General features: G+C 71.3%; 47 protein-coding genes and 1 pseudogene (1 of these 48 running past the window's edge). 28 read left to right on the forward strand and 20 right to left on the reverse strand.

The window, feature by feature from the left end; all coding sequences use genetic code 11:
• Positions 1-48 precede the first annotated feature (48 nt).
• The 3 genes and pseudogenes from ABD143_RS32955 to ABD143_RS32965 form a co-directional block, all read left to right on the forward strand.
• Positions 49-315 (forward strand): annotated as a pseudogene (locus ABD143_RS32955) (ATP-binding cassette domain-containing protein); the annotation flags it as partial.
• A gap of 264 nt (positions 316-579) precedes the next feature.
• Positions 580-2175 carry an efflux RND transporter periplasmic adaptor subunit gene (locus ABD143_RS32960; RefSeq protein WP_343985897.1) on the forward strand — a complete coding sequence of 532 codons (1596 nt, stop codon included), beginning with the start codon at positions 580-582 and terminating at the stop codon, positions 2173-2175.
• A gap of 380 nt (positions 2176-2555) precedes the next feature.
• A complete protein-coding gene (locus ABD143_RS32965; RefSeq protein ID WP_343985900.1) occupies positions 2556-3212 on the forward strand; it encodes a LuxR C-terminal-related transcriptional regulator in 657 nt (218 codons plus the stop codon).
• Positions 3213-3872: 660 nt separating this feature from the next.
• Here the strand turns inward: ABD143_RS32965 and ABD143_RS32970 are convergent.
• Positions 3873-4436 (reverse strand): Hsp20/alpha crystallin family protein, encoded by a 564-nt coding sequence (locus tag ABD143_RS32970; protein WP_343985904.1) that lies wholly within the window; start codon positions 4434-4436, stop codon positions 3873-3875.
• 638 nt (positions 4437-5074) lie between these two features.
• On the opposite strand from ABD143_RS32970, the gene ABD143_RS32975 reads away from it, so the two are divergent.
• Together ABD143_RS32975 and ABD143_RS32980 are read left to right on the forward strand one after the other, a co-directional pair.
• On the forward strand, positions 5075-5284 hold the full coding sequence (locus tag ABD143_RS32975) for a hypothetical protein (RefSeq protein WP_343985907.1): 210 nt from the start codon (positions 5075-5077) through the stop codon (positions 5282-5284).
• 388 nt (positions 5285-5672) lie between these two features.
• Entirely contained in the window at positions 5673-5903 is a 231-nt protein-coding gene (locus ABD143_RS32980) for a hypothetical protein (RefSeq protein ID WP_343985910.1), read from the forward strand.
• Positions 5904-6741: 838 nt separating this feature from the next.
• Here ABD143_RS32980 and ABD143_RS32985 read toward each other — a convergent pair.
• Positions 6742-7197: a carboxymuconolactone decarboxylase family protein gene (locus ABD143_RS32985; protein WP_343985912.1), complete on the reverse strand. Its 456-nt coding sequence runs from the start codon at positions 7195-7197 to the stop codon at positions 6742-6744.
• A 75-nt stretch (positions 7198-7272) separates the two neighbouring features.
• Between ABD143_RS32985 and ABD143_RS32990 the strand changes: the two genes are divergently transcribed.
• From ABD143_RS32990 to ABD143_RS33025, 8 genes are all read left to right on the forward strand, one after another.
• Complete coding sequence (locus ABD143_RS32990; protein ID WP_343985915.1) at positions 7273-8139, forward strand: sigma-70 family RNA polymerase sigma factor; 867 nt, start codon at positions 7273-7275, stop codon at positions 8137-8139.
• A gap of 441 nt (positions 8140-8580) precedes the next feature.
• The gene (locus ABD143_RS32995; protein WP_343985918.1) at positions 8581-8955 is read left to right on the forward strand and encodes a DUF2267 domain-containing protein; all 375 of its coding nucleotides are present in this window, start codon (positions 8581-8583) and stop codon (positions 8953-8955) included.
• 202 nt (positions 8956-9157) lie between these two features.
• Positions 9158-11077: an HlyD family efflux transporter periplasmic adaptor subunit gene (locus ABD143_RS33000; protein WP_343985921.1), complete on the forward strand. Its 1920-nt coding sequence runs from the start codon at positions 9158-9160 to the stop codon at positions 11075-11077.
• On the forward strand, positions 11074-11823 hold the full coding sequence (locus ABD143_RS33005) for an ABC transporter ATP-binding protein (RefSeq protein ID WP_343985924.1): 750 nt from the start codon (positions 11074-11076) through the stop codon (positions 11821-11823). Before ABD143_RS33000 ends, ABD143_RS33005 begins: the two co-directional genes overlap by 4 nt.
• Entirely contained in the window at positions 11820-13232 is a 1413-nt protein-coding gene (locus tag ABD143_RS33010) for an ABC transporter permease (protein ID WP_343985927.1), read from the forward strand. Before ABD143_RS33005 ends, ABD143_RS33010 begins: the two co-directional genes overlap by 4 nt.
• A 48-nt stretch (positions 13233-13280) precedes the next feature.
• A complete protein-coding gene (locus ABD143_RS33015; RefSeq protein ID WP_343985930.1) occupies positions 13281-13943 on the forward strand; it encodes a hypothetical protein in 663 nt (220 codons plus the stop codon).
• Positions 13944-14111: 168 nt separating this feature from the next.
• Positions 14112-14813, forward strand: a complete 702-nt coding sequence (locus tag ABD143_RS33020; RefSeq protein ID WP_343985933.1) for a response regulator transcription factor — start codon at positions 14112-14114, stop codon at positions 14811-14813.
• Positions 14814-14815: 2 nt separating this feature from the next.
• The gene (locus tag ABD143_RS33025; RefSeq protein ID WP_343985936.1) at positions 14816-16252 is read left to right on the forward strand and encodes a sensor histidine kinase; all 1437 of its coding nucleotides are present in this window, start codon (positions 14816-14818) and stop codon (positions 16250-16252) included.
• Positions 16253-16452: 200 nt separating this feature from the next.
• Here ABD143_RS33025 and ABD143_RS33030 read toward each other — a convergent pair whose 3' ends face one another.
• Positions 16453-17091, reverse strand: coding sequence for an HD domain-containing protein (locus ABD143_RS33030; protein WP_343985939.1), 639 nt, complete (start codon positions 17089-17091; stop codon positions 16453-16455).
• Between the two features lie 703 nt (positions 17092-17794).
• On the opposite strand from ABD143_RS33030, the gene ABD143_RS33035 reads away from it, so the two are divergent.
• Positions 17795-19354: a sensor histidine kinase gene (locus tag ABD143_RS33035; protein ID WP_343985942.1), complete on the forward strand. Its 1560-nt coding sequence runs from the start codon at positions 17795-17797 to the stop codon at positions 19352-19354.
• Positions 19355-19382: 28 nt separating this feature from the next.
• Here the strand turns inward: ABD143_RS33035 and ABD143_RS33040 are convergent, their stop codons facing one another.
• From ABD143_RS33040 to ABD143_RS33070, 6 genes are all read right to left on the reverse strand, one after another.
• Positions 19383-20555, reverse strand: coding sequence for a protein kinase domain-containing protein (locus tag ABD143_RS33040; protein WP_343985945.1), 1173 nt, complete (start codon positions 20553-20555; stop codon positions 19383-19385).
• Positions 20556-20814: 259 nt separating this feature from the next.
• Positions 20815-21768 carry a glycine betaine ABC transporter substrate-binding protein gene (locus ABD143_RS33045; RefSeq protein WP_343985948.1) on the reverse strand — a complete coding sequence of 318 codons (954 nt, stop codon included), beginning with the start codon at positions 21766-21768 and terminating at the stop codon, positions 20815-20817.
• Between the two features lie 45 nt (positions 21769-21813).
• Complete coding sequence (locus tag ABD143_RS33050) at positions 21814-22590, reverse strand: ABC transporter permease (RefSeq protein ID WP_343985952.1); 777 nt, start codon at positions 22588-22590, stop codon at positions 21814-21816.
• Positions 22587-23600 (reverse strand): ABC transporter ATP-binding protein, encoded by a 1014-nt coding sequence (locus tag ABD143_RS33055; RefSeq protein WP_379659926.1) that lies wholly within the window; start codon positions 23598-23600, stop codon positions 22587-22589. The genes ABD143_RS33050 and ABD143_RS33055 overlap by 4 nt, the downstream gene beginning before the upstream one ends.
• Entirely contained in the window at positions 23587-24804 is a 1218-nt protein-coding gene (locus ABD143_RS38400) for an ABC transporter permease (protein ID WP_417715284.1), read from the reverse strand. The genes ABD143_RS33055 and ABD143_RS38400 overlap by 14 nt, the downstream gene beginning before the upstream one ends.
• Before the next feature lie 188 nt (positions 24805-24992).
• The gene (locus tag ABD143_RS33070; RefSeq protein ID WP_343985956.1) at positions 24993-25709 is read right to left on the reverse strand and encodes a molybdopterin-binding protein; all 717 of its coding nucleotides are present in this window, start codon (positions 25707-25709) and stop codon (positions 24993-24995) included.
• A gap of 400 nt (positions 25710-26109) precedes the next feature.
• Between ABD143_RS33070 and ABD143_RS33075 the strand changes: the two genes are divergently transcribed.
• Positions 26110-26496 (forward strand): YidH family protein, encoded by a 387-nt coding sequence (locus ABD143_RS33075; protein WP_343985959.1) that lies wholly within the window; start codon positions 26110-26112, stop codon positions 26494-26496.
• Between the two features lies 1 nt (position 26497).
• A complete protein-coding gene (locus ABD143_RS33080) occupies positions 26498-26848 on the forward strand; it encodes a DUF202 domain-containing protein (RefSeq protein ID WP_343985962.1) in 351 nt (116 codons plus the stop codon).
• A gap of 56 nt (positions 26849-26904) precedes the next feature.
• Here ABD143_RS33080 and ABD143_RS33085 read toward each other — a convergent pair whose 3' ends face one another.
• Complete coding sequence (locus ABD143_RS33085) at positions 26905-27768, reverse strand: NAD(P)-dependent oxidoreductase (RefSeq protein WP_343985965.1); 864 nt, start codon at positions 27766-27768, stop codon at positions 26905-26907.
• Between the two features lie 47 nt (positions 27769-27815).
• A complete protein-coding gene (locus ABD143_RS33090) occupies positions 27816-28784 on the reverse strand; it encodes an aldo/keto reductase (RefSeq protein WP_343985967.1) in 969 nt (322 codons plus the stop codon).
• A 556-nt stretch (positions 28785-29340) separates the two neighbouring features.
• On the opposite strand from ABD143_RS33090, the gene kdpF reads away from it, so the two are divergent.
• Genes kdpF through ABD143_RS33105 form a run of 3 tightly spaced genes read left to right on the forward strand, consistent with a single transcriptional unit; the run spans position 29341 to position 34133 of the window.
• Positions 29341-29430, forward strand: coding sequence for a K(+)-transporting ATPase subunit F (gene kdpF / locus ABD143_RS33095; RefSeq protein WP_343985969.1), 90 nt, complete (start codon positions 29341-29343; stop codon positions 29428-29430).
• A 55-nt stretch (positions 29431-29485) separates the two neighbouring features.
• Positions 29486-31573: a potassium-transporting ATPase subunit KdpB gene (gene kdpB / locus ABD143_RS33100; protein ID WP_343985972.1), complete on the forward strand. Its 2088-nt coding sequence runs from the start codon at positions 29486-29488 to the stop codon at positions 31571-31573.
• Positions 31574-31607: 34 nt separating this feature from the next.
• Positions 31608-34133 (forward strand): DUF4118 domain-containing protein, encoded by a 2526-nt coding sequence (locus ABD143_RS33105; protein ID WP_343985975.1) that lies wholly within the window; start codon positions 31608-31610, stop codon positions 34131-34133.
• A 113-nt stretch (positions 34134-34246) separates the two neighbouring features.
• Here ABD143_RS33105 and ABD143_RS33110 read toward each other — a convergent pair whose 3' ends face one another.
• Together ABD143_RS33110 and ABD143_RS33115 are read right to left on the reverse strand one after the other, a co-directional pair.
• Positions 34247-35971 carry a choline dehydrogenase gene (locus ABD143_RS33110; protein WP_343985978.1) on the reverse strand — a complete coding sequence of 575 codons (1725 nt, stop codon included), beginning with the start codon at positions 35969-35971 and terminating at the stop codon, positions 34247-34249.
• A gap of 373 nt (positions 35972-36344) precedes the next feature.
• Entirely contained in the window at positions 36345-37016 is a 672-nt protein-coding gene (locus tag ABD143_RS33115) for a dienelactone hydrolase family protein (protein ID WP_343985981.1), read from the reverse strand.
• 164 nt (positions 37017-37180) lie between these two features.
• On the opposite strand from ABD143_RS33115, the gene ABD143_RS33120 reads away from it, so the two are divergent.
• Positions 37181-40369 carry an AfsR/SARP family transcriptional regulator gene (locus ABD143_RS33120; RefSeq protein ID WP_343985983.1) on the forward strand — a complete coding sequence of 1063 codons (3189 nt, stop codon included), beginning with the start codon at positions 37181-37183 and terminating at the stop codon, positions 40367-40369.
• An 8-nt stretch (positions 40370-40377) separates the two neighbouring features.
• Here ABD143_RS33120 and ABD143_RS33125 read toward each other — a convergent pair whose 3' ends face one another.
• Complete coding sequence (locus ABD143_RS33125; protein ID WP_343985985.1) at positions 40378-40944, reverse strand: dihydrofolate reductase family protein; 567 nt, start codon at positions 40942-40944, stop codon at positions 40378-40380.
• A 108-nt stretch (positions 40945-41052) separates the two neighbouring features.
• Positions 41053-41541: a universal stress protein gene (locus tag ABD143_RS33130; RefSeq protein ID WP_343985988.1), complete on the reverse strand. Its 489-nt coding sequence runs from the start codon at positions 41539-41541 to the stop codon at positions 41053-41055.
• A 151-nt stretch (positions 41542-41692) separates the two neighbouring features.
• Between ABD143_RS33130 and ABD143_RS33135 the strand changes: the two genes are divergently transcribed.
• The gene (locus tag ABD143_RS33135) at positions 41693-42787 is read left to right on the forward strand and encodes a hypothetical protein (RefSeq protein ID WP_343985991.1); all 1095 of its coding nucleotides are present in this window, start codon (positions 41693-41695) and stop codon (positions 42785-42787) included.
• Positions 42788-42963: 176 nt separating this feature from the next.
• Here ABD143_RS33135 and ABD143_RS33140 read toward each other — a convergent pair whose 3' ends face one another.
• On the reverse strand, positions 42964-43626 hold the full coding sequence (locus ABD143_RS33140) for a FadR/GntR family transcriptional regulator (RefSeq protein WP_343985994.1): 663 nt from the start codon (positions 43624-43626) through the stop codon (positions 42964-42966).
• Positions 43627-43758: 132 nt separating this feature from the next.
• Here ABD143_RS33140 and ABD143_RS33145 point away from each other — a divergent pair, with 132 nt between their 5' ends.
• From ABD143_RS33145 to ABD143_RS33160, 4 genes are all read left to right on the forward strand, one after another.
• Positions 43759-44637, forward strand: coding sequence for a fumarylacetoacetate hydrolase family protein (locus tag ABD143_RS33145; RefSeq protein ID WP_343985997.1), 879 nt, complete (start codon positions 43759-43761; stop codon positions 44635-44637).
• Positions 44634-45410 carry an alpha/beta fold hydrolase gene (locus ABD143_RS33150; RefSeq protein ID WP_343986000.1) on the forward strand — a complete coding sequence of 259 codons (777 nt, stop codon included), beginning with the start codon at positions 44634-44636 and terminating at the stop codon, positions 45408-45410. Before ABD143_RS33145 ends, ABD143_RS33150 begins: the two co-directional genes overlap by 4 nt.
• Positions 45411-45441: 31 nt before the next feature.
• On the forward strand, positions 45442-46674 hold the full coding sequence (locus ABD143_RS33155; protein WP_343986002.1) for a metal-dependent hydrolase family protein: 1233 nt from the start codon (positions 45442-45444) through the stop codon (positions 46672-46674).
• Between the two features lie 340 nt (positions 46675-47014).
• Complete coding sequence (locus ABD143_RS33160; protein WP_343986004.1) at positions 47015-48628, forward strand: purine-cytosine permease family protein; 1614 nt, start codon at positions 47015-47017, stop codon at positions 48626-48628.
• 71 nt (positions 48629-48699) lie between these two features.
• Here the strand turns inward: ABD143_RS33160 and ABD143_RS33165 are convergent, their stop codons facing one another.
• Positions 48700-50481, reverse strand: a complete 1782-nt coding sequence (locus ABD143_RS33165; RefSeq protein ID WP_343986006.1) for a PucR family transcriptional regulator — start codon at positions 50479-50481, stop codon at positions 48700-48702.
• A gap of 111 nt (positions 50482-50592) precedes the next feature.
• On the opposite strand from ABD143_RS33165, the gene ABD143_RS33170 reads away from it, so the two are divergent.
• Positions 50593-52020 (forward strand): aldehyde dehydrogenase family protein, encoded by a 1428-nt coding sequence (locus ABD143_RS33170; RefSeq protein WP_343986007.1) that lies wholly within the window; start codon positions 50593-50595, stop codon positions 52018-52020.
• Positions 52020-52472, forward strand: a complete 453-nt coding sequence (locus ABD143_RS33175) for a GlcG/HbpS family heme-binding protein (RefSeq protein WP_343986010.1) — start codon at positions 52020-52022, stop codon at positions 52470-52472. Before ABD143_RS33170 ends, ABD143_RS33175 begins: the two co-directional genes overlap by 1 nt.
• A 97-nt stretch (positions 52473-52569) precedes the next feature.
• Here ABD143_RS33175 and ABD143_RS33180 read toward each other — a convergent pair whose 3' ends face one another.
• Genes ABD143_RS33180 through ABD143_RS33190 form a run of 3 tightly spaced genes read right to left on the reverse strand, consistent with a single transcriptional unit; the run spans position 52570 to position 56040 of the window.
• Positions 52570-53961 (reverse strand): MFS transporter, encoded by a 1392-nt coding sequence (locus ABD143_RS33180; RefSeq protein WP_343986014.1) that lies wholly within the window; start codon positions 53959-53961, stop codon positions 52570-52572.
• A gap of 11 nt (positions 53962-53972) precedes the next feature.
• A complete protein-coding gene (locus ABD143_RS33185) occupies positions 53973-54419 on the reverse strand; it encodes a RidA family protein (RefSeq protein ID WP_343986017.1) in 447 nt (148 codons plus the stop codon).
• Positions 54412-56040: a gamma-glutamyltransferase family protein gene (locus ABD143_RS33190; RefSeq protein WP_343986020.1), complete on the reverse strand. Its 1629-nt coding sequence runs from the start codon at positions 56038-56040 to the stop codon at positions 54412-54414. The genes ABD143_RS33185 and ABD143_RS33190 overlap by 8 nt, the downstream gene beginning before the upstream one ends.
• 211 nt (positions 56041-56251) lie before the next feature.
• Between ABD143_RS33190 and ABD143_RS33195 the strand changes: the two genes are divergently transcribed.
• Positions 56252-57671, forward strand: partial view of a hypothetical protein gene (locus ABD143_RS33195; RefSeq protein ID WP_343986023.1) — the 5' portion only. The gene runs 266 nt beyond the window's last position; the window shows 1420 of its 1686 coding nt (coding positions 1-1420); its start codon is at positions 56252-56254; the stop codon falls past the right edge of the window.

The raw sequence follows: 57671 nt of genomic DNA on the forward strand, positions 1-57671 counted from the left end.
TGATCAGGCTCGATGGAGTCGTGAAGAGATACCGCATGGGCGACTCGGAGGTGCCGCAAGATCGGCCTGGTCTCCCAGTGCCACAACCTGCTGCCAAGGACGACGGCGCTCGCCAACGTAGAACTGCCGCTGCCGTACGGGCGGCAGCGCGGGCGCTGCTCGCGCGCACTCCTCGCGCTCGGGCAGGTCGGCATCGCCGCTCGGGCGCACCACTTGCCCAGCCAGCTCTCGGGTGGACAGCAGCAGCGGGTCGCCATAGCCGGCGCGCTGGTCACCCGCCCGACGATGCTGCTGGCCGACGAGCCGACCGGGAACCGCCGCAAGGCGATCCTCAAACAGTTCCTCTCGAATCCATCATGCTGTGCGGATTCGGCGGCCTGGTCGGCGTTCCGATCGGCGCCGGTCTGTCCCTGCTCGGCGAGCAATTCAGCACCGCGTTCGGGAATTTCGCACCACCCCGGCTCTCCGCCGGATCGGTGATCGTCGCTTTCACGGTGAGTCTCGGCATCGGCGGGTTCTTCGGCGCATACCCCGCGAATCGCGCCGCTCGGCTCCGCCCATCGAAGCGTTGAGGTACGAATGACGAAAAGCCGTACGACGCCCCGTGCGACCATCCAGCTGCGGGGCCCGTCCGCGTCGGGCGCACGGCGCGCGGTCGCCGCGTCTCGACGGGTGGGCGTGCTCACGCTGCCGGTGGTCATGCTGCTCGCCGCGTGCACCGTCGAGGAGCCCGCGCTGCTGACGGTGCAGGTGACCCGCACCAGCGTGACGTCCACGGTCACCGCGACCGGGTCGTTGCGGGCGATCAGCGAGCAGAAGCTCGGCCTCGTCGACGCCGGCAAGCTCGTCGAGCTGAACGTGACCGTCGGACAGCAGGTCGAGCCCGGGCAGGTCCTGGCCCGGATCGACGACTTCGACGCCTTCCAGGAGCTGGAGTCGGCCATCGGGCAGCTGGCGGGGGAGCAGGCCGCGCTCGCCCGCGCCCGCGAGGGTCACCACGTGGACGCTGTCGCGGACGACGTGGAACACGCCAGGAGGGTGCTCCGCGCCACCGAGGAGCGGGCGGAGGCGATCGACAAAGCGAACGCGTCGGCCGTCCACGAGGCCGAGCGCCGGCTCGGGCTCGACGAGGAGATCCTCGAGGAGGCGAAGGCCGGCGCGGACCACTGCGACGACGACACCTCGCGCGGGGCCGGGCGCGAGGGCGAGGCCGGGGCCGGGGACTGGGGCGTCGTCGTTCCCGCGTCCGCCAGGTGCGAGCGCACGGACGAGTCGGACCCCGAGGTGCAGGCGGCCGAGCGCCAGGTCCGCGCCAGCAAGGCCGCGCTGGCCCAGGCGGGGGAGAAGGAACGCGTCGACCACACCCAGCACGAGCTCGCCATCGCGAACGCGCGGCGCGACCTGGGGGCCGCGGAGAACGAGGCCGAGGCCGTCCGGGGTGAGCGTCCGCGCATCATCGACGAGCGGGCGGCGGTCGTCGGCCAGATGCAGGCCGAAGTGGACCGCGCTCAGCGGGCGCGAGACGAGACCGTCCTCCGCAGCCCCGTCGGGGGCAAGGTCGCGACCATCAACGGCGTGGTCGGCGAGCTCATCGGCGCCGGTTCGGGCACCACCGCGCTCGCGCCGGGCGGCACTGTCCCGCTGCCCGACACGAACACGGGCGTGTCCAGCGCCGAGTCCGGGGGCGGCGCCGGCGGCGGGCCAGGGGGATCGGCGTTCATCGTGCTCGACAACGTCAACACGTTCCAGATGGTCGCCCCGTTCGCGGAGGCCGACGCCGCCCGCCTCGAGCTGCACCAGCAGGTCGAGGTGACTTTCGACGCCGTGCCCGATCTCGTCCGGGTCGGCACCGTCATCAGCATCGCGCCAACCGGGAGAGACATCCAGGGCGTGATGAGCTACGACGCGACGATCGTCCTCGACGAGCTCGATCCGCGACTGGAGGACGGCCAGACCGCGGCGGTCCAGGTCGTGGTCGACAAGCGCGACGACGTACTCGTGGTGCCCAACGCGGCGCTCCTGCAGAGCGGCCAGACCGGGGTGGTCACCGTGGTGGACCGGGACGGGGCGCACCGGCAGGTGCAGGTTGAACTCGGCCTCGCGGGCGACAGCGTCACCCAGGTCATCTCCGGGCTCGAGAAGGGCCAGGAGGTCGTCGTCGCCCAGCCGGAGTGACGCCGGATGGTCGCCGACTCGCCGTTCGTGTGCGACGTCGTCCCGGTACCTTCTCGATCAAGCCCGGCTCCTGTATCGGCGTCGGTGTGCGTCCGGCCGTGGGACGGCATCGGTTTTTGGCAGGGTGGCACCAAAGACTGCTGAGTCGCTTGGCCGTGACCGGAGAAGATCTCTCTCATCGCATCGCCCATCCGTGCGTGAGACGCAGGCTCTGCGATTCTGTGACTGGCTGTCACGAGTCCTCGGTCGCAGTTTACTTCGGTCACACCTTTGGTCGGTTGTAGCTTCGGATTGCTGACGTGCCGGGTCGCAGCTCGTTGATGGAACGAAACACCTAGTACAGCTGGCTTAGGGAAGAAGTAGTGGGAGGCAACGGCTCCATGGGTTCGATCCTCATCTGTGATGATCGCCGGGCTGCTCGGGAAAGCATGACACGAGCGATGTCCGCGGTGGCGGGAGTGCTGCAGATCGAGTGCGTGGCCGACGGGGATGATCTGTTGGAACGGTACTCGCGGCGACCTGGCCGGTTGGTGATGATCGGTGTCCGCTCCGCCGGGCTTCTGGATCCGATGCCGGTGCTGCCGCCGCCGCGTCCTGAACTGCAGCGGCGTCATCGCGCCGAGCTGATCGTCCGGCAGTTGCTGGCTGCTTTTCCGCGGGCTGATGCGGTTTTGTTCGGCCGGCCGGATTGCGCGTCGGTCGTGGCGGCGGCCGTCGCAGCAGGTGCCCGGGGATATGTGCGGTGGGATGGTCAGCGCCTGGACGGTGGGGAGTCGGCGACGTCGGGATGGTTGCAGCCGCAAACTGCAGGCGGTGCGGCAAATCGCGCCGGGGCGGATGGGATCAAGCTGACCGAGCGTGAGCTTCAGGTGCTGCGCGGTATGACCCGAGGTTTGAGCAACGGTGAGATCGCGCGGGAGTTGCATCTGTCGGAGGACACCGTCAAGACACACGCCCGGCGGCTGTTCCGGAAGCTGGGAGCCGGCTGCCGCGCTCACGCCGTGGCGCACGGCCTGCGCCTTGGCCTCGTTTCCTGAGCACGAACGGACCCGGCCGACGCCTACGGCGGACGACGGTTCAGGACAGCTGAGGACCAGCCGGATCGCCGGGTTTTGCCCCCCGGCGCGGTCCCGGTCGAGCCCAGCATCTCCACCGGGTGCCCCGCGACCGAGGCAGGCCTGCGGGTGTCGCGGCGAGCGGCGGCGCAGCAGACCCGCCGGCAGTCAGTCGGGGAGGCCGAGCTCGTAGTGATCGCGACGCAGGTTCTGGACGAAAGGAAGACCCATTGCCCGGCCTGGAAGGTGCTTTTGACTGGCAGCGATAGAGACTTCAACAATCCCTATCTTCGCTGGTCAGCAGCACCCCGTACCGCACGGGGGCATCGGCCGCAGGCCGTAACCCCGCGGCCAACAGCGGCCCCCCGACCGCGATCCGCATCGCGGCGCCGGTGGCAGGACATCTTCCTCGCACACCACCTCCGCGACTGACATCCCATTCGCCGCAGCGGGGTCTGCCTCGCCAGCGTCGCGGAGTTCGACGAGCAATGGCTCGTGCAGGGCCGGCGGGTCGTGTCTCTCAGCCGCTGCAGCAGCGAGCCGTCTCCGGGGGCTCCGAGCGTCGTTCAGGATGGCCAGGGCGAGGTCGGCCAAGTCGAAGCAGCGGCGCGGTCTTGGCCCGGCCGCCGCCGCAAGTTCGAGTCATCTCGTCGAACCTGCGCCACCTTCGGTGGTCCTCGCCGCCACTTGCTGCGGTTCCTGGTCACGGCTTTGGAGTTCGATTCGCCGAGGCTTGGCCTTCTCGGACACCGGGATGGTGAGGCACAGCTCGCCGCGGTCATATTCCGCGGTCATCCTGTCCGGATCCAGGCTGTCGGCGAGGAACACCTGCCGGGTGAAGATCCCGTAAGGCCGCTCATCGATGATCACCTCGTCGCCCTCCTGGTGGGCGGGACGCCGTTCCGCGCGGATTGTGGCGACGTTGCGCTCGACCGTGATCTCGAAGTCCTCGGGGCTGACGCCCGACAGGTCGAAGTAGGCGACGACCTGATCGCCCCTGCGGACGGCCGACATCGGAATCGGCCGGGGTTCCTGCCTCTCCCGCATCATCTGCTGTGTCAACCGATCAACGCCCGCGAACGGATCGAACCTCAACATTGACATCGGTGTCCTCCTACACTCACTGCTCACTCGCCGGGCTTGTTGCTGCTCTCTCGTCTGCATGCACACCGCCGTGGCGAGGCCCGTCTCGCCGAGATCCGCCAAACGGACGCCTCGCCGGGCCGCCGGCCGGCCAGTGCTCCGCCCCGGTCCGGGGGTGCAGATGCAATTGTTCAGAGGGGCCATTCCCCAAGCCTGGTCCCAGGGACGTGATATGGCGCCCCACAGGTCGACCTGTCGGGACCACCGGCCCGGCGCCCCAGCGGCTCACCCGGGGGCGCGTGCTGCTGGTTCGCCGGGCGGATGACTTGATCTTGGAGTTGCCGGGCGGGCGGATCGACGTGAGTGAGTCGGCCGTGTAGGCGGTGGGTGCGCCGCCGGATGCGCGACGCCGTGTCCCACCCGGGCCGTGCGTATTTGACTGAATCGTCCGCATTTGGATTGTTGCGGGGTGTGTTTGGCCGGCACCGGCGGCTGGTTGTTTCCTAGCTGTTGGTGCGGTCGTGGGGTATATGTCACAGAATTGTCGGGTACCGTTAACGAGCGCGGTGACGACGTGGTGCCGGGGGCGCGTGGGCTTCGTGGCCGGGCGCAGCCGGCGAGCCCGGTGGGGCGGTTAGTGAGCAGCCAGCTCGGGCAGCAATGGCACCTGCCGCAGGCCCGCCAGGACGCTGCCTTGTTTGTCCCGCGCTCGGCGGCGGTGCTGGGGGAGGCGGCGCGGGTGTCGGCGCAGGCGCGGCTGCTTGGAATTCGAGTGGGTGGTGCTGATGGGTGATCGGATACAAGTTCAGCGGCTGCTGCAGAATCCGATGGGCGCCCCGGCGCCGCCCGGGGCCCGCGGGGATTTCGTCCGGGTCAGCGACGGCACACGCACGGTGTATCTGACCCCGGCCGAGTACGAGCGGGCGTCCGAGGCCGAGCTCCGCTACCTCCTGGCCCGCGGCACCATCTGACCCGGCACCGGGCCACGCGGACTTCGAACCTCCGGGTCCCTGCCTGCGCCGGGACGGTGTGACGTCGCGGGTCGGGGCTCGTGTCGCGGGCCCCGAGACGGTTGGCGGCCGAAGGGCCAGGCGTTCGCGTTCATGGGCAGCACGGTTGCGCCCGAGCAGGTAGCAGCGGCGAGGACGACGACGGTGCAGGACGGCGAGCCCGAGCCCGGGGATCACGCGCAGGCCATCGCGGAGCAGCGACTGGCCGCGGCCGTCCGGCAGATCCAGGCCGCGGGCGGCCAGGCCGACGGGGAGGTGGGCCCATCAGCACGCCGGCGCCACGACCAATTAACCAGAACGTCCCTGGGGCGCAGCGTCTGCACCGCCGCGGCCGGGTATCAACGGCACAGTGAGCATCGAAGCACCCACCCGAACCGCTGCACGGTCGGCTGCGATCGCCGACCTGCTCGACGCCCTCGAGGGCCTGACGATCCACTACGGTGCGCTGCCCGCGGCCGAATGCGCAGCCCGCCGGTCAGCCGACGCCGACCGCATCACGGGCGAGATCGCCCGCCACCTGCACACCGCCCGTCGCCGCATCTCCGCGGCCGACCCGGGTTCAGATACCCGCAACTTTTAAGATCGCAACCGCCTCGGCGGCTTGCGCACCTGCGCAGGGCGGCGAGGACCACCGAAGGTGGCGCGGGCTCAGGGCTGGAGCGCAGCACCGCTGGCGACCTATGAGATCCATGCGAGGTCTGCTGACCTCGCCCGCTCCCGGTGGGGGGTGGTGGGCGCAGGGCTGCGCGGGCGGTGGAAGCGCTGGTGGTCTGCCTTCGGCGGGGCATTTCGGCCCCTGAGCCTCGCACGGCCGCACTCGACGTCGAGGGCGATTCGCTGCGCTGCTCGTGGTGAAGTCCGCGAAGGCCCGACGGGCCGCCCTCGACGTCGAGCCTCCCCCGCCGCGCGCGCGTTCGACGGCGCGTGGAGGCTAGGCCTCGGGGACGAGCCGCCTGGTGCACGCAGCCCTCATCGGCACGGTGTTCGCGTGGATCGGGATGCTGTAGTGGGAGCCGGAGCCCGATCTGGCGTGTAACGGTCTGACTCGGCAAAGACGACATACCAGGGTAGACCCCCCTAACCCCCCGGTGGGGCCTCGGGCACACCCCCGCTAACCGGCGCCCCCGGCGAGCGGGGGTGTTTTCGCATATCCGGCGCCGGTCCGCCGACTGGTCAGGCCGCGGCTGGCATGCCGAGCGCTCGGCGGCCTCGACGTCGGCTCCCGCAGCGACGCAGGTGTAGCCCACGACCAGGCCAAACGACGCGCTGCGAGCCAGTGGATGGCGCCGTGCAGCCCGTCGACCTCGGCGGGGCTGGGCACGAGCTGAGTCTCGACCCCAAGGCTTCAGGCCGTGTCGCGTGGACGTGGATCGACGATCGCGATCCACGGTCCGCGGGACACGAAGCCTCACCCCGTCTCACCAGGCAGAGCCGGCCGGCTGCCGGGTCGCGGCGTTGAGCCGGTTCCAGACGTTGATCGCCGCGATCGACACCAGCAGCGACGAGAGCTCCGTCTCGTCGTAGTGGTCGGCAGCGTCGTCCCAGACGGCGTCGGGGACGGCGTCGGGCCGGTCCGCGAGCCGGGTCACGCACTCGGCGAGCGCGAGCGCGGCGCGTTCGGCGTCGCTGAAGTACGGCGACTCCCGCCACGCGCCGACGCCCCAGATCCGCTCGTCCTTCTCACCGGCGTCCTTGAGCTCTCTCGCGTGCATGTCCACGCACAGGCTGCAGCCGTTGATCTGGCTCACCCGCAGGTGGATCAGCTTGTGGGTCGTCTCGGGAACGGTGCCCGACTGCGCGGCCTTGCTCAGCGCGAGCATCGCCTTCATCGCGTCCGGCAGCACCTTCACGGGGTGGGTCATCCGAGCCTGCATCATTTCCTCCTGCTGTCACGTCCGCCCGTCCGGGCGGGTCATAGGGGTGACCCGCCGGATCGAGAGGATGTGACAGTGCAGGACGAGGAATTCTGGGCGGCGCAGTTCGAGGAGCACCGACCCCGCCTGCGGGCAGTGGCCTACCGGATGCTCGGCTCGGACGCCGAGGCCGAGGACGCGGTGCAGGAGACCTGGTTGCGGGTCTCGCGCGCGTCGGGCGACGACGTGGAGAACGTCGGCGGCTGGCTCACGACGATCGTCTCGCGGCAGTGCCTCAACATGCTGCGCTCGCGGGCGACGCGGCGCGAGGACCCGCTGGACGTGCGGGTGCCCGACCCGGTCGTGGAGTCCGGCGATGGGGTCGACCCGGCTGAGCAGGGCGTCCTCGCCGACTCCGTGGGCCTCGCGTTGCTGGTCGTGCTGGAGGCGCTCGACCCTCTGGAGCGGCTCGCGTTCGTGCTGCACGACATGTTCGCGGTGCCGTTCGAGGAGATCGCCCCGATGGTGCGGCGGACCCCGGCCGCGGCACGGCAGCTGGCCAGCCGGGCCCGGCGCCGGGTCCAGGGCGCAACGCCCGCCGGGCAGCCCGATCGCGCCCGGCAGCGCGAGATCGTCGACGCCTGGCTCGCGGCCGCACGCGGCGGTGACTTCGCGGGGCTGGTCGCGCTCCTGCACCCGGACGCTGTGCTGCGCGTCGACACCGGCGGCGCCGGCTCGAAGCTCGTGCGGGGCGCGGCCGAGGTTGCCGGGCAGGCGACGATGTACCGGGCAGCCGGGCTCCGCTCGCGGTTCGCGGTGGTCAACGGCGGCCCCGGCATCGTTTCCACGATCGACGGCCGACCGACGGCGGTGCTGGGGTTCACGGTCGCGGGCGGCCTGATCGTCGAGATCGACATCCTGGCCGACCCGCAACGGCTGGCGGCTCTCGACATCGCGCCCTGATCGCAGCGAAGATGGTCGGCCGGCGAGCGGGGTGGACGCGTATGTGTGTGCAGAGCCTGAGGCCACGTCCGGCCCGCCCCCGCCCGCTCCAGGCTCTGCACACACCGGCGCACCGGGCGCCGCCGCGAGATGGACATCAGAGCGATCCAACCAAGATCCAACAGCCCTGACGTGCACCTCACGGCCGGCCGGCGAGTGGGTGGACGCGTATATGTGTGCAGAGCCTGCGGCGCCCGGAGGGGTCGCCGACTGGTCATTCGGCTCGGCGCAGCACGACCACCGGGTTCTCCCGCTCGACCGTGGCCTCGTGGTCGGCGAAGAACGGTCTGGCCGGGCGGCTGGCCCGGCCGGCAATTGGACGGGTTGTCGTACTGCAAATCGGTAATCCCCATGCGGCGCAGGCAGGAAGCCCCTGCGGCGCCAGCACAGAGGAGGACCGGCGTGGAGGACAGGGAATTCATCCGGACCGTGGCGGAGCGATCGGGTCTGTCGCGCGAGGAAGCGGCGGATCTGACCAGGGCGACTCTGGCGGCCTTGGCCGAGCGGCTCAGCGCAGGCGAGACGCGTCACCTCGCGCGGCGGCTGCCCGAGGGGTTGAGCGAGTCCCTCGGCAGCGGAACCCGCGCCGCCGAGAAGTTCGGGCTCGACGAGTTCATCCGCCGCGTCAGCGCGCACACCGGGCTGACCGTCCCGGAGGCGACCGACGGCGTCCGCGCGGTGTTCACCACGCTGCACCAGGAACTCGGCGACGAGCAGTTCGACCATGTGCTGGCCCAGTTGCCCGGTGAATTCCGGGACCTGGCGGAGCTGGTCTGACGGTAGGCCCGTCGGAGAGCATCGGCGCACGCAGCTGGTTGGGCACCGCGCGAGCGAAAACGGCCTCTTGGGCCGCACTGCAGCGGTGGTCGGCCTGGTCACCGGCGTCCTCCGGCGGAACGCGGGCCGCGCCAGACATTGCCGACCCCCTCGCCTCCTCCCATTCTGTCGCCCGCTAAGGTCCGCATTCCGGCGGTGCGGAATGGGCATTCTCACAGCATTCCCACAGCTTTCTTTGAGGGAATTGCCAGGAACCCCGACGGGGCGTTTGTCCCGTTGGGTGCGGGTCGTGATGAAAGGACGTCATGCCGATGTGCGCGCTGCGGAAGGTGGGCGCCGCCCCATGAGCTCGATACTCGCGCGCCGCCCCTCGAAGCCCGGCATACCGCCGGCGCGGTCACGGCGGGCACGCCTGCGGGCGAGGTTCATCGCCATGCCGCCGCGCACGCGGTGGCTGAACCTCGGGCTGCTCCTGCTGCTGATACTCGCGATCGTGGCCGCGGTCCTGGTGATCCGGAACCCGGGTACGCCGGTACCGACCGTCCGCACTGCTGCGGTGACCCGCGGGAACGTGACGGCAGCCGTCACGGGCAGCGGCAACGCCGAGTCCTCGCTCAGCACACCAGTGAGCTTCCAGTCCTCCGGCACCGTCACCGCCGTGAACGTCAAGGCAGGGGACACGGTCACGGTCGGCGAGGTGCTGGCCACGATCGACAAGTCCAGCGCCGAGGCGGCCCAGCGGACCGCCCAGGCCCAGCTCGACAGCGCCCAAGCCGCTCTGGCGCAGGCGCAGGCCGGGCCGACGGACGTGCAGAAGCAGCAGGACCAGCTCGCGATCACCCAGGCCCAGCAGGCCGTCGACAACGCTCAGGCCGCGGTGACGGCGTCGGAGAAGCAGCTCGAGAACGACAAGGCGTCCACGCAGACCGCGATCGACAGCGCGAAGACACAGAAAGCCAATGACCAGAAGTCGACCGGCACTGCGGTCACCAACGCCGAGAAGAAGCTCGCGACTGACACGACCACTCAGAACTCCCTGGTGAGTCAGGCCCAAGCCAACGAGAAGACAGCGTGTGAAACCGACAGCTCCGCGTCCGGTTGCACATCGGCCAAGCAGGCCACCCAGAACGCGAAGAACACGCGATCCTCCGTGCTGCAGGCCGACCAGCAGGCTGTCACCACGGCCAAGCAGACGCAGAACGCGACGCTCGACCACGACGACCAGGCCGTCACGACGGCGGAGCAAACGCGGTCGGCGACCCTGTTGGCCGGTGAGACGACCATCGCGAACAACAAGCAGGCCGTCACCACCGCCCAGGGCAACCTCACCGCGGCCCAACTCGCCGCCGAGGCGAACCTCCACCCACAGACCCCCGACCAGATCGCTCAGGCCCAGGCCAGCGCGGACAGCGCACGGGTCTCGCTCGACACGGCCCGCCTCGGCGTCGAGCAGACGGAGCTCCGGGCGCCTCAGGCCGGAGTCGTGCTGGCGGTCAATGGCAAGGTCGGCGAGTCCAGCAGCGGGTCGAGCGCGAGCAGCGCCGGCAGCTCGGCCACGTCCACCTCGGGCGGCGCGAGTTCCAGCACGGCCGCCGCTGCGTCGGCGACCTCAGCAGGCGACGGGTTCGTTGTCATTGCCAATCTCACCGCGCTCTCGGTGACGGCGAACATCCCCGAGGCGGACGCGGCGAGGCTCCAACTCGGCCAGCAGGCGACGATCACCTTCCCCGGAACGAGCACCAGCACAACGGGGTCGGTCACCCAGATCACGCCGCAGAGCACCGTGACGAACAACGTTGTGCTCTACCCGGTCACGATCTCCCTGGACACAGCGCCGCCCGGCGTCGGCGTGGGCTCCACGGCGAGCCTCTCGATCACCACCGGGACGGCCGACAACGTCCTGATGGCGCCGACACAGGCGGTCACCACGACCGGCGCCGGGCACACCGTCACGGTTCGCCGGAACGGGGTGAACACAGTCGTCCCCGTGCAGATCGGGGTCTCCGGTACCTCGACGACCGAGATCACCAGCGGCGTGGCCGAGGGCGATGAGCTGGTGCTGCCGTCGGCGACGCCGACGACTGGCGCCGGCGCCGGCTTCCCCGGGACCGGTGGGAGGTGACCCGGCCGGTCATCGAGCTGCGGTCGGTCTCCAAGCTCTACGGCGACGAGGACACGATCGTGCGCGCCGTCGACGGAGTCGACCTCGTCGTGGAGCGCGGCGACTATGTCGCCGTCATGGGCACGTCGGGCTCCGGAAAGTCCACCCTGATGAACATCATCGGTTGCCTCGACTCCCCGACACATGGCCGCTACGTGCTCGACGGGGTGGACACCCGGCGGCTCGACGAACGGCAGCAGGCCCTGATCCGGAACCGGAAGATCGGGTTCATCTTTCAGTCGTTCAACCTGATCCCGCGCACGCCCGCGGTGAGCAATGTCGAGTTGCCCATGGCCTACGCCGGGGTACGGGCAGCTGATCGACGACGCCGGGCGTTGCTCGCGCTGGAGCAGGTCGGACTGGCCGAACGTACCGATCACCGACCGTCGCAGCTGTCCGGCGGACAGCAGCAGCGTGTGGCGATCGCCCGTGCGATCGTCACGAACCCCGTCCTGTTGCTGGCCGACGAACCGACCGGGGCCCTCGACAGCCGCAGCACGGCCGAGGTGCTCGCCCTGTTCGACGACCTGAACGCGGCAGGCCGGACGGTTGTGGTGATCACCCATGAGGAGGAGGTGGCCCACCACGCCAAACGCGTACTCCGGATGCAGGACGGCCGGATCTTGTCCGACGAGCGCGTTGCTCCGGTACTCGGCCCGCCGCCACAGCGGCTCGCCGCGCGGGCGAGCGGGGCGGCCGCGTCGTGAACCTGCGGCAGAGCCTGCAGTTCGCGGTCACCGGGGTGCTCGCGAACCGGATGCGGTCGGCGCTGACGATGTCGGGGATCATCATCGGCGTCGCCGCGGTCATCATCCTCGTCGCGGCGGGTACCGGGGCGAGCGCCGCCACGACGTCGTCGATCAGCTCGCTGGGCAGCAACACCCTCAGGATCAGCCCCTCCACCTCGGCGGGTACGAGCGGCCGAACGGGTGGTGGGGGCGGTGGTGGCGGGGCATTTGGCGGCGGTGCTGCGGGGGGCGGAGTGGCCCGGGCCGGCGGAGGAGTGCCGGGTGGCGCGGGAGTGCCGGGTGGCGCGGGGGTACTGGGTGGCGGGGGAGGAGCGGGTGGAAGGGCGCCCGGCGGCTCGGCTGCGCCACCGGCAGCAGCCGACAACAGTACCGAGATCCGGCAGGCACAGCTGACCCTCGAGGACGCCCAGGCGCTCGTGGACCCGGAGCTTGCCCCGAGCGTGCTGTCGGTGGCTCCCGTCGTGTCTGCGACCTCGGTGACCGTCACCTACGCGGGCGCGTCCCACGCAGTCGGCACGTTCACCGGCACGTCCCCGAGCTACCTCGTCAACAACGACGACACGGTGCAGGCCGGCGCGCCGTACACCGACACCGACTACACCGAGCGCAACCGGGTGGCGCTGGTGGGGGCTACCGTCGCCACCGCTCTCATCGGCGGTGACGGGCTGGCACTCGTCGGCCAGATGGTGCAGTTCAACGGGGTGGCCTTCCAGGTGATCGGCGTCCTCACGGCCAAGGGTGCCAGCGGCCCGCAGGACCAGGACGATCGAGTGATCGCGCCGATGACCTCGGTGCAGGACACGCTCACCGGCTACGGGCCGCTCAACAGCATCTCGGTGAAAGCCGTGACCGCCGAAGCCGTGCCGGCGGCGACGAGCGAGGTCACGGCGATCCTGAACACCCGCCACGGCACGAGCACCGGCCGCGAGGACTTCTCGATCTCGAGCGCGACATCGATCCTGCAGGCGGTCTCTTCGATCACGTCGATCTTCACGTTGCTGCTCGGCGCAGTAGCAGGGATCTCATTGCTGGTCGGCGGGATCGGCGTCATGAACATCATGCTCGTGTCGGTCACCGAGCGGACCCGAGAAATCGGCATCCGAAAGGCAATCGGGGCGCAGAAGCCCGACATCGTTGGGCAGTTCCTGCTGGAGGCGTTGATTCTCTCGGTCTCGGGCGGCCTCATCGGCATCGTCATCGGAGTCGGTGTCGGCTCGCTCTCGATCGCCGGGTTCCAGCTCGTCGTCGCGCCCTTCTCGGTGGTCCTCGCTTTCCTGGTGTCGGTGGCGATCGGGCTGTTCTTCGGTCTGTACCCGGCGAACAAAGCTGCATCGCTGCGCCCGATCGAAGCGCTGCGTTACGAATGACTGCGCCCTCGTGACCCATTTATCGAGATCGTGACCGGAGCTGCTCGAATGATTACTCTCCCCGACGAGTCGGGCCCGCAGAGCCCTGCAGTTTCGCCTGCCGACGAGACCGTGGCGATGTCTGTCGTGTCCACGCCGGCTTCAAGCGCTGAACCTGTCACCGACGCGATACCGGCCGTCCCGCCGGCGGACACCGAGCGCCAGGCGGAGGAGCCCCCCGACGAGGGCCTCTTCGAGCAGGGTTGGGACAAACCCAAGCGGACCAGCAGGTTCACCATTGTGCTGGTCGCCGCCCTGCTGGTCGTGCTCGGGTTTGCCGGCGGCGCGCTGGCGGAGCAGAGCGTCGGCGCCGCTCCCGCAGCCGGCGCGCCGCAGGTGGGGGCAGCCGCGGGTGCGGGCGCCCGCCGAAGCGGTCAGGGAGCTCCACCGACGGGCCTCGGCGCCAGCCCCGCGAACGGGACGCCGGCCGCGCCTGGAGCGGCAGGTCCGGGGGCCGCGCCACCGACCGCGACGGGGACCATCCGATCGATCGACGGCAACACCCTGGCGCTCACCGATGACGCCGGGGCGGCAGTCACGGTGTCCGTGTCGGACAGCGCGTCCGTCACCACCAGGGGGTTGGGCAGCCTCGCCGTAGGCACGTCGGTGTCCGTCGTCGGAAGCAAAGGTCCCGACGGCAGCATCATGGCGACCAGCGTGACCGCCCGATAGCCGGCTGGTCGCAGGCTCCGCGACCGCACGACGACGTGCGCTCCGCACTTCTGGGCGCCGGCCGGGTTCACAGGCTCTTGCCAGCTCTCTCCCAGCTTGTCGGCGTCCAGCCGTGCCAGCCTTCGGCTTGATCGACGGTTGAGCAGAGCCTGCGAGGAGTGGTGGTTGGTGACAGCGAGCGACGGACCGCGCCTGCTTGTCGTGGACGACGAGCCGAACATCCTGGAACTGCTGTCGGCGAGTTTGCGGTTCGCCGGCTTCACCGTGGAGACGGCGCCGGGCGGATCGGAGGCGCTCACCACCGTCCGGAGTTTTCGACCGGACCTCCTGCTGCTCGACGTGATGATGCCGGACCTGACAGGCTTCGAACTGGTGGAGCGCCTGCGCGCCGACGGCGTGCTCGCCCCCGTCATCTTCCTGACGGCTCGGCACGACACCGCCGACAAGATCGCCGGACTCGCTCTCGGTGGCGACGACTACGTGACGAAGCCGTTCAGCCTCGAGGAGGTGATCGCACGTATTCGGGCGCTGCTGCGTCGGTCCGGGATATGGGGAGGTTCGGGAGCCTCGGAGCGGCTGTTATTTGCGGACTTGGAGCTCGACGAGTCGAGCCATGAGGTCCGCAAGGGCGGCGAGCCGGTTGCGCTTTCACCGACCGAGTTCAAGCTGCTGCGCTACCTCATGCTCAATGCGGGAAAGGTCTTGAGCAGGGGGCAGATCCTCGAGCATGTCTGGAGTCCCGACTACGCCGGAGACGCCGGGGTCGTCGAATCCTACGTGTCGTATTTGCGTCGAAAGGTGGACCGCGCCGAGCCACGACTGCTGCATACGGTGCGTGGGGTCGGTTACATGCTTCGCCGTCCTCGCTGAAAGTGGCAGCCCTGTCCCTGCGCGCCGGCCTGGTGCTGGCGCTCGTGGCACTGGTGGCGTTGGGGCTAGCGGGTGCGGGTGCGGCCTCCACCGCCGCGCTGAGCAGTTACATGGTGGGTGAGCTCGATCAGCACCTCACCGGGCTCGGGAGGAACGTGGTCACCCGCGGACTGCCGGCCCGGCTCGTTCCGCCGAACGCGCCACCGCCGGCTCCGCTGCTACCAAGTACGTTCGTCCTGGTGGTCACCGACGGGAGCGGCAACGCCGTCACCACGGTGGACACCCTCCTGTCGGGGGGCGATCCGGTGCCGGCGTTTCCGCATTGGGACGTCGAGACCGTGAGAGCCCACGGCGGTGAGCCGGTGTTCGTCGACTCGGTGGAGTCCGACGGGCCGCGGTGGAGACTGGTGGCGCTGCCGCTGGCAGACGGCTCGGGAAGCGTGCTCGTGGCGTCCAGCCTCAATGACGTCGATGCCACGCTGCGCCGACTCGCCCTACAGAGCGTTGTGATCGGGACGGCGGTCCTGCTGCTGGCCGCGGCGCTGGCGCACCGGGTCGTGCGGCGGAGCCTGCGTCCGTTGAGCGAGGTCGAGACCACCGCGGAGGCGATCGCCGCCGGCGAGTTCTCCCGCAGGGTGTCGGATGCTGATCCCCGCACGGAGGTGGGGCGGCTCGGCCGGGCCCTGAACGTGATGCTGGGCCGCATCGAGATGGCGCTGCACGTGCAGCGCCAGTCCGAGGCCTCCGCCCGCCGGTCCGAGGACCGCATGCGCCGGTTCGTCGCTGATGCAAGCCACGAGTTGCGGACCCCGCTCACGTCGATCCGGGGTTTCGCCGAGCTGTACCGCCAAGGCGCCGCGAGCGACGTCGGGCGGCTGATGGAGCGGATCGAGTCGGAGTCCGTGCGGATGGGTGTTCTCGTGAACGACCTGCTGATGCTCGCCCGCATGGACGAGGAACGTGTGCCGGTGCGTAATCCGGTCGATCTCGCCGGCCTCGCTGCCGACGCCGCGCACGACGCCCGGGCCGTCGAACCCGGCCGCCCGGTCCTGCTGGACGCACCGGAGTTCCTCGCGGTGTCCGGCGACGAACATCAACTCCGGCAGGTGCTGGCGAACCTGGTGGGCAACGCGCTGCACCACACGCCCTCCGCCACGACGGTCACCGTGAGGGTGCGGACAGAGGGCGCGGACGCGTTGATCGAGGTCATCGACGAAGGTCCGGGGCTGGGCCCCGAGCATGCCGACCGGATCTTCGAACGGTTCTACCGGGCCGACGCGTCCCGCAGCCGTGCCAGTGGCGGCTCCGGTCTCGGGCTGTCCATTGTCGCCGCCATCGCCGAAGGCCACGGCGGCAGAGCCGAGGTCGAGACCGCGCCCGGGAAGGGTGCTCTGTTCCGGGTGCGCATCCCTCGCTCTGCTGCGAGCCCTGCCGACTAGACCGGATTGCGATCGAGCTCACGGCTCGTCGAGCGTCGGTGCCGCGCCGAAGTCGGCCTGCACGCCGCCGAATCGCTTCCCCAGCCCGCGTACATCACACTGTGCACAGCACACAAGTGATGCGGGTTCCAACTTGGCTGAAGCAGGCCGACGGCGGAACTCAGGCGGTGGTGGGGTCCTCGGCTCAATTCCTGTCGATCTCACTCGGGCCAGGCCGAGCCGGTGATGATGTCCACGAAGTCCGCGCGGGTGAAGCCGGGCGCGAAGTGGGCGAGCACGTCGTCGTTCATGGTTCCGAAGGTGGTGTCGGGGCGGTCCTTCATTCCCTCGTAGAAGGCCTGCAGGATGTTGTTCTTGAAGTCCGGTCGTGGGTGTGCGGCCACGACGGCGGCGACCTCCTTCGCGGTGACCTGGTCGAGGTCCATCCCCAGCACGTCGGTCTCGACGCCGAGGCTGACCAGGGCTGTTTCGGGTTCGAGGTGGTTGGGGATGCCTGGGGTGGTGTGCAGGGCGATGCCCAGCCAGACGGCGCGGGCCTCGGCGGCGCTGCGGCCGTGGTCGAGCAGGAAGTCTCGCGCAAGGTCGGCGCCGTCGACTTCGAAGCGTTGGTCGGTGCGCCGGAAGGTCTCGGTCAGGCCGAGGTCGTGGAACATCGCGCCGACGTAGAGCAGTTCGGGGTCGGCCTCGATCTTGCGGTAGCGGCCCTTCAGGCTCGCGAACAGGAACACGCGGCGGGAGTGGTTGAACAACAGCGGGGCAGCGGCCTTGTGGACCAGTTCGGTGGCCTCGCGGGCCAGCTCGGTGTCGGGAATGTCGATCCCGGCGATCGTCTCGGTCATGTGCTGCACCTTTCACATAGGGTTTCGCGCCATGTCAAGCGTGTTCGCACCGCTGGGCATTCGCCGCATGTCCGAGGGCAGAGTCGGGCAGGCGGTTCTTCGAATTGCGCTGGGCGGGGCCGGCAGTGGATCGGGCCATCTCTAGGAAGCCGCCATGGATTTCAGCTCATCCGAGCATTGCCTTTGGCGGCCTGCGTGTCGTCACCGCTAGCCCGTATCGGCGGCCCTGGCCAGCCGGGATCCTCGTATACCTGCTAGCCGGGGTGCTGCTTGCCGGCGGTATGCTGCCTTCCGGCCGGCGACTGATGGCCGAGCAGCGCCGCCAGAAGGTCGTCTGTCCTGGAATATTCGAAGGAAATGGGACGTACAGAACAGAAGCGGCGTTATTGTCAGGTGATCTCAACGATCCTGACCCGCGTTGTCGTGGCGGCGGTAGACGGACAGGCAGGAACGGTTGGCCCTGACTGCCGCCCAGGCGCAGTCAGTTCAGCGACGACGACCAGGACACGCGGGTTGCCGATCGAGTCGGCGCCGTGTTTACCATTCGTCACTACCATGTCGTGCAGCCGGCTCGGGGTTGCTGGACTTCGCCCGTGCCGAGCACGCAATTCCGCTAGTCCTGGGCGCCGGCCGTCGCGGCCTGCCCGGTTGTTGACGGGACGGTCCGCGCTACCGACCGCTGGACGGGAAGGACGACCCCAACGTGCAGACCGTCCGTCCCGGGCCCGCCGCGAACCGACGACGGCTGCCTGCCCTGGGCGCGGGGGTCTCCCTGCGGCGCCGGCTCGCCGCGGCGCTGACCGGGCTGGTCGTTCTTCCACTGCTGACCCTCGGTTTGGCCCAGCTCCGCGGCATCCTGAACTTGCCCAGCCAGATGCTCTTCTACCTGCTCGCCGTGGTGGCGGTGGCGCTGGTCGGTGGGCTGGGTCCGGCGCTGGCCGCCGCGGTCGGGGCCGCGTTGTTGCTGGCCTACTACTTCATTCCGCCGGACAGCTTCGCCGTCGCCAATCTCAACGATGCGGTGGCCCTGGTCGCGTTCGTCCTCGTCGCCGGCGCGGTCAGCACGGTTGTCGGCCTGGCCGCACGCCGCACCCGCGAGGCCGAAATGCTCGCGGCCGCGAACGCCGCGAGCCGCGAGGACCTGCGCGTCCTCGCCGACGAGCAGGCCGCGTTGCGCCGCGTCGCCACGTTGGTCGCCCGCGGGCTGCCGCCGGCCGAGGTCTTCGCGGCCGTCGCGCAGGAGGCCAGCAGCGTCCTCGGGGCCGACGGCACAGTCATCGTTCGCCGCGATCCCGACGGCGCGGTGGCTCTCGTCGCGAGCGTCGGGGCACACCGCGCCGAGCTGCCGGTGGGGAGCCGCTGGAAGCTCGAGCCGCCCGTGGCCGTTGCGGTCGCATTGCGCACGGGCCGCCCGGCGCGCTGCGACGACTACCGCCACGCCCCCGGCGACTACGCGGAGGCTGTCCGCCGGATGGGATTCCGGTCGTCGGTCGCGGCGCCGATCGTCGTCGAGGGGCGGCTGTGGGGCGCGATCGCCATCGGGACCCGGCGCGCGCACCTTCCGGCCGACACCGAGGAGCGGATGGCAGGGTTCACCGAGCTCGTGGGCACCGCGGTCGCGAACGCCGACAGCCGCGCCGAGCTCACCGCCTCCCGGGCCCGGATCGTCGCCGCCGCCGACGACGCCCGCCGCCGGATCGAGCGCGACCTGCACGACGGCACCCAGCAGCGACTGGTCGCGCTCGGCCTCACGCTGCGCCTGGCCCAGGCCACCGTGCCCGCGGGACTGCCGGAGCTGCAGACCCAGATCGCTCAGGTCGCCGACGAGCTCGACGGGGTGATCGAGGAGCTGCGTGAGATCGCTCGCGGCATCCACCCGGGGATCCTGTCCGAGGGTGGGCTGGGCCCGGCCCTTCGCACCCTGGCCCGCCGCGCCGCGCTTCCCGTGGAACTCGACATTCACATCGACTCCCGGCACGCGGACCGGATCGAGGTGGCGGCCTACTACGTCGCGTCCGAGGCGCTCACCAACACCATCAAACACGCCCGCGCCTCACACGCCCACATCACCCTCGAACAACGCGACGCCCTCCTGCACCTCTCGATCCGCGACGACGGCGCTGGTGGCGCCGATCCTGCGGCCGGCTCCGGCCTGGTCGGCCTGCGCGACCGGGTCGAGGCCCTGGGCGGGGCGATCGGTGTCACCAGCCGGCCCGGGGAGGGGACGGCGATCGTCGTCGAGCTTCCACTGCAGCCCGACTGACCGGTCGACCCGCTCTGCGGATGCGGGATCAGAACTGCTTGCTCAGCCAGTCGGTGAACTGCTGCCACAGGCTCTGCGCGTCGTTGCTGACGGAGTCCGGCACCGTCGGGATGTTCGGCAGGTCGGGCAGGTTCGGCATGCTGGGGATGTCGGGAATCTTCGGGAGCTCGGGCAGCTGGGGCGCCTGGAAGGTCGGCACTGCAGGAAGTGCGGGGGCGTTGTTCCCCCCGTCGTCCGTGTTCTCCGCCGTGGTCGGCGGGGTGGTGGGCGCGGTCGGCTGCTGCCGGCTGCCGGAGTTCAGCAGGACGATGGCGGCGAGCACGGCGAGGAGCGTGAGCAGAGCGAGCACCCAGACCCAGGTGCGCCCCCGCTGTTCCGGCTCGGGCTGCTCGTCCTCGGTGAAGCCGCCGGCCAGTATGTCGTTGACCTGGCGGGCGGTCGGGCGGCGCGCCGGGTCGATGTCGGTCATCGCGACGAGCGCGTGGCGCAGCGGGTCGGACAGGTTGCGCGGCACCGCGGGCGGGTTCGTGAGGCGCGCGGCGGCGGCGTCGTGGCCCTCGCCGGGGTACTCGCGCCGGCCCGTCGCGGCCTCGAGCAGGACCAGCCCCAAGGCGTAGACGTCGGCCGGTGGCCCGACGTGTGCACCCCGTACCTGCTCCGGCGAGAGGTACGCGGTGCCGTGGGCGGGGCGGAGGGGGCCACTGACGAGCCCGGACACGCCGACGTTCGCCACGCGGATCCGTCCGTCCCGGTCGGTCACCAGGTTCGACGGCTGCAGGTCGCCGTGTACCACACCCTGCTCGTGGACGTAGGCGAGCACGTCGGCAACGTCGGCGCCGATCCTGGTGATCTCGTCGAGCGGCAGCCGCTCGCGAGTCAGGACGTCGTCCAGCGTCGGCCCCTCGACCAGCTGCGTCACCAGGTACGCGTGGTGGTTCTCGACCGCGAAGTCGTGCACGTCGACGAGGCCCGGGTGGTCCAGGTTCGCAAGGGTCCACGCGTCCTGGTGGATGCGCCGCGCGTCCTCGGGGTTGGTGCCCGGCGGCAGGATGTGCACCGCGACGGGGCGTTGCAGGCGCAGGTCGGTGGCCCGGTGCACGTCGGCGACGCCTGCACTGAGGCGGCCTTCCAGCCGGTACCGGCCGCCTAGCAGCCCGCCGCCCACCCCGTCGAGGACCCGGGTGACCGGCGGTTGACCCATCGGCGGTCGACCCATCGGCGGTCCGGCCATCGGCGGCCCGGCCATCGGCGGGCCGGTTCGGCGCGGCGGAACAGGACCATCAGGCGTCCGGTACCGGCGAGTGGCGTCCGTCCCGTCGTTGCGCTGCACGAGTCCTCCCCGGCTGACCGGCGCTGTGGAGCGTCACTCACCGTAGTGGGGCCGCGATTCCCTGACGCACCCACCCGCCGTCCTTGGCCTACGCCGCTTCGTCGCGGGGCAGGCAGGCGCATCTGGCGGATCAGGAGGAGAGGAAGCCCTTCTCGGTGAGCCACGCTTGCGCGACGTCGGCCGGGTCCTCACCGTCGGTGTCGACGCGGGAGTTGAGCTGCTGCATGGTCGCGGTGTCGAGTGCCGCGGCGACCGGGGCGAGGATCGACTCGATCTCCGGGTGCTCGGCCAGCGTCGTGTCGCGGGTGGTGACCGCCGCGTTGTAGATCGGGAAGAACTTCAGGTCGTCCTGCAGCACCACGAGGTCGAGGGCCTTGATGCGGCCGTCGGTGGTGAACACCTCGCCGAAGTTGCAGGTGTCACCCTGGGCGGTCTGCGTGTAGATCACGCCGGTGTCCAGCATCTTGACGTTGGCCGGCGGCACGTTGATGCCGTAGGCGGCGGTGAGCCCAGGCCACCCGTCGTCGCGGGTGGAGAACTCGCTCTCGATGCAGAACGTCGCGGCTGCCGGGTTGGTCTTCGCCAGCGCGGCGACCTCGGAGAGCTTCGTGACGCCCAGCTTCTCGGCCTCGGAGCGGCGGATCGCGAACGCGTAGGTGTTGTCGAGGGGCGCCCGGTTGAACCACGCGATCTTGTTCGTGCTCGCGTCCTGCTGCTTCACCTGGTCGAACAGCTGCGTGGGGTCGTTGACTACCGCGGTCTGCTGCAGGTAGCTCACCCAGGCCGTGCCGGTGTACTCCCAGTACAGGTCGATGTCGCCGCCCGTGAGTGCGTTGCGCGTCGTCACGGAGCCGGCGATGTTGGTCTTGTCGTTCACCGTCGCGCCGTTCGCCTCGAGCATCTGCATCGCCATCTGGCTCAGCAGGATGGACTCCGTGAAATCCTTCGACCCGATGGTCAGCGTGGTGCCGGCCAGCGGCTGGGCGGCGTCAGGGGTGGCACCCGGATCTGGGCCGGACCCGCACGCGGAGAGGCCGGTTGCGGCGGCGGCGGCGACGCCGAGGACGACGAGACGACGGAACATGAAGAGTCCTTCCGGGGAGGGGAGCGCGAGGAACGGAGTGGGCGCCTACAGGCCCCGTGGGCGCAGCCACAACTCGAGCAGGCCGCACAACCAGTCGAGGAAGAACGCGATCGCGCAGACAAGCACGCAACCGGTGATCAGCACGAGGTTCTTCTGCAGCTTGATCCCGTTGACGATCATGTCGCCGAGCCCGCCCGCGTTGACGAACGTGGCGAGGGTGGCGACCCCGACCGACAGCACGAGCGAGGTGCGGAACCCGGCGAGCACCACCGGCACGGCCAGCGGCAGCTCGACGGTGGTGAGGACCTGCCAGGGCCGAAGCCCCATCCCGCGGGCCGCTTCGACCAGCGCCGGATCGACGCCCTCCAGGCCTGCGACGACGTTGCGCAGCACCGGGAGCAGCGTCGTCACGATCAACCCGACCAGTGCGATCCGCACGCCGACGCCGAACAGGATCGTGAGCAGCACGATCAGCCCGATCGCCGGAACGGCCTGCCCCACGCTGACGATCGCGAGCACCTGCGGGGCGATCCGCTTGCCGAACCCGCGGGTGAGGGCGATGCCCAGGGCCACGGCAAGGATCAGGACGATCACGCCGGACACCACCGCCAGGTACACGTGCGCCAGCACGCTGGCGCGGATGTACTCGGCGTTGAGGGTGCGGGCCTCGATGCTGTCGAGGTTCGAGCTCCACACGACGAGCCACGTCGTCAGCAGCGCCAGCGCGATCAGCACCGGTGTGAGGACGAGCCCGGTGACGCGGTTGCGCAGCGTGGGCGGGACGAACGGGGTGGCCGGCGAGGCTTCGAGCGTCTCGCTCACGCCCCGCCGCCGATGGCCTCGAGCGCGTCGTTGCGGTGCAGGCAGTCGCGAAGGGTCGGGTAGTCGAGCAGGCCGACCGCCCGCCCGGTGCCGTCGACGACGGTGAGGTACTCGGCGCGGGATCGGTTCAGCGCGTCGAGCGCGTCGCGCAGAGAGTCCTCCGGCCGCACCGTCGGGCCGTCCGCATGACCGCCGCCCGCGGGAAGCAGGTCGGCCGCGGACACGGGCAGCAGGCCGAGGCTGCTCAGCGAGGGGGCGGTGCCGCAGAAGCTCGCGACGTAGTCGTCGGCGGGGGCACCGAGGATTGCGGACGGGGTGTCGAACTGCACGACACGCGACTGCGGCCCGAGCACGGCGATGCGGTCGCCCAGCCGCACGGCCTCGGTGAAGTCGTGTGTGACGAACACGATGGTCTTGCGGATCTCCTGCTGCAGGCGCAGGAACTCGACGTGCAGGTTCGCCCGGGTGATCGGGTCGGTCGCGCCGAACGGCTCGTCCATCAGCAGGACCGGCGGGTCCGCCGCGAGTGCCCGCACCACCCCCACCCGCTGCTGCTGCCCGCCTGACAGCTGCCGGGGGTAGCGGGACGCGAAGGTGGCGGGGTCGAGGTCGACCAGCGAGAGCAGCTCGTCGACCCGAGCGGCGATCTCCGGCTTGCTCCAGCCGAGCAGCTTCGGGATCAGCCCGATGTTCTGCGCGATCGTCATGTGCGGGAACAGCCCGATCTGCTGGATGACGTAGCCGATCCGGCGGCGCAGCGCGCTCGGGTCGAGCCCGCCGACGTCCTCGCCGCCGATCGTGATCGTCCCCGACGTCGGCTCGATCAGCCGGTTGATCATCTTCATCGTGGTGGTCTTGCCGCAGCCCGACGGACCGACGAAGGCGACGACCTCGCCCGCCTCGATCTCCATCGAGAAGTCGGCGACGGCGGGCAGCTCCATCGCCGGGTAACGCTTCGTGACGTTGCGCAGGGAGATCGGCTGCGCGGGCCGCGGCTCACTTCTGGACACGGACACCTCTCGAGGTCGTGAGGGCGGCGAGGACCATGAACATCCCGTCGATGAGCAGCGCGACCACGACGACGCCGAGCGTGCCCGCGAGTGCGTCGTTGAGCGCGTTGGCCGAGCCGAGACGGCTCAGCCCGGTGAAGATCCGGGCGCCGAGCCCCGGCCCGCCGACGAACGCGGCCAGCGCGGCGATCCCGATCGTGACCTGGGCCGCCACCCGGATGCCCGTGAGGATCACCGGCCAGGCCAGCGGGAGCTGGATCTGCCAGAGCACCCGGCCCGGCCCCAGCCCCATTCCCTCGGCGGCCTCCAGCATCGACCGGTCGACGCCGCGGAGCCCCGTGAGTGTGTTGCGCAGGATCGGCAGCAGGGCGTACAGCACCAGCGCGGTGAGGGCGGGCGGCCAGCCGAGACCGAGCAGCGGCAGCAACAGCCCCACCAGGGCCAGCGAAGGGATGGTGAAGATCGTGGACGCGACGGCGAGCGACGCCGCCGACGGTGCCCGCCGGTCCCGCACGAGCACACCGAGGACCAGGGAGATCACCGCCGCCAGCAGCACCGCGGCGAGCACGAGTGCGACGTGCTGCAGCGCTTCGACGAGCAGGTCGTCCGCGCGGGACTGCAGGTACCGCCAGAAGTTCACCGTGCGCCCTTCACGGCGTCGCCGCCGTTGCCCCGACGAAGTTGAAGCGACCCTCTTGCCGTTCGGCTGGCACGTCGATCTCCTCCTGATGGTGGAAGCAGTCTCCTCCGTTAGGACGGCGGCGCTCATCCGGCTGGGTGTCGCGTCGTTCACCCCTCCGGTCGCGACGTCCCGGTGAGGCCAGACCGAGGCGGTCCAGTTCACCGCCAGGTGGGCGAGAATGCGGTCGCAGCCGTCGGGCAGGTCGACCCCGCTGATCGCCTCGATGCGTTTGCAGAGACTGCTCCGGTGCACGTCGAGTGCCTGTGCGCGGCGCTGTTGGTCACCTGCGTTGTCGAGGAAGGCCTCGACGGTGTCGAGCAGTTCGTGGGGCGCCGAGGTGCAGCAGGTTGAACAGCGATGGGTCGGCGACCCCGTGCCGGCCCGCCAGGTCTTGTCGCCGAGCGCGCCGAGCAGCCGGGTCACGCACGTCGCCGGCGCCGACCGCGTCGGGTTGGCGATGCGCGAGTGGTCCCAGCTGCCGTCGAGCACCACCGAGCGTCCGAAGGCGGAGCTGAACTGCATCGGCACCGAGAGCGCGCCGCCGTGCTTCCGGGGGGTCGCAGCCGGCCTGGTGACGCGCGCCGGCTGTCAGGCGTGACGCCGCGCCGACCGGTTGCCCGCCGGGAACTGCCCGACGCACCCGGTCGGTCCGCAATCAACCGGCCTCAACGGACCGCGGGAAACGTCGGTGCGCGCCGGAGCGTACGTCCTCACGCGGCGCTCCGGCTGTGCCCGGAGCCGGTTGCCGACCGGAGGCGTGCCGGTCCGCGACGCACCGCGGACTCGACGTGCACGGGGTGGGCCAGCACCGAGTTGTACTGGTAGCCCAGCTCGTTCCACGGCGTGGAGTCCGGTTGGGTGTTGCCTCGGTCATCGGTGGCGCGTACCCGCAGGGTGTGTTCGCCGGGTTCCGGATCCCAGCTGAACTGCCAGCGCACCCACACCCCCGGCGTCCCTGTTGAGGCGATCGGCGCGTCCCGCCAGGGACCGTCGTCGATGCGGTAGGCGACCCGCGCGATCCGGTTCTCTCCCGCGAACGCTCGTCCCCGGATCATCTGCGGTTCCGCCCGCAGCCGCGCCGGCCAGGGCAGTTCGACCAGGCTTGCGACCTTGATCCCTGTGATGGCCGGACCACGCGCGTGCTCGTCCGCGGGGTGGTCCGGGCCGATCAGCACGTAGTCCTCGATCGGTTTGCGTACCCCGTTGCCCTCGACCTGCAGGGTCCAGGTGGCCGGAGTCAGGTGCGGAGTGGGCGCGTGGCTGCGGATGAAGAAGCGATCGGTCGGGGTGCGGAAGCCCGGCATCCGGTCCGGCCGGGTCCCGTAGTCCAGGCCCGTTCCGGTGTCCTCCATCAGCTCTGCGGGGGTGGGTTTGACGACCTTACGGTGGGCCGACGAGGCGGCTGCCGCGGCGGATCGCGTGTTCATCGAATCATCTCTCCTACCCACCCCCGGACGGACTTTGGTGACCATTCGGGCCGATGTGCGTCTGACGAGTCCTGGGAATTCCCATGGTCGTCTTCCGGCGGGCTGTTTTCGTCAGGGCTAACGCCTATCTGCGCTCCGGGTCAGCCGGGCCCGGTCCTACCGGCCACCTGCAAATATCTTGGTCCGGCTGCCCGCCCCCGGCTGCGCCGCTGCCGATAACGCGAGGTCAGCGCGGGCTCTCGGCCCGGCGCGGCGCCCGAGCGACTGCGACAGGGTCTCGAACGCACCGGCCCCCGGCGCCCTCGAGTGGCATCGTTGAGCGGAACCGATCGGGCATCCGGTTTCGAGTGGGTGCCCGGCTGCGGAACCCGCCGCGTCCCGCTGGAGACTCTGTGAGCTCATGAATCCGGCCGATGAGGAACGACAACACGAACCGGCCGCGGACGAACAGGAGCCGGACTACCGCTTCACGCTCGCCAACGAGCGCACCTTCCTCGCCTGGATCCGCACGGCGCTCGCGCTGATCGCGGGCGGCGTCGCGGTCGTCCAGCTGGTTCCGGCGTTCGGAGTTCCCGGCGTGCGGCAGTCCCTCGCCGTCGTGCTCACGGCAGGCGGTGGACTCCTGGCGGCGCTGGCTGTCCGGCGCTGGCAGCGGATCCAAGCCGCGATGCGCCTGGATGCCGACCTGCCGCCGACCCGGCTCCCGGTGCTGCTCGGCGGTGGCCTCCTGGCTGTGGCGATCCTGGTGCTCGTCGTGCACCTCGTGCCTCAGCCAGTGGGACCGTGACGTGCCTCGCCAATCTCAGGGCCAATCTCAGGAGAAGCCCGGACTGCAGGTCGAACGAACGGCCCTGTCGTGGGAGCGCAGCGCGCTCGGGCTCCTTGCCGCAGGCGCGATCCTGCTGTTCCGGCAGAGCGGCCCAGTCTCGGTCGGACGGATTCTTCTGGCCGTCGCGTCGGTGCTGCTGGCGGTGCTCGTACTGGGGCTCGGTCACAGGCGTCGCAGGCGGACCGCGGTGATCCGGGTCGTCCGGGGACGGAACGTGGTGTCCGCCGCCCGGACCGAGGTGCCCCTGTTCGGCTGGGCCGTCGCCGGGTTCGCGGCGGCCACGGTCGTCCTGCTGCTCCTGCCCTACTAAGGAGCGCCTGACAACTCGGCCCTACTGCGCTACGGCCGGAGTTGTCCAGGACCCTCCTACGACCGAGCCTCCAGGATCGTCGCGACCACCGCCGAGAAGTCGAGGTCGGCCGCTCCGTCCCGGGCCGCCTGTTCGAGCCAGCTCTGCGACGCCGCGGCGAGCCTGAGATCCGGACCCGATCCGGCGGCGGACTCCCCGACCAGGCGAAGATCCTTCAGGGCCAGGCTCAGCTTGAAGGTGGGCGGGTAGGTGCCGGACTCGATGTTGGCGCGCTTTCCGCGGACGATGGGTCCGATCGGCGAGTCGACGAGGACGTCCAGCAAGGTCGTACGCTCGATCCCGAGCGTGTCGGCGAGCGCGAGGGCCTCGCCGAGGGCCGTGATGGCGACGCCGAGTGTCAGGTTGACGACAACCTTGGTAGCGGCGCCCGCGCCCGGTCCTCCCACGTGGTGCACGTTGCCGAGCGGGTCGAGCAGCGGCTGGACGTAGTCGAAGGCCGCCTGACTGGCCCCGACGTAGATCTCGAGCCGGCCGGTGCTCGCTTCGGGAACGCTGCCCCGGACCGGGGCGTCGACCAGGGTGACGTGGCTCGGCAGGCGCCGCGCGACCGACGCGATCATCTGCGGGCCGACCGTCGACATGTCGATGACCCGCTGCCCGGGGCTGAGCGCGCCGACCACGCCCTCGTCGCCGAACAACACCTGCTCCAGCGCCTCCGGGGTCGCCACCATCGTGAAGACGGCATCGGCCCCGGCCACGGCTTCGGCGGGCGACGAGGCCACGGAGGCGCCCTGGTCGACGAGAGGCCTGGTCTTGCCGCTCGTCCGGTTCCAGACGGTGAGGTCGTGGCCGGCTTCGATCAGCCGGGCCGCGATCGGCGTGCCCATCAGCCCGAGGCCGAGGAACGCTAGCTTTGCCATGAGGTGGTCCTCTCTCGGATCCTGTGTGGTCACATGCCTTCGGGTGGTCACATGCCTTCGGGGTGCGGTCCCCACACGGGCGCGGCGTCCACGAGGATCGCGTCGATCTTGTCGAGGTCCTCCTCCGAGAGGTGCAGGTCGGCTCCGCCCGCGGTGCCCTCGAGCTGGGACGGCCTGCGGGCGCCGACGATGGACACGGCGACCGCCGGGTCGGCGAGCGTCCAGGCCACCGCGAGCTCGGGCAGCGTGACGGCCCGTTCCCGGGCGAACTCCCGCAGCCGCTCCACCACCTGCAGGTTCCGGCGGAGGGTCTCTCCCGTGAAGTCCGGGCTCTTGGCGCGCCAGTCGTCGGGCCCGAAGGTCGTGTCGGTAGTCATCCGGCCCCCTAGGAGTCCGTGGGCCAGCGGCCCGTAGACGAGCACCCCGATGTCGTGTGCGGCGGCGTAGGGCAGGATCTCGTCCTCGATGTCACGGCGGAACATGTGGTACGGCGGTTGCAGGGTCTCCAGCCGGCCGAACCGCCGGAGGTCCTCCATCTCGCCGACGTCGTAGTTGGATACGCCAACGTGGCGCACCTTGCCCTCGCGGACCAGCTCACCGAGCACCTCGGCGGTCTCCTCGGCCGGAGTGTTCAGGTCGGGCCAATGCACCTGGTAGAGGTCGATGTAGTCGGTACCGAGGTGGACCAGGCTCGCCTCGGCGCCCTTGCGTAGCCAGTCCGCGCTCGCGTCCCGGACCACGTTGTCGCCCTCCATGCGCAGGCCGCCCTTGGTGGCGATGACGACGTCCTCCCGCTGGGCCCGCTCGCGGAGTGTTTCTCCGAGCAGCCGCTCGGCGGCCCCGAAGCCGTAGCCCTGCGCGGTGTCGAAGAAGTTGATCCCGAGCTCGAGTGCCCGGTGGATGCTCGTCCGGCTTTCCTCGAGGTCGGAGGCTCCCCAGTCGCCACCGAAAGCCCATGTGCCGAAGGCGACGGCGGAGACATCGAGGTCGGTCTGCCCGAGACGGACTTGGCGCATCTTCTGTGTCACTTCCCTGGTTCGGCGAGACTCTCGACCCCGTCGAGGGTTGCCGTGGACGTCCTCGGTGTCGTCCGCGCTATCCCGAATACGCGGTGCCTGCCACCTGGAGTCCGCACCCCCCTGCTAGCAAGGGCCCCGCGCAGGCCGACCGCTCGGGCGTCGTCAACGATCTTCGCCCCGGCGTGGAGAAGTGGGACAGCCCGCTTACCGAGACCGTTTTCGACACGAACGGAAGACTGCGCCCGTTCGACGACATATCTAGATATCCCGAGGGTGACCCGCTGCGCGATCTGAGCAACCTCGCGATCACCGCGCCCGATGCCACGCCGCCTGCGGAAACTCCGGACTGGGCCGCCGCGCTGCAGCGCGTCGGGGTCACGATCCGTAAGGGGTCGCCGCTTGCGGTCGGCGGTACGCTGGCTGGCTCCGGATTGCTCCGTGGCGGATTGAAAGGAGCTGCTGGACCTGGCCTACGCGCGCCTGTGATCGAGCCGTCGCAACAGAGAGACATCGATCCAGTGTGTTCGTCCCGCACCAGAGATCGGCAGTCCCGATGGTCGTGCAGAATGTCGTGGGTGGGATTCTCGCCCTGTTCCTGCTGGTGTACCTGGTCGTAGCCCTGATCCGGCCGGAGCGGTTCTGATGCCCCCGGCCAACGCGAGGCTGCTTGTGCTCGGCCCGATCGCGGAGTCGCTCGCGTGAGGTCGCCGACGTCGATCAAGGACCGGCAGGAGCGGCACGCGGAACGGGCCGGGCGCACCGTCACGGCCGGGGCGTTCCGGCCCGCGCAACTGCTCGCCGCCCTGCCTGACGCACTGCGCAAGCTCGACCCGCGCACGCAACTGCGCAACCCGGTGATGTTCGTGGTGTGGGTCGGGTCGGTGCTCGTCACCGTGCTCGCAGCGGTTGAACCGAGCCTGTTCGCCTGGCTGATAGCGGTGTGGCTGTGGTTCACCGTGCTTTTCGCCAACCTCGCCGAGGCGGTGGCCGAGGGCCGGGGCAAGGCGCAGGCCGAGACGCTGCGCCGGATGCGCAAGGACACCGTCGCCCGAAGGCTTCGCCGCGACGGCAGCGAGGAGAGGGTGTCCGGCAGCGAGTTGGCGGTCGGCGATCGGGTCGTGGTCGAGGCCGGCGAGCTCATCCCGGGCGACGGTGACATCGTCGAAGGCATCGCCTCGGTCGACGAGTCGGCGATCACAGGCGAGTCGGCCCCGGTGATCCGCGAGTCCGGAGGCGACCGCTCCTCGGTGACCGGCGGAACCACCGTGCTCTCCGACCGGATCGTCGTTGAGATCACCACCAGACCCGGCGAGACCTTCGTCGACCGCATGATCGCCCTCGTGGAGGGCGCGCGACGGCAGAAGACCCCCAACGAGATCGCCCTGACCATCCTGCTCGCGACCCTGACGATCATCTTCCTGCTGGCGGTGGTGGCGCTGCAGCCAATGGCCGGCTACTCGGGCCAGCAGCAGTCGCTCGTGGTGCTCACCGCGCTGCTGGTCTGCCTTATCCCCACCACCATCGGGGCGCTGCTGTCCGCGATCGGCATCGCAGGCATGGACCGGCTGGTGCAGCGCAACGTGCTGGCCACGTCGGGACGTGCAGTGGAGGCGGCAGGCGACGTGGACACCCTGCTGCTCGACAAGACCGGCACCATCACCTACGGCAACAGGCAGGCGACCGAGCTCATCCCGCTCGATGGCACCGACATGGCGGAGCTCGCGGCGGCGGCGCGGCTGTCCAGCCTGGCCGACACCACCCCGGAAGGACGCAGCATCGTCGCGCTGTGCGCCGCCCGGCACGACCTGCCCTCCGAGGCGACCGGCTCGGAGGCGGCGGCCGAGTTCGTGCCGTTCAGTGCCCAGACCCGCATGTCAGGGATCAACCTCGACGGCAGCGAGGTCCGCAAGGGAGCCGGGAGGTCGGTGGCCCGCTGGGTCACCGAGCACGGAGGCGAAGCCGACCCAGCGGTCGGCGCCATCGCGGACCGCGTCGCCCAGCAGGGCGGCACGCCGTTGGTGGTCGCGCTCGCCCGCGCCGGTCATGCCTCCGCGCTGGGGGTGATCCGGCTGTCCGACGTGGTCAAGCCCGGCATGCGGGAACGGTTCGCCGACCTGCGGGCCATGGGCATCCGCACTGTGATGATCACCGGGGACAACCCGCTCACCGCGACGGCGATCGCAGGTGAGGCAGGGGTGGACGACTTTCTCGCCGAGGCCACCCCCGAGGACAAGATGGCGCTGATCCGCCGCGAGCAGGAAGGCGGCCGGTTGATCGCCATGACCGGGGACGGCACCAACGACGCTCCCGCCCTGGCGCAGTCCGACGTCGGGGTGACCATGAACTCCGGGACGGCCGCTGCCAAGGAGGCCGGCAACATGGTCGACTTGGACTCCGATCCCACCAAGCTCATCGAGATCGTCGAGATCGGCAAGCAGCTTCTCATCACCCGCGGGGCCCTGACCACGTTCTCGGTGGCGAACGACGTCGCCAAGTACTTCGCCATCATCCCGGCGATGTTCGCGGCGATCTATCCGCAGCTCAACGCGCTCAATGTGATGCGGCTGGCCACGCCGGAGTCCGCGATCCTGTCCGCGGTGGTCTTCAACGCGCTCATAATCGTGGCACTCATCCCGCTGGCGCTGCGCGGCGTGCGCTATCGCCCGTCGTCCGCGGCGGCGCTGCTGCGCCGGAACCTGCTGATCTACGGGCTCGGCGGGATCATCGTGCCGTTCATCGGCATCGCCGCGATCGACCAGGTCGTCCGCCACCTCCCGGGAATCTGACTCGCATTCCGGCAAATCGGAGGATGATGACGCCGTGGGTAGGCGCGGCGAGCTGCGCATCTACTTCGGGTCGGCACCCGGGGTCGGCAAGACCTACGCCATGCTCGGCGAAGGTCGGCGGCGGGCTGATCGCGGCACCGACGTCGTCGTCGGGTTCGTCGAGACCCACGGGCGGGCCAGGACGGCGGCCAGGCTGGACGGGCTCGAAACCGTCCCGCGGCGCCGACTGGTCCATCGCGGCACCGAGCTGACCGAGCTGGACGTCGACGCCGTCCTCGCCCGCGCTCCGCAGGTCGCACTGATCGACGAGCTCGCCCACACCAACGTCCCGGGATCGAAGCACCCGAAGCGGTGGCAGGACGTGGAGGAGCTGCTCGAAGCCGGCATCACGGTGCTGTCCACGGTCAACGTCCAGCACCTGGAGTCGCTCAACGACGTGGTCGAGCGGATCACCGGCGTGCGGCAGAAGGAGACCGTGCCGGACGAGGTGGTGCGTCGCGCCGAGCAGGTGGAGCTGGTCGACATCACCCCCGAGGCACTGCGGCGGCGGATGGTGCACGGCAACATCTACGGGCCGGAGAAGGTCGAGGCGGCGCTGGCCAACTACTTCCGGCCCGGCAACCTGATCGCGTTGCGCGAGCTGGCATTGCTCTGGGTGGCAGAGGAGGTCGACCTCGCCCTGCTGCGCTACCGCACCGACCGGCAGATCGGCGAGGTGTGGGAAACGCGGGAACGAGTGGTGGTAGCCGTCACCGGGGGTCCGGAGAGTGAGACGGTGCTCCGCCGTGCCGCCCGCCTGGCCATGCGGTTCGGGTCCGCCGACCTGATGTGCGTCCACGTGCTGCGCGCCGACGGGCTGCCGGGCGGTCCGGTCAGTGCGCTGGCCGGGCTCCGCCGGCTCGCGGAGGATCTAGGAGCGTCGTTCCACACCGTCGTCGGCGACGACGTCACGACCGCGCTGCTCGACTTCGCCCAAGGAGCCAACGCCACCCAGCTGGTCATCGGCACGTCGCGGCGCTCCCGGCTCGCCCGCGTGTTCGCCGAGGGCATCGGTGCCCGTGTCGTGCGGGCGGCCGGCCCGATCGACGTGCACATGGTCAACCACGACGACGCAGGACAAGGGCTGCGGCTGCGCGTGCGCCGTGGAACGCTCTCGCCGCACCGGCGCCTCGCGGCCTGGGCCGCCGGTCTCGTCCTGCCCGCGCTGGCCACAGCCGCCGGGATGCTGGCCCCCGGCACGATCGCGCTGCCCACCGACGTGGTGCTGTTCTTCCTGGCCACCATCGCAGTCGCACTGATCGGAGGGCTCGGACCCGCGTTGCTGGCCGCCGTGGTCGGCGGACTGCTGCTCAACTTCTTCCTGATCCCGCCGCTGCACAACTTCGGCGTCGCCTACCAGGAGCACGTCATCACGCTCGTGGCGATGGTCATCGTCGCGGTCATCGTCGCGCTGCTTGTCGACCGAACCGCGCACCGCGCCGAGCAGGCGGCCCGCGCGCGCACCGAGGCAGCGCTGCTCACCTCGTTCTCCCGGACCGTGCTCACCCCCGACAACCCGCTGCCCCGGTTGCTCGGCACGGTGCGCGAGGCCTTCGGCCTCACTTCGGTCGCCATCGTGGAGCGCGCCCAGGACGGCCACTGGGTGACGACAGCTTGCGCCGGCCCTAACAACTGCGACCGGCCCGAGGACGCCGAGGTGGACGTGGAGCTCGAACCCGACATCCACCTCGTCGGCACCGGCCGATCGCTCGCGGCCGCCGATCGAGGGCTGCTCGAGACGATGGGCGGCCAATCCCTGCTGGCGCTGCGCAACCAGCGGATCGCCGCCGAAGCCGCGGACTCCAAACGGCGAGCGGAATCCTCGGCGGTGCCCACCCCGCTGCTTTCGGCCATCGGGCACGACCTGCGGACCCCGCTGACGTCGATCAAGGCCGCGGTGACGTGCCTGCGAGATCCCCAGTTGGACCTGTCCGAATCCGACAGCGCCGAACTCGGCGCGGCCATCGAGGAGTCGACCGACCGGCTCATCGGGCTCATCAGCAACGTGCTGGACTCTTCGCGGCTGGCCGCCGGAGCCGTCTTCCCGCAGCTGGCTGCCGTGGGCTACGACGAGGTCGCCGCCCACGCCATCGACGCCTTGCCCGAAGCCCACGCGGTGGACGTCGAGATCGACGAGTTCATGCCCGAGGTCCTCGCCGACGCCGGCCTCCTTGAACGCGTCATCGCCAACGTGGTCGACAACGCCCTGCGGCACGGCCGCGGCGCGCCCGTGGCGATCCGCGGAAGAGCTCTCGCCGACCGCGTCGAGCTGCGGATCGTCGACTCCGGTCCCGGCGTTCCCCCCGCCACCCGGGTTGCCTTGTTCACCCGTCGGTTCACCCCGTACCGGCGCCGCAGGAACCGGAACGCGACCAGCGGGGTCGGCCTCGGGCTCACCGTCGCCCGCGGCTTCACGGAGGCCATGGGCGGAACCATCTATGCCGAGGACACCCCGGGCGGGGGGCTGACCGTGGTCATCGCCCTGCCGGCGGCCCGGCAGGTCACGCAGGTCCCGCAGTGACCCGCGCACTCATGTAGGCGACGACCCGCACCTGCCGGCGCTATCGGAGACGCGGTTCCTGACACCGTCCTCTGTCCACGCCCAACCCTCAACACCGGGAATGACGTGCCCGGTCAGGGCCGTGCGGTTCCCAGTCCGGTCCGTTCCCCGCGCGCGGCCGGTTCGGTCCAGGAACCGCTCGGCTGTTCGGGGGGCAGCGGCGTTGCGCCGAGGATGATGTCGGCGCTCTTCTCGGCGATCATCATGGACGGGGCGAGAGTGTTGGCGTTGGTCAGCGACGGCATCACCGAGGCGTCGACGACACGCAGGCCGTCGATTCCGTGCACCCGCATCGTGTCGGGGTCGATCACCGACTGCTCGTCGCGGCCCATCCGGAGGCTGCACGCCACGTGCAGACCGGCGCGCGCGGTGCGGCGCACCCACGCGATGATCTCCTCGTCGCCCTGCACGGACGGACCGGGGAGCGTCTCGCCCGCGTCGAGCTCGTGGAACGCCGGCTGCCCGAGCAGCTCGCGGGCCTTGCGGATGCCGTTGATCCAGCGGTCCTCGTCCTTCGGCCCGGTGAGGAAGTTCAGCACGATCCGCGGGTGCACCTCCGGGTCCGGGGAGACGATCGACACCGAGCCGCGCGCGTCGGACTGCATGACGCCGACGTGCATCTGGTAGCCGTGGGCACCGACCTCGACGGAGTCGTCGGCGCTGTGCATCGCGAGCGGGGCGAGCAGGAACATGAGGTCGGGCTCGCCCTCGGCGAAGTCGCTGCTGACGAAGCCGCCCGCCTGCATCGGGTTGCGGGTGGCCGCGCCGCGACCGAAGAGCACGGCGTCGAGCACGAGGCCGGGCCACTTCGACTTGCTGCGGATCGACGAGAGCGAGACTGGCTGCGCGCACCTGTGCTGCACGTGGACGGCGAGGTGGTCCTGCAGGCCCTGGCCGACGGCGGGAAGATCGTGCACGACGGAGACGCCCAGCCGCTGCAGGTGCCCGGCATCGCCCACACCCGAGACCTGCAGGAGCTGCGGCGAGCCGATCGCGCCGCCGCAGAGCACCACCTCGGCGCCGCGCACCTCCGCCGGCTCGCCGTCCTTCCCCTGGTACCGCACGCCCACGGCGCGCGTCCCCTCGAAGAGGACCTTGGTGGCGGAGGCGTGGCAGCGCACCGTGAGGTTGGTCCGGTCGCGGACGGGGTGGACGTACGCGGCGGCGACGGACGCCCGGCGGCCGCGGTCCACCGCCTGGTCCAGCCCTGAGAAGCCCTCCTGCGCGTCGTCGTTGATATCGGGGACGACCGCGTAGCCGGCCTGGCGGGCGGCCTCGAAGAAGGCGCCGAAGATCGGTCCCTCGGCCGGGCCGCGGTGCAGCGGCTGCGGGCCCGTGCGGCCCCGGCCGGTGCCGGGCGGCTCGTCGATGCACGCCTCCAGCCGGCGGAAGTAGGGCAGGCAGTGCGCGTAGTCCCACGCCTCGGCCTCGGCCTCGACGCCCCAGCGGTCGTAGTCGGCCCCGTGTCCGCGCTGGTAGATCATCCCGTTGATGCTGCTCGACCCGCCGAGCACCCGGCCTCGCGGATGGTGCAGCTGGCGCGACCCGAGCCCCGGTTCCGGCTCCGACTCGTACCGCCAGTCGTAGCTCTTGCTGCCCACGGGGAACCCCATGGCGATCGGCAGCTGCAGCCGCGGGTCCCACCAGTGGTCGGGTGGGCCGGCCTCCAGGAGGAGCACCCGCGTCGACGGATCCGCGCTGAGTCGGTTCGCGAGCACACAGCCCGCCGCGCCACCCCCGACGATCACGTAGTCGTAGTCGCGGTCGTCGCTGCCGTTCCCCTGGCCCTGCCGTTGCATCGCGCCCCTCCGCTGCTGGTGTGTCAAGCAGGACTCCAGCAGAGCACGGGGATGCTGTAAGAACGCTGAGTACGCGGACTCCGGGGCGCGTCAAGATCACGTCAACATCGCCCATCGTGACGCGTGACTCCCCTCCCCATACGAGCCTCCACCATTGCCCGAATGCGGGGGAACGGCCGGAACCGGCGCGGCAGGTGAGCGGGCGACGCCGGGGGCGCGCCGGCCGGGAAGAACCGCGGCCGGTCTCGACGTGGATCTTCTTCGCGCTGCTGTGGCTGGCCGTTGCGCTCTCCGGCGTCGGGCTGTACCTGGTCGAGGGTGCACCCGCCCGACCCGCGGCTCGCGAGCAGGTGGAGAGGAGGTGCTGCTCCTGTCACCGGGTGTGCTGTGCGGCCTTGGCCCGGAGGAGTTCGCGGAACAAGTCGCGGCACAGCTGCGCCACCAGCGTCTGCGCGGACGGATCGTCGAACTGGTGGCCCACGTCGGGGATGACGGCGACGCGGGCCGGGCCGGCGATGCGGTCGGCCGCGAACTCGTTGATCTCGCGGAGCTTCGTGTCGTACTCGCCCACCGTGAGGAGGGTCGGTGCGTGTGCGATGAGGAGGAACTCGCCCGCGAGGTCCGGACGGCCACTGGCTGCGGCGATCGCGCGCACCCAGTGGGGCCGCGCCGCCGCCGCGATCAGGGCGGCGGCGCACGCGGTATGTGATCCGAACAGCCCGCCGGGCAGCCGCGCGGTGGGGTGCTCGGCCGCGATCAGGTCGATGAGCGCGATCGTGCGGACGCCCAGCAGGTCGGCGTTGAACCGCAGCTCGGCGGTGGCGGCGTCGATCCGTCGTTCCGTGGCGGTGAGGAGGTCGACCCGCACGGTGGCGATCCGCGCTTCGTTCAGCAGGTTCGCCACTCGCAGGTCGCGCTTGTCGTCGCGGTAGTCGTTCAGACCCCGCAGGAAGAGCACCACGGCGGTCGGGTCCTCCGGCACCGCAACGTCGCCATCGAGGTTCATTCCGAGTACATCGAAGGTCCGGGATTGCGGCACGGTCACGGCACGACTGTTCCCGGCCGGTCCCGTCATGGCATGACCCTGGTGTGGTGAGTATCCGCGCCAGATTGCCCCTGGGCGCACCGTTTGGCGCGCCCGCCCCGGGAGCACCTGACCGTGTCCACATGCGCCGGTCACGCGCCGGCGGGGCTTCGTAGCCTTGGGCCGTGCGATTCGGGGTGCTGGGGCCGCTGGCCGTGTGGACCGACCATGGCGAGCCGGTCACGATCCCCGGGCGCAAGGTGCGGGCCGTGCTGGCGGACCTGCTGGTCCACGAAGGCCGTCCGGTGTCGGTCGACCGGCTGGCCGAGGATCTGTGGGGCGAGGTGGCGCCGGCCGACCCCACGGCCGCGCTGCACGTTCGGGTCTCGCAGCTGCGCCGGGCCATGGCCGGTGCCGAGCAGGGCGGCCGGGAGCTGGTGGTGTCCCAGGCGCCCGGCTACGCACTGCGGGCCGGGCCCGACGCGGTGGACGCGGCACGGTTCGCGACCCTGGTCAGGAAGGCGCAGGCGGCCGGGGACCCGCGGACCCGGGCGGGGCTGCTGGCCGAGGCGCTGGCCCAGTGGCGAGGGCCGGCCCTGGCCGACTTCGCCGACGAGGAGTTCGCCCGCGCGGCCGTCGCCCGGTGGGAGGAGCAGCGGCTGACCGCTGTGGAGGCGCACGCCGAGGCCCGGCTGGACCTGGGTGAGCATCACGAGCTGATAGGCGAGCTGGCAGAGCAGGTGACCCGGCACCCGTACCGGGAGCGGCTGCGGGCGGCCCAGGTGCGGGCCCTCTACCGGGCCGGCCGGGCGGGCGAGGCCCTGGACAGCCTCCGGGAGCTGCGACATCGGCTCGCCGAGGAGCTGGGCCTGGACCCCGGCCCGGAGCTGGCCGCGCTGCACCAGGCCATCCTGGCCGCTGACCCCGACGAGGACCCACCCACGCCTGCCCCCCGGCCGGTCCGGCCCACCACCAACCTTCCGGCGCCGGTGACCGAGCTGATCGGCCGGGACCACGAGGTCACCCGGGTGCGGGAGCTGCTTGCGGCCGGGCGACTCGTCACGCTCACCGGCCCCGGCGGCGTGGGCAAGACCAGCGTGGCCATCGCGGTGGCCCGGGCCATGGTCGAGGGATGCCCCGACGGCGTGTGGCTGGTCGACCTGACCACATGGGACGGGTCGGGAGATCCAGCCGAGTTCGCGCTCTCCGCATTGGCCATCCCGGACGCGCCGGGCCGTTCGGTGCCGGCGCACGAGCGGCTGGCAGCCGCATTGCGGGAGCGGCGGATGCTGCTGGTGCTGGACAACTGCGAGCACGTGGTCGAGGCGGCGGCTGGGCTGGTCGGGCAGCTGCTCCCGGCCGCGCCCGGCGTGCGGGTGCTCGCCACCAGCCGGGAGCCGCTGCGGCTGCGCGGCGAGGCGCGGTGGGACCTGCCGCCGCTGGAGGTCCCCGACACCGACGACCCGGCCCGGCTCGCCCGTTCCTCCGCCGTTCGGCTCTTCCTGGTCCGGGCCGGGTTGGCGCCGACGCCGGAGACAGTGGCCGGCGTGGCGGAGGTGTGCAGGCGGCTGGACGGCATCCCGCTGGCGCTGGAACTGGCCGCCACGCGGGTGCCGGCGCTCGGTGTACCCGAGCTGGCGGCCCGGCTGCAGGTGCCCCAGGACCTGTTCGGCCTGCTGGGCGCCGGGCCGCGGGACGCGCCCGCCCGGCAGCGCACCCTGGCGGCGGTGATCGACTGGAGCTGGCAGCTGCTGACCGGGGCCGAGCGGGCTGTGCTGCGCCGGCTGGCCGTCCACTCCGGCGGCTGCACGCTGGCCGCGGCCGAGGCGGTGTGCGCCGGGGACGGGCCCGCCGCCGGCGACGTGCTGGACCTGCTCGCCGGGCTGGTGGACCGCTCGCTGGTGGTGCGCGGTGACGGGCCCCGGTACCGGCTGCTGGAGTCGGTCTCCGCGTACTGCCTGGACAGGCTGCGCGAGAACGGGGAGGAGGCGGCGCTGCGGCGCAGGCACGCCGACCATTACCTGGCCCTGGCCGAACGGGCGCAGGCGCAGCTGCGCGGGCCGGGCCAGCGGGAGTGGTTGCGACGTCTGGACGCCGAGGCCGCGAACATGCGGGCGGCCCTCGACACGTTCCGACGCGAGGATGCGGCCGCGCCCGCGCTGCGGCTGGCCGGCGCCCTGACCTGGTACTGGTTCCTGCGCGGCCGCCTCACCGAGGCGCGGCGGGCGCTGGCCGGGGCGTTGGCCGTGGCGAGCGAGGCGCCCGCCGGCGTCCGGGCAGGCGCCGAGGCCTGGCGCACTGGCCTGGCGATCCGGCAGGGCCAGGCCGGGCCCGAGCGGGTGGCCGAGGTGCTGCGGGCCTACGAGAACACGGCGGATCCGGCCGGGCTGGCCATGGCCGAGTGGTTCCTGGCCGCGGCGATCATCGACTTCGGGGACGCGACGGCCACCGGCGAGCTGCTGGCGCGCGCGCTCGACAGGTTCCAGGCCGCCGGGGACCGGTGGGGCGAGGCGGCGGTGCTGAGCACCAGGGCGATGCTCGCGCACATCCGGTACGACCTCGCCGCGCTGGAGCACGACGCCCGGCGCAGCGCCGAGCTGTTTGGCGAGCTGGGTGACGACTGGGGGGTGCTGCAGGCCACGGACTGGCTGATCGGCCTCGCGGACCTGACGGGCGATCATGGGGAGGCGGCTCGGCTGAGCCGGACCGGCCTGCGGATCGGCGAGGAACTGGGGCTGTGGTCCGAGGTGGCCGGTCGATTGTCCTGGCTGGCCTGGACCTCCGTGCAGACCGATGACTACCCGCGGGCCCACGAGTACGCGGAGCAGGCGAGGCGGCTGGCTTCGGAGCAGGGGCTGCGGACCGGAGAGGTGTTCGCCACCATCAGCCTCGCGTTCGCCGCCCGCCGGGACGGCAACCTCGGACGGGCCGAGGAGCACCTGCGGTGGCTGCTGGCGTCCGCACGGCAACAGCAGACCGGTGAGGGCAACCCGCCGTACCTGACGATGGTCCTGGTCGAGCTCGGGCTGCTGGCCGGGCAGCGGGGTGACCCGGCCGCGGCGCTCGCCTTCCACCGGGAGGGCTTCGATGTGCTCCGGGGGCAGAACTCGATGGGCACGGCGTCGGCTCTGGTGGGCATGGCCGCCGCCCTGGTACTCGACGGGCGAGTGGGTCTGGCGGCGCGGCTCCTCGGCGCGGCCGAAGCGGCACGGCGGCAGACCGGACAGCCGCTGTCCGCCTGGGAACGCGACGAGCTGGCCCGGATCACTGCCGCGGTCCAGGCTGCCGAGCCCGACTTCGCCACCCTGTTCGCGCGCGGCGCCGAGCTCACGCCCGAGCAGGCCCGGTCCCTGGTGGACGGGGACCGGGCCTGACCGTGTGATCACTTGGGCACGTAGACGTGGACCGCGATTCCCGACGCGAACCGGTTCACCTCGGCCAGCTCCAGGTGGGTGGTGTCGAACCCGGCGCCCTCGAACAGGTGCTTGCCGGCCCCGACGATGACCGGGAAGTACCAGAAATGGAACTCGTCGACGAGACCGTGCTCCACCAGGGTGCGGTCCAGCTCGCCGGTGCCCCACTTCAGGATGTCCTTGCCCGGCTGCTCCTTGAGCTTCGCGACCTCCTCGGCCACGTCACCCTGGATGAGGGTGGCGTTCCAGGTGGTCTCGGTCAGGGTCCGCGACGCCACGTACTTGGGCATGCTGTTGAACCACTCGGCGGAGTCCCCGTCCCGCCCGGACCAGGCCTCCGCGAACCCCTCATAGGTCACTCGCCCCAGCAGCATGGCGTCGCCCGAGTCCATCAGCTTCTGGGCGTAGCCGGCGTGGTCCTCGTCCCAGTACGGCTGGCCCCAGTGCTGCGGCTCCGCCCGCGACGCCGTGGAAGGGCGGGTGTCGTCGATGATGCCGTCCAGCGACACGAACGTCGACTCGATGATCTTGCGCATTTGTTCTGCCCCCTTGCCTTTGCCAGCGGCCCGTGCCGCCGGCTTGGTGGCTCCAGACTGGAGGGCAGCCCTTACCGTTTCCTTCAGGTTCGCCTTCGGACGGAAGGGTCAGGACTCCTCCTCGGGTTGCCGGGCCACCAGCACCGGGCACGGGGCGTGCCGGAGCAGCCCCTTGGTCGTGCTGCCCAGCAGCACGTCGCGCAGGGCGCTGTGGCCGTGCCTGCCCACGGCGATGGCGGCCGCGTCGACGTCTCCCGCCACCCGGACGATGGTGTCGATCACCGACATCTCGTCGGCGACGGCGAGCCCTTCCGCGGGCATTCCCAGCGACGTCGCGATCGCGGCGCCGCGCCGGGCCATCTCCTGGGCATCGGCGTACGCGGCCTGGTCAAGCTCGGCGGCGGCGCGGAGGTCCAGCCCCGCCGGCGGGAGATCGAGACTCGCACTGGGGATGGTGGCGAAGTCGTACGCGACTCCCGCCTCCCAGACCACGACCACCAGGCCGCGCCGCGGGCCCATCAACCGGGCGGCCTGCTGCAGGGCGAGCAGCGCGGCGGGGGAGCCGTCGAACGCGATGACCACGGGACCGGACGTCATGGGGTGGGGCTTCCCCGAACCGGGCGGTGGAACCGCGGGTGCGGCGGCAACCGCAATTCGGCTCGGCCGCCCGGACCGGTCCCCATCCCCGCGTAGCGTCAGGCTCCGGCCCCGCTCGCGGAGGGGCCGAACCTGGAAGGGGTTGCGAGCCATGCACAGCGTCGTTGCGGCCCTGGTCGGGCTGGCCGGTGGGGTGTGCGTCCTGCTGACCGTGGTGTCGGCTGTGAAGACGGTCGTCGTCCCGCGCGCCTCCCCGGTGTTGATCACTCGCGTGGTGTTCGTCGCGATGCGTGGGCTGTTCGCCGCGGTGCTGTGGCGCAGCCGGGACTTTCGCTCCAAGGACCGGGTCATGGCGCTGTACGCGCCGTTCAGCCTGTTGATGTTGCCAGTGGTGTGGCTCGTGCTCGTCGTCGGCGGCTATACGGCGGCCTTCTGGTCGCTGGGCGTGCGGCCATGGCCGGAGGCGTTCCTGGAGAGCGGCTCGTCGCTGCTCACGCTCGGCTTCCGCCCGCCGACCGACACGATCACCGCGTTGCTCACGTTCTCGGAGGCGGTCATCGGGCTCGGTCTGCTCGCCCTGCTCGTTTCGTACCTGCCGTCGATCTACGCGTCCTACTCCCGCCGGGAACTGATGGTCACCGCGCTGGACTCGCAGGCAGGCAGCCCACCGTCGGCCGCGGAGCTGCTGGAGCGAGAAGCGCGCATCGACGGGATCGGCGAGCTCGACACCTTCTGGCAGGAGTGGGCCCGCTGGTTCGCGGACATCGCGGAGACGCACACGTCGACGCCGAGCCTGGTGTATTTCCGCTCGCCGCAACCCGATCGGTCGTGGGTGACCGCGGCGGGCGCGGTACTCGACGCGGCGGCACTCGTGGCGTCGACCCTGGACGCGCCGAAGCAGCCGTCCGCCGACCTGTGCATCCGCAGCGGCTACCTGGCGCTGCGGAACATCGGCGACTTCTTCGTCATGCCCTATGACCCCGACCCGGCACCGGACGACCCGATCTCGATCACCCGCGCCGAGTACGACGCCGTCTGCCTGCGTATTGCGGAGGCGGGCGGGAGGCTCAAACCCGACCGCGACCAGAGCTGGCGCGACTTCGCCGGCTGGCGGGTCAACTACGACGCCGTGTTGCTGCGCTTCGCATCACTGTGCATGGCCGCGCCCGCACTCTGGTCGTCCGACCGCGCTGTCCCGTTCTCCCGCGCGCCGGTCACCCGTCGCCGCGCCCGGTCCCGCCTCTAGGAGCGCGCTGAAAAGCTCGGGCCTACTGCGCGACGCCCAGGCAGCCACCTCGCCGCGTTGTCGTCGGGCCCGATACAACAGCGGTATCGGGCCTCTCCTTCGCCTTGCGATGCGGCCACCTGGACGCCGCTCGCTACGGCCGGAGCTTTTCAGCACCCTCCTAGTGCGCAGGCGCGTCAGCGGCGCCCGAGCAGGTTGTCCGAGACGTTCTCCAGGTGCGCCCGCATGCACTGCTGGGCGCCCTCCGGGTCGCGATCGCACAGCGCCTCGACGATCGACGTGTGCTCCTCGTGGTAGCACCGCCTGCGTTCCGGGCTCGATGTGCGGCGCTTGAGGCTGCCCCACACGGGCAGCGCCCGCGCGGTGTTCATGACGTCGAACATGTTCATGAGCAGGCCGTTGTGCGCGGCGAGAGCGATCGCCCGGTGCAGCCGGGCGTCCCAGCTCTCGAAGCCCTCGAAGTCCTCGGCCCGGCCGCCCGCGCGGAGGCACTCCGCGATCCGGTCGAGGTCGGCCTGGGTGGCCACCCGGGCGGCGTGCGCGGCCACCGGCGGTTCGAGCAGCAGCCGGACCTGCATGATCTCCGCCGGGCTCGTGTCGGCGGGCGCACCGCCCAGAGGGGGCGCCGCCGCGTCGGTGAGGAACGTGCCGCGCCCGACGTGGCGGATGACCAGGCCGTCGCGTTCGAGGGCGTCCAGCGCACGCCGGACGGCGCTGCGCGGCGCCGCCAGCCGCTCGACCAGGTCGCGCTCGGTCGGGAGCTTCGAGCCCGGGGCGAGCGTGCCGTCCTCCGCCCCGCGCGCGAGCAGGGCGCGCAGGGTCTCCTCCACGGCCGGCATGGGCCCACCATAACGCAGACGTGACCAATCCGAACCAATCACCCGCCCGAATTCCGGCCTCGACAGCAGGAGCTGCACGACGTACGGTCGGCCTGGTCGGGATTGGTTTCAATTGGTTCAGATTGGTGCGGCATGAAGCTGGTGACCATCTCCTCGGCCACGGGGCGGTCCGTCGGCGTGGTCGACGCCGCCACTGGCACCGTCCGTGACGTCGGCGGGCTCATCCCGCCCGGCGCCGGGCTGCTCGAGGTGATCGAGCGCTGGGACGAGGTCGGCCCGCTGCTGCGGGATCGCGCCGGGGAGCTGTCTGCGCAGCCGCTGGAGTCGGTCGAGCTGCTCGCGCCGGTCCCCGTGCCGCGGCGCAACGTGTGGTGCGTCGGCAAGAACTACCGCGACCACGCCGTCGAGTTCGGCCGCAGCGGCTACGACACCCCCGACCGCTCCGATGCGCTGCCGGAGCGGCCGATCATCTTCTCGAAGGCCACCACGTCGGTGACCGGCCCGGACGCGCTCGTACACCCCGGCCCGACCCGCGAGCTGGACTACGAGGGCGAGCTGACGGTGATCATCGGCCGGGGCGGGCGCGGCATCTCCCGCGAGGACGCCTACGACCACGTGTGGGGCTACACGCTCATCAACGACGTGACGGCCCGGGACGTGCAGCGCGACCACAAGCAGTGGCTGCTCGGCAAGTCCTTCGACACCCACTGCCCCATGGGCCCGTACGCGGTGACGGCCGACGAGATCTACGACGTCACCGCGCTCGAGCTGGAGACCACGGTCAACGGGGAGCGCAGGCAGTGGGCGCCGCTCAAGGACCTGATCTTCGACATCCCCGAGCTGATCTCCACGATCTCCGCCGGCACGACGCTGCTGCCCGGCGACCTCATCGCCACCGGCACTCCCGCGGGAGTCGGCCTCGGCTTCGACCCGCCGCGCTTCCTGGAGAGCGGCGACGTCGTCGAGGTGACGGTCACCGGCCTCGGGACCCTCCGCAACCGCATTGCGTGAGAAAGGACGACATGTACGTCAACGGAAGGGAACTGGCCGTCGAGGTGGAGGGCGCGGGTCCCACCGTGCTGATGGTCCACGGCCTCGGCGGCACCTCGAACTTCTACCAGGTGCAGGCCGAGGCGCTGGCCGAGCGCTTCCGGGTGGTCCGGGTCGACTCCGCGGGCGCCGGACGCTCGCCGGTGGCCGACGGCATCGGCATCGGCTCGCATGCCGAGGACCTCGCCGGGGTGCTGGACGGGCTCGGCGTCGACGCGGCGGCCGTCGTCGGGCACTCCATGGGCACGCTGGTCGTCCGCGAGCTGGCCCGGCGCCACCCCGGCAGGGTCTCCGCGCTGGCGCTGCTCGGCGCGGTGCGCGAACCGGCAGATGTGGGCCGGCAGGCCCAGCGCGACCGCGCCGCCGTGCTGCGCGAGAAGGGCACCGCCGCGGTCGCCCCCGGTGTGGTCGCGAACGCGCTCTCGGAGACCACCCGCCGCGAGAAGCCCGAGGTCGCGGCGTTCGTCCGCGAGCTAGTGATGCGCCAGGACGCCGAGGGCTACGCCCGCAACTGCGAGGCGCTCGCCGCCGCCACCGAACCCGGTCCCATCGCCCCCGGGCTGCCGCTGCTGCTGATCACCGGCTCCGACGACAAGGTCGGCCCGCCGGAGGCGAGCCAGGAGATCGCCGACGCGCACGGCAGCGGGAGCGTCGAGATCCTCCCCGGGGTGGGGCACTGGACCGCGCTCGAAGCCGCCCGTCCCGTCACCGACCTGCTGCTGAAGTTCCTCTAACCGCCCGCCCCACACCACCAGGAGGGCAATGATGCCTGCTCCGACCAGCAAGGTCCTGTTCCGCGGTGTGAGCATCCTCGACTCCACCGGCGCGGATCCCTACCCCGGCGACGTGCTCGTCGAGGGCGACCGTATCGCCGCCGTCGGCACCGTCGACCCGGCCGCGGCCGAGGGCGCTCGCGTGATCGAGGGGCGCGGCCGCACGCTCATGTCCGGCCTGTGCGACGCGCACACGCACTTCAGCTGGAACAACAGCGCCGACCTCGACGGCCTGGGCACCATGCCCGTCGAGGAGCACCTGCTGTTCTGCCTGGAGTCCGCGCGCACCTACATCGACTCCGGCTACACGATGTGCCTCGGCGCCGCGTCGGCGAAGGAGCGGCTCGATGTCGTCTGCCGGGACGCGATCAACGCAGGCCGCATCCCCGGCCCGCGCTACCTCGCCAACGGCCCCGAGATCGCCGTCACCGGCGGTGCGCTGATCAAGTCGATCACCAAGTTCGCCGACGGCCCCGAGGGCATGCGCAAGGCCGTGCGCGAGCTGATCGACATCGGTGTGGACCAGATCAAGCTGTCGATGACCGGCGAGGAGATCACCGGCACGCAGCATGCCGAGGACACCTACTTCTCCGACGAGGAGGTGGCCGCCGCCGTCGCCGAGGCCCACCGCCGCGGCAAGCGCGTCTGCGCCCACGCCCGGAGCGCAGAGAGCGTCAAGATGTGCGTCCGGAACAAGGTCGACATCATCTACCACGCCAGCTTCACCGACGCCGAGGGCATGGACATGCTCGAGGCCAACAAGGACTGGGTGTTCGTCGCGCCCGGCATCAACTGGCTCGTCGCCACGCTGTACGAGGCCGAGTCCTTCGGCTTTCCGCAGGAGGCGGCCGAGGCCGTCGGTTACAAGAAGGAGCTGGAGCAGGCGATCGAGGGCCTGCGCGAGATGCACCGGCGCGGGATCAAGGTGCTGCCCGGCGGTGACTACGGCTTCGCCTGGACGCCGCACGGCACCTACGCCCGCGACCTCGAGCACTTCGTCGAGCTGCTCGGCTTCACGCCGCTGGAGGCGATCATCTCCGCCACCGCGTGGGGCGGCGAGATCATGCTGCGGCCCGACGAGCTGGGCAAGGTGCAGCCCGGCTACCTGGCCGACCTGCTGCTCGTGGACGGCGACCCCCTTGCCGACATCACGATCCTGCAGGACCGCGGGCGCCTGCACTACATCATGAAGGACGGCAAGTTCCACAAGGAGGCGGCGGACTAGCCCGCGCCGCTCCCGCCCAACCCGGGGCAACCCCGACCCGGGCAATCCCAACCCGGGCAACGTCGACCGCGATCAAGTCCCGGCCTCCGTCTGAGCCGAACTCTCGATCGGCTGACCGAGCCGTCCGAACGGCTCTGAATCGAGGGCTGCCACCCGACGCCGCGTCACCGGTATCCGGGCGGCAGCCCTCGCTGCACCACACATCCCTTCCCTGGACGAGTGGCTGGCGCCGGCCGGAGAGCCCGTCAGCCGTGATCGGCCCTCCCCGTCTCGACGGCCGCACGGTCCAGGTCTGCCGCACCCCCGACCTCTCGCAGATCGTCTTGACAATGGAGCAGACATGATGCGTGGCGACACAGGAGACTCGGTCGTCTCCTCCACCGCTGGCACTGACATACCCGCGCTCGACGTCTCCGACCACGATGATCCCGCCGTCATCGCCGAAGCCGCCCGCGACGACTACTCCCTGCACGTCGTGCCGCGCAGCTGGAGGCTGTCGTCCTCGAAGATGGCGCTGGCCTGGTCGTCGGTCATGGCCGCCATGTTCTGGGTGGTCGTCGCCGCCGGCGCCTCCCTCGTCGTGGGCACCCGACAGGCACTGATCGGTCTGGTCGCCGCGGTCGTGGTCCATGGTGGGTTCTGCTACGTCGTGTCCCGCACCGCCGCGTCCACCGGCCTGACGGTCGGCCTGTTCTCCCGCGCCCTGTTCGGCTACCGGGGTGCGGCGATCGCCACGCTCGCGCTCGCCCTCACCGGGACGTGGTTCGCCGTGTTCGAAGGGTCTGTGCTGGCCGTGGCCGCGCAGGCGCAGTTCGGCGGGCCCATCCAGCTCTGGTACGCGGTCGTCACCGCCTGCGGGATCTCACTCGCCATCGGCGGCGTGCGTGTCTGGCTGGAGAAGGTCAACGCCTTCCTGTTGCCGATCTTCGCCGTCGGTCTTGTCGCGACGGTGGTCTGGTCGACCGTCGAGTACGGCTACAACAGCGCCTGGCTCACCGCCGAACCGCAGACTGCGACGCCGATGGCCGGCCCGGGCTGGCTGTTCGTCTTCGCCATCTACATGGGCGTGTTCTCGAACATGCTCTACACGTTCGACTTCGCCAGGATGGGCCGCGTGCAGGACACCCGCACGAACGGGCTGCACACCTTCGGCTTCACCTTCTACTTCTTCACCATCCTCGTCAACGGCGCGGTCGGCATCTACCTGGTGCACACCCTGCCCCTGCAGGAAGTCAGCGAAGCCGGGCTGGTCCAGGGCATCGTGAAGCTGATGGGGGTGGCTGGTCTCATCTTCATCGTCGCCACCCAAACGAAGATCAACACGGCCAACTTCTACATCGGCTCCGCGAACTTCCAAAGCTTCTTCTCCCGCGCGTTCGGCCTGAACCTCGCCCGCACCGTGTGGGTGTTCGTCGTCGGCGTGGTGTCCTTTGCCGTGATGATCATGAACATCTTCAGCTTCATCAACACATGGCTCGCCTACCAGGGCACGATCCTGGCTTCCTGGGTCGGCATCGCATTGGTCTTCATCGTCGCGCGGCGGCGGGCCGACCTGAACGCCTTCGAGTTCCGGCCCGGCCGGGTCCCCAGCCTCAACCCCGGCGGAATCACCGCCTGGATCGTCTCCTCCGGCGTCGGCATCTACCTGATCGCCTCGAACAGCCCGATCGCGAGTACCTGGGCACTGGTCATCACCTTCGTCCTGTCCGTGCTGCTCAGCGCCGTGTCACTGTTGGCGTCGAAGGACAAGTGGTTCGCCCTTTACCGCCCGCACGACCCACGCGACGAGGTCACCGACGTCTGGAACGACCGGATCCGCTGCAACAGCTGCCACAAGTCCTATGTCGCCGTCGAGATGGACCGCGACCCGAGCCGGGGGTACCAGCCCATCTGCGCCTCCTGCGCCACCGGGCACTCCTTCCGCGCAGCCGCGGTCGCGGAAGCCACCACGTGAGCACAGCCGAACTGAACGCGTGACGACCTGTCGCCGGCGCCGCCACCGCGGCGTCGGGCGGCCCCGCCGGCTCAGGGCGGCGGGGCCAGCTCGGCGTCCAGGCTGTCGTTGACCTGCCGCAGGTTGTCGATGTGGTGGGCGAGCCACACCATGAACTGGGTGTCGGCCGACCGGATGTCCATGCCGAGCACCCGGGATACCCGGTCGAGCTTGTACAGCGTGGTGTTGCGGTGCAGGCCAAGCCGGCGCGCCGCCGCGTTGAGGTTGCCGGACTCGGCGATGTAGGCGAGCACCACGCTCTCCAGGTTGCGGGCGTGGCCGTCGGCCTTGCGCAGCGGTTCGAGCACCTCGTTGGCGAAGGTCTGGCCGTTCTCGCTGTCGGCGAGGTCCGACAGCGCGACGAAGATGCGCAGCTCGTCATAGCCCGCGATCGGCGGGACGTCCACCCTGCGGCCGAGCGCCAGCGCGGTGCGCGCCTCCCGGTAGCTGTTCGCGACGCCGCGCGCGCCGGTGCCGACCCGGCCGAAGGCCACGTGGACCTGCGTGCCGGTGCGGTCGCCGATGAGCTTGCGCAGCTGCCCCGCGAAGGCGCGCACCAGCTCCTGCTCGCTCAGGGCGTCGGCGGTCGAGCCGTTGCGCGCGACCGGCCGGACGACAACCAGGTTGCCGCCGATGTGGGTGGCCAGCGTGGGGTTGCCGGCCAGCGAGTCGATCTTCTCGGCGGCCCGGGCGACGGCTGTGGAGCGGCGGCGGGCGCGCTCGTCGTCCAGGTCGGGCGGGTTCATCGCCGCCACGCACACGGCATACCTGCCGTCGGTGTGGAAGCCGTGGTGGCGGGCCCGCGCGAGGAGCTGCTGGCCGTCCTCGAACCGGCCGTGGACGAGGCCGACGACGAAGTCACCCCGCGTCCGTTCCTCGGCCTCGGTCATCGAGCGGATCCGCAGCATCTCCGAACCGACGAGAACCGCTCCTTCCGCGGCGACGATCCGGCGCTGGGCCTTGTCGTGCGGGTCGGCGCCCGCGGGTTCGAGCACGGCGACGAGGCCGCTGATCTCGCCGCCGTACATCACGGGCGCGATGATCGGCGCGCAGGTGACGGCGCCGTCCTCGACGGGGCCGATGACGGCCACTCCGGGCGCCGCCGTGCCGCTGGTGACGACTTGTTCGAGGTGCTGCCCGAGCACCCCACTGATCACAGTCGCGTCCGGTTTCGGGGTGGCCGAGGTCGCCTCGTAGGCGAGCACCGTGCCCTCCAGGTCGATCACCATCACGGGCGCCTCGCTCATCCGGGCCATCCCGTACGCCAGCGGCGGGATGCCGGCGCCGCGGGCGAGGATCTCGCCGAGGGACCGGTGCACCCGGTCGCTGTACTGCAGCACGTGGGTGGCCTGGGCGAGGACCTTCGTGGCCACGAGCTGGCTGACGGCGCGGTAGTCGGCCGTCGGCGACAGCAGGGCGAGGGGGAGCGCGGCCTCGTCGGCGGCGCGGCGGGCCTCCGGGAAGGCGAACGGCAGCTCGCTCGGGGTTGCGGCGTCACCGGGCTCGGTCTGCACGAGCACCGCGACGCCGCCGTGGGCGGCCACCGTCCTGATCGTGGCGGCACCGTCCGGACCGCGCAGGCGCGCGGCGTGGGCGTGCACGACGATCCCGGAGGGCGGGGACTGCCCGTTGCTGCCCGGCCCCTCGGTGTCGTCCAGCTCGGAGAGCGGGAGGCACCATTGCACCGGCTGGTGGACGCCCGCCAGCCCGGCCACCAGCGTGTTCCGCAGGAGGGGCTCGGCGAGCAACGCGCCGACGTCGATTCGGTCGTCGGTCGGCCGGTCCAGGCGCTGTGCAACGTCATGCTGTGCCATGTGCCCACATCTCGATCCGTCGAGGGTGCAGTTCGTCCAGTGTCAGACATGGTGACGCGACCGCAGAATCATGGCTAGACGGCAATCTCCACAATCGCTCGGAGGTTCTTCGTGCATTCCGTACCAACCGCTACCGCGCTCGCCCGCGAATCGGTCGATCCGGCGTCCCCGGCGAACGTGGTCTTCCGGTACGCGGAGGCGACCGCGGCCGACGCGCGTTCCGCGGTGGCCGCCGCCGCCACGGCCGCGGTGGGCTGGGCCGCCTCCCCCGCGCAGCGCCGGGCGACGGTACTGACCGCGATCGCCGACCTCATCGAACGGCGGGCCGACGACGTCGCCGCGCTGATCAGCCGCGAGGAGGGCAAGCCACTCGCGGCCGCCCGTGGCGAGGCCGGCAAGTCGGCCGAGCAGTTCCGGCTGGCCGCCCAGCTCGCCTACCTGGTGGAGGGGACGACCTACCCGCAGGAGGCCGGCTCGACGTTCGCGTACACGCTTCGCAGCCCGCTCGGCGTGGTCGTCGCGATCACGCCGTGGAACTTCCCGCTCTCGCTCGCCGCGCGCAAGATCGCGCCGGCGCTGGCGGCGGGCAACGCCGTGGTGTTCAAGCCGTCGCCGGTGACCGCCGGCGTGGGTTCCTGGCTCGCCGACGTGGCGGCCGAGGCCGGCCTGCCGGACGGGGTGCTGCAGCTCATGCAGGGGCAGGACCCGGAGGCCATGACGGCGCTGATCTCCGCGCCCGAGGTGGCGGGGATCAGCTTCACCGGTTCCGACGCCGTCGGCGCTGTCATCCGCCGGCACGCCAACGGTCGTGCTCGGCTGCAGCTGGAGCTCGGCGGGCACAACGCTGCGGTCGTCTGTGCCGACGCGGATCTCGACGCCGCCGCGGCGAAGGTGGCGGGCGGCGCGTTCGACCTCACCGGGCAGGCCTGCACGTCCACCGACCGGGTGCTGGTGGCGGCGTCGATCGCGGCGGAGTTCACGGAGATGCTCGCAGCCAAGGTCCGCGCGCTGCGTGTGGGCCGCGGTGACCGGGCGGGCGTCACCACCGGTCCGGTGGCGACGCAGGCCCAGTTCGAGCGGCTGACCCGGCTGAAGGAGTCGGCGATCGACGCGGGCGCCCGCGTGGTGGCCGAGGCCGCGCTCGACGACGAGCGCGACCCGGCGGGCTGGTGGGTCATCCCGACGCTGTTCGCCGACGTGCCGGCTGGGTATCCGCTGGTCGAGGGCGAGGTGTTCGGGCCGTACCTGTCGGTGCTGCCGGTCGACTCGGTCGAGGAGGCACTGCGGGTGGTCAACTCCTCCGCCCACGGCCTCGTCACCGCCGTCCACACCCGGGACCTCGGGGTGGCGCACCGGTTCGCCCAGCAGGCGGCCTGCGGCATCGTGAAGATCAACGACCGGACGACGGGCAACGGGGTCGCGCCGCCGTTCGGCGGTTGGAAGGCCTCGAGCGGAGGCGCGTTCCCCGAAGGCGGGCGCCAGGCGCTCGACTTCGTGACCGACACCAAGACCGTCTACCTGAACTACGGAGAGCACTGATGCAGACGATCCACCGCCTGACCCTCGAGGACGCACTGGTACTCCTGCGCGCCGCGGAGGAGGAGGCCAACCGGATCGGGGTGAAAGAGACGATCTGCATCGCCGACGAGGGCGCGCATCCCATCGCGCTGCACCGGATGACCGGCGCGCGGCTCACCGGTGTGGAGATCGCGATCGCGAAGGCGTTCACCGCGGCGGGGCACCAGCGCGCCACCCACCTGTTCAACGAGCCGCCCAGCGGACCGGCGCTGCCGGGCAACGAGGCGTTCGGCATCCAGCACATGCACCCCGGCCGGTTCGCCGTGTTCGTCGGCGGGTTCCCGATCGTCTACCGGGGCCAGGTCGTTGGCGCCGTCGGCGTGAGCGGCGGCAACGGCGAGCAGGACAAGGCCGTCGGAGCGGCGGCGCTGGCCGCGTTCGAGCGGCTCGTCGCAGACGTCGTCACCGTCTGACGGCCCGGCCGACACCGCCCGGCCGACACAGCAGAGCCACTCTCCCGCCTCGTTGCGGGAGAGTGGCTCTGCTGTGTCGGGGAGCGGACACCTGGTGCTACGCGGGCTCGCGTTCGGGTGCAGGGTTGCGGCCGAGGAACGTGACGAGCAGTGCGAACAGCGCCGCCGCCCCGCAGATCGCCGCGACCGTGGCGTACGGGCTCGTGCCCGTGTGTGCCGTGGTGCCCGCGTCCCCGAGCACCACGGCGACCACGGCCCCGCCCAGGGCGGCGCCGACGAACCGCATCATGTTGAACAGCCCAAGCCCTGCTCCCACGGCTGTGCGGGCGGCGCCGGCAGTGGCGGGGGTCTGCGTGAACGCGATCCCGACGCCGATGGCGGCGACCGCCGCGACCAGCAGAACGCCGACCGGGTGTCCGCCCGCGAGCAGCACCGCGAGTGCCAGCTCGGCGAGGCCGAGGGCCAGCAGGCCGAGGCGCAGAGCCCGTCGCGGGCTCCACCGTTCCGTCGCGAGTCCGGCGAGCGGCGCGAGCAGCGTCATGGCCAAGGGCAGCGCCACCACGACGAGCCCGGCGACCGCGGCCGTCTCGCCTGCCCGGACCGCGAGGTAGAGCGGCACCGCGACCAGCGTGGCGGTGAGGCAGAACATCTGGCACAGCGCCGCCACCGACGACCTCATGAACCGGGGCTGGACCAGCAGGGCGGGCGGGATGAACGGGTCGGCCTGCCGCCGCTCCACCAGGACGAAGGCGAGCAGTACGAGCAGCCCGAGCGCCGCGCTGCCCCACACCACGGGAGAGCCCGCGCCGAGCGGTGGCACCGCCGCCGCCGCGACGAGCAGCAACCCGACCCCGACGGTCAGCGTCAGGACCCCGCGCCACTCGAGCCGGACGGGCAGCGCGTGGCTGCGCGGAACCCACCGCAGCCCGCCGGCGAACCCGAACAGTGCGAACGGGATGATCGCGACGAACACCGCGCGCCAGCCGAGCGTGTCGGCGAGCAGCCCGCCGATGGTCGGTCCGGCGGCCTGCCCCGCCCCGTTCGCCGCCGCCCACCACGACACCGCCCGGCCCCGCCGGGCCGTCCCCGCTGCGCTCGTGAGCAGCGCGAGAACACTCGGGAGGACGAGTGCGCCCCCGATGCCCTGCACGGCCCGGAACGTGACGAGGACGGCGAGGTTCGGGGCGAGCGCCGCGCCCGCCGCGCCGAGCGTGACGACCGCCATCGACACCAGGAACAGTCGGCGCCTGCCGAACCGGTCGCCCAGCCACCCCCCGAGTGGCAGCATCAGCGCGCACAGCATGTTGAACGCGATGACGACGAGCGCGCCGCTGCTCAGGGGCGCGCCGAGGTCCGTGACGATCGTCGCGAGCGGGACGTTGACAAGCGTGTTCGCGATCGTGCTCGCGAACGTCCCGACGACGAGCGGGGTCGCGACGAGCCCGAGTGGAACGCCGGTTCCCGCGTCGTCGCGGGTCTGTGTCGGCACGGCCCTTGACATCAGCGGACGGCCGCCGTGAGCTCGACCTCGACCGGTGCCCCGTCCGGCAGGCGGCGCACGCCGATCGCCGACCTGGCCGGGAGCCCGGCGGCGCCGACGTGCCGGGCCAGCACGGCGGAGGCGCCGTCGGCGACGGCGGACAGCGCGCGGAAATCGTCGGAGCAGGCGACGTACACGGTCATCCGGAGGCACCGGTGCACGCGGTCGAGCCCACCCGCGGCCGCGGCGATGGCCGACAACGCGTTGCCCGCGGCGAGCCCGGCGGCCGTGGCCGCCTCGTCGAGCGACAGGTCGGCGCCGACGGTGCCGCGCATGACCAGCCTGCCGTCGCGGCGGGGGGTCATCCCGGCGCTGTAGGCGATCCCGTCGACCAGCACCGCCGGAACGTAGTTGCCCTGCGGTAGGGGCGGTGGTGGCAGCGCTTCGGGTCGGCCGGCGTCAGGCACCGAGGGCCACCCCCTCCTGGCGCGAGTCCGATCCGCCGACCAGGCAGCCCCTGCGGTGGTCGAGGGAGATGACCTGCGCGCTGCCGCCCGCGCTCCACGGCCCACCGACCACCACGGGGTGCCCGAGGGCACGCAGCGCGTCGAGGGTGGCGTCGCCGAGCCGGTCCTCGCAGCGCAGCTCCCCTGGAGCGCCGAGGTCGCCCGCGTCGCTTCCGGGGAACACGGTGAACCGGGGGGCGTCGACGGCCTGCTGGGCGTCGGCTCCGTGGTCGAGCAGATGGGAGACGAGTTGGGTGTTCCACTGGACCTGTCCGTCGCCGCCCGGCGTGCCGCCGACGTGTAGCAGCCTGCCGTCGTCGTCGGTGACGAGCCACGCGTTGAGCGTGTGCAGTGGTAGGCGCCGGGGGCGCACTTCGTTCGGGTGCCCGGGCAGCAGGTAGGCGCCCCGGCCGAGCCGGTTGTTGAGCAGCACGCCGGTTCCGGGCACCGAGACGCACGCGCCGAACGTGAACGCCAGGGAGTGGATCAGGCTGACCGCCCGGCCCTCGGCGTCGACGGCCACCATGGACGTGGTGTCGCCGAGCGGGTCGCCGGACACCGGCGCGGGTAGCTCGTTGTCCCGGATGCGGCGGCGGGCCTCGGCGATCCGGTCCGGGTGAGAGCCGGCCCGCCACGCGTCGGTGTCGCTGCCCGCCGTCGCGACGCGGTCGGCGAACGCGATCCGCGCGGCGCCTGCGAGCCAGTGCACGGCCCCGCCGCCGAGCGGGTCGAGGCCTGCCAGCTCGCCGTCGCACACGGCGAGCTGGTCGAGGACCATCCAGCCCGGCGTCGGGGGAGGGGTCTGGTGCACCCATCGCCCCCGGTACCGCCCGCGCAGCGCAGGCTCGGTGCGCGCGCTGCCGGCGGCGGCCCACTCCGCTCCGGAGAAGGGGGCGCCGAGCCTGCGCAGCTCCTGCACGGCCCGCTCGGCGAGAGCGCCGGTGTACAGGTCGGCGGGGTCCGCGGCGAGGCGCGTGATCGTGTCCGCGAGCCGGGGCTTCGGGAGCCGCTCGCCGACATCCGGCGGTGTGCCGTCCCTCAGCAGGTCGGTTGCGGCATCCGGGTCGGCCCGCAACTGCTCGACGTGCGAGACGATGTCGTCCCTGGTCCGTGCGCTGCAGGGCAGGCCGGCGCGGGCGGCGCGGACCGCGGGGGCCCACAGTTCGCCGAGGCTCCTGGTGGCACCGGCGGCGTGCAGGGCGCTCAGCGCGGCGACAGCGCCCGGGGCGGCGACCGACAGCGGCCCGTACCGGGGGAGCTGGGGGAGCCCTGCGGCCGCGTAGAACTCCGGGGTGCCGCCGTCGGGGCCGAACCCGCTGCCGGAGATCGACACCACCGTGCCGTCCGGCTCCCGAACCAGCGCGAACGCGTCGGCACCGATGCCGCACTGCCCGGGCAGCGCGAGCCACGACATCGCGGCCATCGCCAGTGCGGCGTCGATGGCGTTGCCGCCGGTCGCGAGCACGTCGATCCCGGCGCGGCTGACAGCGGGATGGCTCGATGACACCATCGCCTCAGCGGCCAGGGCGGGCGGGCGCAGGCTTGTCGGGAACCGTTGCGGCAGATCGACAGGAGCGCTCACACTTGCACGATGCTGCGGGCGGCTCCATGAGGACAGGGGCACATCGCCCAACTTGAGTCCTGCGACCTGTGCACTGTGCCTTTACAGCAACGTGCACAATCAGAAACGCAGGTGATGTGCACTGTTCTTCTAGCTGCCTTTCGCGTGGTCATGGACTGTGTCGCCCGACACGTCGGACGCCGCGAAGATCGTGGCTGGAAGGGAGGCCGCGGTGGCACTCACTGCCGCGCACTGGGTCTATCTGGCGGGTGTCCTCCTCATCATCGGGATCACCGTCGCCCGCAAGAACGTGGTCATACCCGCGATTCTTGCCACGCTCCTCACGGCCTGGGTGATGACCGGGAGCGCCATCACCGGGATCCAGGCGATCTTCAACGCCAGCCTGACGGCGGCGTCGGAGCTGTTCACGATCTTCTTGATCATCGCACTGGTGACGGCGCTGCTCGGCGTGCTCCGCGCGATGAAGGCCGACCAGCGGATGGTCACGCCGTTCCAGCGCGTGATGCGCGGCGGCTGGTCCGCCTATGCAGTGCTCGCGGTGGTGACCTACCTGATCAGCCTGTTCTTCTGGCCGACCCCGGCCGTGCCGCTGATCGGCGCGATCCTGGTGCCTGCGGCGATCCGGGCCGGTCTGCCCGCGATCGGCGCCGCGATGGTGATCGCGATCGCGGGCCAGGGGATGGCCCTGTCCAGCGACTACGTCATGCAGGTCGCGCCCGGGCTCTCGGCCACCGCCGCCGGGACGTCGACCTCCGCCGTCGCCGACACAGCCCTCGTCCTCTCCCTGATCACCGGTGGCGTCGCTCTGGTGATCACCGGTGTGATGCTGCGGCGGCTCATGCGCGCGCCGGGCGACACGAATCTCGAGGAGTGGGAGAACACGGTCACCGCGGCCGCGCAGCCCGTGGAGCGCACCAGCCGCATCGCGGGTGTCATCGCGGCGCGCCTCGGGTTCGCGAAGGCGCGGGCCGGCACGGATGTCGACGCGATCGCCGAGCCGCTCACGGTCGTCGAGGACCGGGTGCCGGTCGCCGCGGGTGTCGCGACCGGTGGCGGAGGCGGCGGCGAGCCCCCGGCGGAGCCGCTTCGGCCCGCCGGTGGCGGTGGTGGCGGTGGTGGCACGGCCGGCGGAGACGCTCCCACGAGCGTCCCGGCAGGCGACGCCGAGGAGGACGACCCGCGCACCGTGCGGCTGTCGAAGATCTTCGCCGTCGGGGTGCCTGTCGTCTTCGCGGTGATGGTCGGCTACATGGCGCTGGGCAAGTTCACGTCGCTGGTGCCGGAGATCCAGGGCGGGAGCGCTGCCGCGCTGGTCGGCGGTGTCGCCGCCGTGCTGGTGATCGTGGCCGTCTTCGCGCTCGACGGCCCGACGGCCGCGCTCACGACCTGCGGCGAGCACCTCGTCGACGGGCTCGTGTTCGCGTTCAGGGCGATGGGCGTGGTGCTTCCGATCGCCGGGTTCTTCTTCCTCGGCAACGCCGACTTCGCACCGAAGATCCTCGGTCTCGAGGACGGCCAGACCACCCCGGGCCTCCTCGTCGACCTCGTGACGGCCGGCGAGCAGTTCATCCCCGGCAACCCGCTGGTCATGTGCTTCGGTGTGCTGCTGGTCGGCATGGCCACGGGCCTGG

Origin of the sequence: Pseudonocardia aurantiaca, from assembly GCF_039526725.1 — a bacterium.
In the GTDB taxonomy this organism is placed as follows: Bacteria; Actinomycetota; Actinomycetes; order Mycobacteriales; family Pseudonocardiaceae; genus Pseudonocardia; species Pseudonocardia aurantiaca.

Bases quoted from the DNA above. Each gene is read 5' to 3' on its own strand.
- ABD143_RS32960 (WP_343985897.1), top strand. From the start codon at position 580: ATGACGAAAAGCCGTACGACGCCCCGTGCGACCATCCAGCTGCGGGGC.
- ABD143_RS32965 (WP_343985900.1), top strand. From the start codon at position 2,556: ATGGGTTCGATCCTCATCTGTGATGATCGCCGGGCTGCTCGGGAAAGC.
- ABD143_RS32985 (WP_343985912.1), bottom strand. From the start codon at position 7,197: ATGCAGGCTCGGATGACCCACCCCGTGAAGGTGCTGCCGGACGCGATG.
- ABD143_RS33000 (WP_343985921.1), top strand. From the start codon at position 9,158: ATGGGCATTCTCACAGCATTCCCACAGCTTTCTTTGAGGGAATTGCCA.
- ABD143_RS33015 (WP_343985930.1), top strand. From the start codon at position 13,281: ATGATTACTCTCCCCGACGAGTCGGGCCCGCAGAGCCCTGCAGTTTCG.
- ABD143_RS33030 (WP_343985939.1), bottom strand. From the start codon at position 17,091: ATGACCGAGACGATCGCCGGGATCGACATTCCCGACACCGAGCTGGCC.
- ABD143_RS33040 (WP_343985945.1), bottom strand. From the start codon at position 20,555: ATGGGTCAACCGCCGGTCACCCGGGTCCTCGACGGGGTGGGCGGCGGG.
- ABD143_RS33045 (WP_343985948.1), bottom strand. From the start codon at position 21,768: ATGTTCCGTCGTCTCGTCGTCCTCGGCGTCGCCGCCGCCGCCGCAACC.
- ABD143_RS38400 (WP_417715284.1), bottom strand. From the start codon at position 24,804: ATGCAGTTCAGCTCCGCCTTCGGACGCTCGGTGGTGCTCGACGGCAGC.
- ABD143_RS33070 (WP_343985956.1), bottom strand. From the start codon at position 25,709: ATGAACACGCGATCCGCCGCGGCAGCCGCCTCGTCGGCCCACCGTAAG.
- ABD143_RS33075 (WP_343985959.1), top strand. From the start codon at position 26,110: ATGAATCCGGCCGATGAGGAACGACAACACGAACCGGCCGCGGACGAA.
- ABD143_RS33085 (WP_343985965.1), bottom strand. From the start codon at position 27,768: ATGGCAAAGCTAGCGTTCCTCGGCCTCGGGCTGATGGGCACGCCGATC.
- ABD143_RS33090 (WP_343985967.1), bottom strand. From the start codon at position 28,784: ATGCGCCAAGTCCGTCTCGGGCAGACCGACCTCGATGTCTCCGCCGTC.
- kdpF (WP_343985969.1), top strand. From the start codon at position 29,341: ATGGTCGTGCAGAATGTCGTGGGTGGGATTCTCGCCCTGTTCCTGCTG.
- ABD143_RS33110 (WP_343985978.1), bottom strand. From the start codon at position 35,971: ATGCAACGGCAGGGCCAGGGGAACGGCAGCGACGACCGCGACTACGAC.
- ABD143_RS33125 (WP_343985985.1), bottom strand. From the start codon at position 40,944: ATGCGCAAGATCATCGAGTCGACGTTCGTGTCGCTGGACGGCATCATC.
- ABD143_RS33130 (WP_343985988.1), bottom strand. From the start codon at position 41,541: ATGACGTCCGGTCCCGTGGTCATCGCGTTCGACGGCTCCCCCGCCGCG.
- ABD143_RS33135 (WP_343985991.1), top strand. From the start codon at position 41,693: ATGCACAGCGTCGTTGCGGCCCTGGTCGGGCTGGCCGGTGGGGTGTGC.
- ABD143_RS33140 (WP_343985994.1), bottom strand. From the start codon at position 43,626: ATGCCGGCCGTGGAGGAGACCCTGCGCGCCCTGCTCGCGCGCGGGGCG.
- ABD143_RS33145 (WP_343985997.1), top strand. From the start codon at position 43,759: ATGAAGCTGGTGACCATCTCCTCGGCCACGGGGCGGTCCGTCGGCGTG.
- ABD143_RS33155 (WP_343986002.1), top strand. From the start codon at position 45,442: ATGCCTGCTCCGACCAGCAAGGTCCTGTTCCGCGGTGTGAGCATCCTC.
- ABD143_RS33160 (WP_343986004.1), top strand. From the start codon at position 47,015: ATGATGCGTGGCGACACAGGAGACTCGGTCGTCTCCTCCACCGCTGGC.
- ABD143_RS33165 (WP_343986006.1), bottom strand. From the start codon at position 50,481: ATGGCACAGCATGACGTTGCACAGCGCCTGGACCGGCCGACCGACGAC.
- ABD143_RS33175 (WP_343986010.1), top strand. From the start codon at position 52,020: ATGCAGACGATCCACCGCCTGACCCTCGAGGACGCACTGGTACTCCTG.